This window comes from Marivirga sp. (genome assembly GCF_051117495.1).
GTDB lineage: Bacteria > Bacteroidota > Bacteroidia > Cytophagales > Cyclobacteriaceae > Marivirga.
Genome location: NZ_JBNPEF010000004.1, coordinates 57,672 through 115,342 on the forward strand (window position 1 = coordinate 57,672; position 57,671 = coordinate 115,342).

At 35.2% G+C, this 57,671-nt stretch carries 47 protein-coding genes (2 of these 47 cut by a window edge); 15 read left to right on the forward strand and 32 right to left on the reverse strand.

Annotated features, from left to right (window positions below):
* Together ACFE0M_RS01390 and ACFE0M_RS01395 are read right to left on the reverse strand one after the other, a co-directional pair.
* Positions 1 to 958: the 5' portion of a M56 family metallopeptidase gene (locus ACFE0M_RS01390; protein ID WP_434543951.1), read on the reverse strand. 1,217 nt of this gene lie to the left of the window's left edge; only the first 958 of its 2,175 coding nucleotides appear in the window; the start codon lies at positions 956 to 958; the stop codon falls past the left edge of the window.
* Entirely contained in the window at positions 958 to 1,347 is a 390-nt protein-coding gene (locus tag ACFE0M_RS01395; RefSeq protein ID WP_434543952.1) for a BlaI/MecI/CopY family transcriptional regulator, read from the reverse strand. Before ACFE0M_RS01395 ends, ACFE0M_RS01390 begins: the two co-directional genes overlap by 1 nt.
* A 391-nt stretch (positions 1,348 to 1,738) precedes the next feature.
* Between ACFE0M_RS01395 and ACFE0M_RS01400 the strand changes: the two genes are divergently transcribed.
* The gene (locus tag ACFE0M_RS01400) at positions 1,739 to 2,467 is read left to right on the forward strand and encodes a VIT1/CCC1 transporter family protein (protein ID WP_434543953.1); all 729 of its coding nucleotides are present in this window, start codon (positions 1,739 to 1,741) and stop codon (positions 2,465 to 2,467) included.
* 7 nt (positions 2,468 to 2,474) lie between these two features.
* The gene (locus tag ACFE0M_RS01405) at positions 2,475 to 2,768 is read left to right on the forward strand and encodes a cupin domain-containing protein (protein ID WP_434543954.1); all 294 of its coding nucleotides are present in this window, start codon (positions 2,475 to 2,477) and stop codon (positions 2,766 to 2,768) included.
* A gap of 14 nt (positions 2,769 to 2,782) precedes the next feature.
* Here the strand turns inward: ACFE0M_RS01405 and ACFE0M_RS01410 are convergent, their stop codons facing one another.
* Entirely contained in the window at positions 2,783 to 3,856 is a 1,074-nt protein-coding gene (locus ACFE0M_RS01410) for a mannose-1-phosphate guanylyltransferase (protein ID WP_434543955.1), read from the reverse strand.
* 385 nt (positions 3,857 to 4,241) lie between these two features.
* Here ACFE0M_RS01410 and recQ point away from each other — a divergent pair, with 385 nt between their 5' ends.
* The 4 genes from recQ (at position 4,242) to ACFE0M_RS01430 (ending at position 9,779) form a co-directional block, all read left to right on the forward strand.
* Complete coding sequence (gene recQ / locus ACFE0M_RS01415) at positions 4,242 to 6,419, forward strand: DNA helicase RecQ (RefSeq protein ID WP_434543956.1); 2,178 nt, start codon at positions 4,242 to 4,244, stop codon at positions 6,417 to 6,419.
* Positions 6,420 to 6,559: 140 nt separating this feature from the next.
* On the forward strand, positions 6,560 to 7,846 hold the full coding sequence (gene purD, locus ACFE0M_RS01420; RefSeq protein ID WP_434543957.1) for a phosphoribosylamine--glycine ligase: 1,287 nt from the start codon (positions 6,560 to 6,562) through the stop codon (positions 7,844 to 7,846).
* 215 nt (positions 7,847 to 8,061) lie between these two features.
* A complete protein-coding gene (locus tag ACFE0M_RS01425) occupies positions 8,062 to 9,306 on the forward strand; it encodes a PSP1 domain-containing protein (RefSeq protein WP_434543958.1) in 1,245 nt (414 codons plus the stop codon).
* Positions 9,306 to 9,779: a gliding motility lipoprotein GldH gene (locus tag ACFE0M_RS01430; RefSeq protein WP_434543959.1), complete on the forward strand. Its 474-nt coding sequence runs from the start codon at positions 9,306 to 9,308 to the stop codon at positions 9,777 to 9,779. Before ACFE0M_RS01425 ends, ACFE0M_RS01430 begins: the two co-directional genes overlap by 1 nt.
* An 18-nt stretch (positions 9,780 to 9,797) precedes the next feature.
* Here ACFE0M_RS01430 and ACFE0M_RS01435 read toward each other — a convergent pair whose 3' ends face one another.
* From ACFE0M_RS01435 to ACFE0M_RS01540, 22 genes are all read right to left on the reverse strand, one after another.
* Positions 9,798 to 10,550 (reverse strand): carboxypeptidase-like regulatory domain-containing protein, encoded by a 753-nt coding sequence (locus ACFE0M_RS01435; RefSeq protein WP_434543960.1) that lies wholly within the window; start codon positions 10,548 to 10,550, stop codon positions 9,798 to 9,800.
* Between the two features lie 53 nt (positions 10,551 to 10,603).
* Complete coding sequence (locus ACFE0M_RS01440; protein WP_434543961.1) at positions 10,604 to 11,332, reverse strand: hypothetical protein; 729 nt, start codon at positions 11,330 to 11,332, stop codon at positions 10,604 to 10,606.
* Between the two features lie 81 nt (positions 11,333 to 11,413).
* A complete protein-coding gene (gene rmuC, locus ACFE0M_RS01445; protein ID WP_434543962.1) occupies positions 11,414 to 12,742 on the reverse strand; it encodes a DNA recombination protein RmuC in 1,329 nt (442 codons plus the stop codon).
* A gap of 145 nt (positions 12,743 to 12,887) precedes the next feature.
* Positions 12,888 to 13,568: an energy transducer TonB gene (locus tag ACFE0M_RS01450; RefSeq protein ID WP_434543963.1), complete on the reverse strand. Its 681-nt coding sequence runs from the start codon at positions 13,566 to 13,568 to the stop codon at positions 12,888 to 12,890.
* 84 nt (positions 13,569 to 13,652) lie between these two features.
* Positions 13,653 to 14,024, reverse strand: coding sequence for a VanZ family protein (locus ACFE0M_RS01455; RefSeq protein ID WP_434543964.1), 372 nt, complete (start codon positions 14,022 to 14,024; stop codon positions 13,653 to 13,655).
* A gap of 2 nt (positions 14,025 to 14,026) precedes the next feature.
* Positions 14,027 to 14,407, reverse strand: a complete 381-nt coding sequence (gcvH, locus tag ACFE0M_RS01460) for a glycine cleavage system protein GcvH (protein ID WP_434543965.1) — start codon at positions 14,405 to 14,407, stop codon at positions 14,027 to 14,029.
* 74 nt (positions 14,408 to 14,481) lie between these two features.
* Positions 14,482 to 21,639, reverse strand: coding sequence for a cell surface protein SprA (gene sprA, locus ACFE0M_RS01465; RefSeq protein ID WP_434543966.1), 7,158 nt, complete (start codon positions 21,637 to 21,639; stop codon positions 14,482 to 14,484).
* 13 nt (positions 21,640 to 21,652) lie between these two features.
* Positions 21,653 to 22,246, reverse strand: coding sequence for a Holliday junction branch migration protein RuvA (ruvA, locus tag ACFE0M_RS01470; RefSeq protein ID WP_434543967.1), 594 nt, complete (start codon positions 22,244 to 22,246; stop codon positions 21,653 to 21,655).
* Positions 22,243 to 24,522 carry an NADP-dependent malic enzyme gene (locus ACFE0M_RS01475; RefSeq protein WP_434543968.1) on the reverse strand — a complete coding sequence of 760 codons (2,280 nt, stop codon included), beginning with the start codon at positions 24,520 to 24,522 and terminating at the stop codon, positions 22,243 to 22,245. The genes ruvA and ACFE0M_RS01475 overlap by 4 nt, the downstream gene beginning before the upstream one ends.
* Before the next feature lie 119 nt (positions 24,523 to 24,641).
* The gene (locus ACFE0M_RS01480) at positions 24,642 to 25,748 is read right to left on the reverse strand and encodes a DUF4837 family protein (protein ID WP_434543969.1); all 1,107 of its coding nucleotides are present in this window, start codon (positions 25,746 to 25,748) and stop codon (positions 24,642 to 24,644) included.
* Between the two features lie 10 nt (positions 25,749 to 25,758).
* Positions 25,759 to 27,231 (reverse strand): LysM peptidoglycan-binding domain-containing protein, encoded by a 1,473-nt coding sequence (locus ACFE0M_RS01485; protein WP_434543970.1) that lies wholly within the window; start codon positions 27,229 to 27,231, stop codon positions 25,759 to 25,761.
* Positions 27,232 to 27,251: 20 nt separating this feature from the next.
* Positions 27,252 to 28,676, reverse strand: a complete 1,425-nt coding sequence (gene gatA, locus ACFE0M_RS01490) for an Asp-tRNA(Asn)/Glu-tRNA(Gln) amidotransferase subunit GatA (protein WP_434543971.1) — start codon at positions 28,674 to 28,676, stop codon at positions 27,252 to 27,254.
* Between the two features lie 2 nt (positions 28,677 to 28,678).
* Positions 28,679 to 28,921 carry a Sec-independent protein translocase subunit TatA/TatB gene (locus ACFE0M_RS01495; protein WP_013455447.1) on the reverse strand — a complete coding sequence of 81 codons (243 nt, stop codon included), beginning with the start codon at positions 28,919 to 28,921 and terminating at the stop codon, positions 28,679 to 28,681.
* Positions 28,922 to 29,066: 145 nt separating this feature from the next.
* The gene (locus tag ACFE0M_RS01500; protein WP_434543972.1) at positions 29,067 to 29,417 is read right to left on the reverse strand and encodes a helix-turn-helix domain-containing protein; all 351 of its coding nucleotides are present in this window, start codon (positions 29,415 to 29,417) and stop codon (positions 29,067 to 29,069) included.
* 2 nt (positions 29,418 to 29,419) lie between these two features.
* Complete coding sequence (locus ACFE0M_RS01505) at positions 29,420 to 29,719, reverse strand: type II toxin-antitoxin system HigB family toxin (RefSeq protein ID WP_434543973.1); 300 nt, start codon at positions 29,717 to 29,719, stop codon at positions 29,420 to 29,422.
* Between the two features lie 65 nt (positions 29,720 to 29,784).
* On the reverse strand, positions 29,785 to 30,990 hold the full coding sequence (locus tag ACFE0M_RS01510; RefSeq protein ID WP_434543974.1) for a murein hydrolase activator EnvC family protein: 1,206 nt from the start codon (positions 30,988 to 30,990) through the stop codon (positions 29,785 to 29,787).
* Positions 30,980 to 31,720, reverse strand: a complete 741-nt coding sequence (locus tag ACFE0M_RS01515) for a DUF4292 domain-containing protein (RefSeq protein WP_434543975.1) — start codon at positions 31,718 to 31,720, stop codon at positions 30,980 to 30,982. The genes ACFE0M_RS01510 and ACFE0M_RS01515 overlap by 11 nt, the downstream gene beginning before the upstream one ends.
* Positions 31,704 to 33,482, reverse strand: coding sequence for a tetratricopeptide repeat protein (locus ACFE0M_RS01520; protein ID WP_434543976.1), 1,779 nt, complete (start codon positions 33,480 to 33,482; stop codon positions 31,704 to 31,706). The genes ACFE0M_RS01515 and ACFE0M_RS01520 overlap by 17 nt, the downstream gene beginning before the upstream one ends.
* Positions 33,475 to 34,485 carry a sugar phosphate nucleotidyltransferase gene (locus ACFE0M_RS01525; protein WP_434543977.1) on the reverse strand — a complete coding sequence of 337 codons (1,011 nt, stop codon included), beginning with the start codon at positions 34,483 to 34,485 and terminating at the stop codon, positions 33,475 to 33,477. The genes ACFE0M_RS01520 and ACFE0M_RS01525 overlap by 8 nt, the downstream gene beginning before the upstream one ends.
* 463 nt (positions 34,486 to 34,948) lie before the next feature.
* The gene (gene dut / locus ACFE0M_RS01530; protein ID WP_434544370.1) at positions 34,949 to 35,380 is read right to left on the reverse strand and encodes a dUTP diphosphatase; all 432 of its coding nucleotides are present in this window, start codon (positions 35,378 to 35,380) and stop codon (positions 34,949 to 34,951) included.
* 26 nt (positions 35,381 to 35,406) lie between these two features.
* Positions 35,407 to 36,885, reverse strand: coding sequence for a lipopolysaccharide biosynthesis protein (locus tag ACFE0M_RS01535; RefSeq protein WP_434543978.1), 1,479 nt, complete (start codon positions 36,883 to 36,885; stop codon positions 35,407 to 35,409).
* A gap of 191 nt (positions 36,886 to 37,076) precedes the next feature.
* The gene (locus ACFE0M_RS01540) at positions 37,077 to 37,862 is read right to left on the reverse strand and encodes an enoyl-CoA hydratase/isomerase family protein (RefSeq protein WP_434543980.1); all 786 of its coding nucleotides are present in this window, start codon (positions 37,860 to 37,862) and stop codon (positions 37,077 to 37,079) included.
* Between the two features lie 282 nt (positions 37,863 to 38,144).
* On the opposite strand from ACFE0M_RS01540, the gene ACFE0M_RS01545 reads away from it, so the two are divergent.
* Positions 38,145 to 39,176, forward strand: a complete 1,032-nt coding sequence (locus ACFE0M_RS01545) for a T9SS type A sorting domain-containing protein (protein ID WP_434543981.1) — start codon at positions 38,145 to 38,147, stop codon at positions 39,174 to 39,176.
* A 458-nt stretch (positions 39,177 to 39,634) separates the two neighbouring features.
* Here the strand turns inward: ACFE0M_RS01545 and ACFE0M_RS01550 are convergent, their stop codons facing one another.
* From ACFE0M_RS01550 to fabG, 3 genes are all read right to left on the reverse strand, one after another.
* Positions 39,635 to 41,680: an OmpA family protein gene (locus tag ACFE0M_RS01550; RefSeq protein WP_434543982.1), complete on the reverse strand. Its 2,046-nt coding sequence runs from the start codon at positions 41,678 to 41,680 to the stop codon at positions 39,635 to 39,637.
* A gap of 45 nt (positions 41,681 to 41,725) precedes the next feature.
* Entirely contained in the window at positions 41,726 to 42,220 is a 495-nt protein-coding gene (locus ACFE0M_RS01555; protein ID WP_434543983.1) for a hypothetical protein, read from the reverse strand.
* A 353-nt stretch (positions 42,221 to 42,573) separates the two neighbouring features.
* Positions 42,574 to 43,326, reverse strand: coding sequence for a 3-oxoacyl-[acyl-carrier-protein] reductase (gene fabG, locus ACFE0M_RS01560; protein WP_434543984.1), 753 nt, complete (start codon positions 43,324 to 43,326; stop codon positions 42,574 to 42,576).
* Between the two features lie 60 nt (positions 43,327 to 43,386).
* Here fabG and ACFE0M_RS01565 point away from each other — a divergent pair, with 60 nt between their 5' ends.
* From ACFE0M_RS01565 to ACFE0M_RS01580, 4 genes are all read left to right on the forward strand, one after another.
* On the forward strand, positions 43,387 to 44,550 hold the full coding sequence (locus tag ACFE0M_RS01565; RefSeq protein WP_434543985.1) for a glycosyltransferase family 39 protein: 1,164 nt from the start codon (positions 43,387 to 43,389) through the stop codon (positions 44,548 to 44,550).
* Between the two features lie 62 nt (positions 44,551 to 44,612).
* Complete coding sequence (gene lpdA / locus ACFE0M_RS01570) at positions 44,613 to 46,004, forward strand: dihydrolipoyl dehydrogenase (RefSeq protein ID WP_434543986.1); 1,392 nt, start codon at positions 44,613 to 44,615, stop codon at positions 46,002 to 46,004.
* A 179-nt stretch (positions 46,005 to 46,183) separates the two neighbouring features.
* Positions 46,184 to 46,792, forward strand: a complete 609-nt coding sequence (locus ACFE0M_RS01575) for an RNA polymerase sigma factor (protein ID WP_434543987.1) — start codon at positions 46,184 to 46,186, stop codon at positions 46,790 to 46,792.
* Complete coding sequence (locus ACFE0M_RS01580; RefSeq protein ID WP_434543988.1) at positions 46,789 to 47,616, forward strand: anti-sigma factor; 828 nt, start codon at positions 46,789 to 46,791, stop codon at positions 47,614 to 47,616. Before ACFE0M_RS01575 ends, ACFE0M_RS01580 begins: the two co-directional genes overlap by 4 nt.
* A 446-nt stretch (positions 47,617 to 48,062) precedes the next feature.
* Here the strand turns inward: ACFE0M_RS01580 and ACFE0M_RS01585 are convergent, their stop codons facing one another.
* The 4 genes from ACFE0M_RS01585 to ACFE0M_RS01600 all read right to left on the reverse strand — a co-directional run bounded on the left by ACFE0M_RS01585 (position 48,063) and on the right by ACFE0M_RS01600 (position 52,226).
* The gene (locus ACFE0M_RS01585; protein WP_434543989.1) at positions 48,063 to 48,971 is read right to left on the reverse strand and encodes a rhomboid family intramembrane serine protease; all 909 of its coding nucleotides are present in this window, start codon (positions 48,969 to 48,971) and stop codon (positions 48,063 to 48,065) included.
* A 5-nt stretch (positions 48,972 to 48,976) separates the two neighbouring features.
* The gene (locus tag ACFE0M_RS01590; RefSeq protein WP_434543990.1) at positions 48,977 to 49,768 is read right to left on the reverse strand and encodes a rhomboid family intramembrane serine protease; all 792 of its coding nucleotides are present in this window, start codon (positions 49,766 to 49,768) and stop codon (positions 48,977 to 48,979) included.
* A gap of 26 nt (positions 49,769 to 49,794) precedes the next feature.
* Entirely contained in the window at positions 49,795 to 51,642 is a 1,848-nt protein-coding gene (mutL, locus tag ACFE0M_RS01595; RefSeq protein ID WP_434543991.1) for a DNA mismatch repair endonuclease MutL, read from the reverse strand.
* Positions 51,643 to 51,896: 254 nt separating this feature from the next.
* Complete coding sequence (locus ACFE0M_RS01600) at positions 51,897 to 52,226, reverse strand: hypothetical protein (RefSeq protein WP_434543992.1); 330 nt, start codon at positions 52,224 to 52,226, stop codon at positions 51,897 to 51,899.
* 311 nt (positions 52,227 to 52,537) lie between these two features.
* Between ACFE0M_RS01600 and ACFE0M_RS01605 the strand changes: the two genes are divergently transcribed.
* From ACFE0M_RS01605 to ACFE0M_RS01620, 4 genes are all read left to right on the forward strand, one after another.
* On the forward strand, positions 52,538 to 55,489 hold the full coding sequence (locus ACFE0M_RS01605; RefSeq protein WP_434543993.1) for a glycoside hydrolase family 3 N-terminal domain-containing protein: 2,952 nt from the start codon (positions 52,538 to 52,540) through the stop codon (positions 55,487 to 55,489).
* 92 nt (positions 55,490 to 55,581) lie between these two features.
* Positions 55,582 to 56,724 carry an N-acetyl-alpha-D-glucosaminyl L-malate synthase BshA gene (bshA, locus tag ACFE0M_RS01610; RefSeq protein ID WP_434543994.1) on the forward strand — a complete coding sequence of 381 codons (1,143 nt, stop codon included), beginning with the start codon at positions 55,582 to 55,584 and terminating at the stop codon, positions 56,722 to 56,724.
* A 71-nt stretch (positions 56,725 to 56,795) separates the two neighbouring features.
* On the forward strand, positions 56,796 to 57,440 hold the full coding sequence (locus ACFE0M_RS01615) for a sterol desaturase family protein (RefSeq protein ID WP_434543995.1): 645 nt from the start codon (positions 56,796 to 56,798) through the stop codon (positions 57,438 to 57,440).
* On the forward strand, positions 57,440 to 57,671 hold the 5' end (the start) of the coding sequence (locus ACFE0M_RS01620; RefSeq protein WP_434543996.1) for an SDR family NAD(P)-dependent oxidoreductase. 575 nt of this gene lie beyond the right edge of the window; 232 of the gene's 807 nt are visible here — the first part of the coding sequence; its start codon is at positions 57,440 to 57,442; its stop codon lies off the right edge, out of view. The genes ACFE0M_RS01615 and ACFE0M_RS01620 overlap by 1 nt, the downstream gene beginning before the upstream one ends.

Consider the following 57,671-nt stretch of genomic DNA (forward strand, 5'->3'; position numbering starts at 1 on the left):
CCATATTTTGTTCAGGTTTTTGTTCAAAAATTCTCATAATTCTTATTTTAAGGTTAGATTGTTTGTTTGCAAAAGGAATAGCATAGTTCAATGATTGCCTGTAGTTTTCCATATTAAGCAAGGCATGTGCATATACTTTCTTATCCAGAATTTTTGTGACTTGGTCATCACATCTGTTTTCTCTTTCTTTTCGAATATTCTTTGACAACCACCACATGACAGGGTGATAAAAGAATACCACTTCAAAAGCCATGGTAAGGAGATTGATCAAATAGTCTTTATGTTTAATATGATATAATTCGTGCAATAAAACTGCTTCAATTTGCTCAGGTGGCAAGCTAGTGAAAAACCCGATAGGCAAAACAATAAGTGGTTTTATAAAGCCAAATGTGAAAGCTGAGCTTATTCTATGGCTTTCAAATACTTTTATATTATTGCTGATTTGCAATCTTTCAAGTTGCTGAATTATAAAATGATTCCATTTTTCAGGAATACTGCTTTGGGAAGAAATTATCAAAGTTCGCGTATAAAAATAACCTCCCATCATTTTGATAGTAAAGACCAAAGCACCTATGAGCCAAAAAATTCCGAGAGATTTCAATAAAAATTCCACATTGAAAAATTCGCTCTTTTGAGGAATGCCAACATTATCATTTGAAGGCATTTGTAAAACCAAAGCATCTGCATTGAAATTAGGAGCAGTATTGGTCACTTTCTTATGGTCTAGACTCCGATTTTCCTGAAAAAAATTATTATGAAAATAAAAAGTACCCACAATATTCAATAAGAAGAAGAACAATAAGGCAATAGTATTCTTGTGATAGCGATCAGTCGAAGATTGATTTAAAAATAAGGCATCAAAAACCTTAATAATCAGAAAAATCAAGAATCCACTCAAACAGCTAACTGCTACCCAAACACCCAATAACTGAATAATCGAACTTTGAAATAAGCCCATCATTTTATGCCTCCTTTCTCTTTTTGTTCAATCCATTGCTTTAATTCCCTCAATTCTTCTTGAGTAGTTTCTTGGTTTCCTAACAAATGCATCATCATTTCTTTAGCAGAGCCTTTAAATAAGGTTTCTGATAACCTATTAAATATGGAATTTTTAATCGACTGCTCATCAAGCTCAGAAAAATAAACAAAAAGCTTCCCTTCCTTTTTTCTACTTAACATTCCTTTATCATGCATGCGTTGCATTTGTTTCAAAGTAGTGGTATATCCCACTTGCTTTCTTGCTTCCAGTTTCTCATGAATTTCACTAACTGTTAAACCTGGTTGATCCCATAATTCTTGTAGAATTTCGAGTTCCGCTTCCGATGGTTTTTGCTTGATTTTATTCATTTGTTCAGAAATTTAAAGGCAATTAAACGACAATTGTCGTAATATGCAAATTTTCAAACGACAAATGTCGTAATTTTGAAAAAATATTTATTTAAAACATACTTACTTTCCTAAACATTATACGTAGAATGCAATAATGCAGCACTTTCTGCAATTCAACATAAAATGAAAACGATAAATCAAAAAATCACCTCTCCTCCTGATAAAGATGAAGTGAACTGGCCTGTAGTAATAGGCATTATTGCTGGAATGGTCCTTATAGTATTATTACTTAATTTTGCTTAAAGGAAAGAAGGCGGGATTCAAAAACCGCCTTTTTATTTAATTCTTCATTCTATTATCATGTCATATCATTCTTCTTTTAAACTGAAAAATCTATATTGTAAATGTTATGAAGAGAAAAGAAGAATTTATACATCAAGGAAGCAGTTTTTTGGGCAGGCATCAGAATTACCTATCCGAATTCGTATATGGAGGTATTGATGGTAGTATCACCACATTTGCTGTAGTGGCAGGCGCAGTTGGCGCAGGATTGGACAATGCAGTAATTATCATTCTAGGCTTTGCCAATTTATTTGCCGATGGATTTTCTATGTCAATAGGAGCTTATATGTCTGCAAAATCTGAAAAGCAAAATTTCAGTAAACAGAAAGCAATAGAATATTGGGAAGTAGAAAATTTGCCTGATACAGAACGTCAAGAAATTAGGGAGATTTATATTGAAAAAGGATTTGAGGAACCCTTGCTCAGTCAAGTGGTGGATGTAATCACCAAAGATAAAGATCGATGGGTGGATGTCATGATGAAAGATGAACTTGGTTTGATAGAAGATGATAAGTCTCCATTTCAAACAGGATTATTCACCTTCATTTCCTTTGTAATTATCGGATTAATCCCATTATTGGTTTTTGTGGCAGATTATCTTAATATTGAAATAGACCAAAAATTTCTATGGTCAAGTATTCTTACAGGGATTGGATTTATTATAATAGGCTTTCTCAAATCTAAGGTGACCAATAATTCAATAATAAAAGGAATCTCCGAAACTTTGCTTCTGGGCGGATTAGCTGCGGTCGTAGCCTATTTTGTAGGGGATTTCTTAGAGCAAATCATAAAATAAAATCAGTATGAAAAATATTAGTGATCTTCATGAAAATGATAAAGGCGTTTCGGCCAAGTCCATATTTAAGAGCAGTTTAGGGGGGAATGCAACTTCTATCCAATTATTGAGAAATCAATCATTAAAAGAGCATAGCTCAAAAATAGATGCACTTTTAATATGCATTGAGGGAAAAGTTCTTTACGAAGACGAAGAAGATAATAAGCATGAGCTCTTCCCCGGAGATTTTTTAGATATTAAAGCAGGTGTAAAACATTGGTTAGAATCACCGATGGATAGCCAATTGCTGTTATTAAAATAATCTAAAAAAGGAGATTAGATAAAGCTATCTCCTTTTTCTGCTTTCACAGCATTCACGATTTCCTTTATTTCTTTCTCGGCATTCTTTCTACATATTAAAATTACGCCATCTTGCTCAGCAACTAGGAAATCATGTAAATCTTGAATCACCACCAAATCACTCTTATCAGTAGTTACAATATTGCCTGTCGCATTAAAATTCATAACATTTTTAGGAGCGGCATTATCCTGATCATCTTTTTCGCGAATCTCATGCAGACTCTCCCAGTTTCCTAAATCTGACCAACCAATATCAGCCAGAAGCACAAAAACATTCTCAGCTTTTTCCATTATACCAAAGTCAATGGATATATTCACACATTGGGTATAAGCTTTATTGACAAAAAGATTTTCATTGGTTCCAAAATACTGGCCATCTCCATCTGCAAAAATTTCGGCTAAATCAGGTAAATAGGTTTCATAAGCTTTGATGATACTCTTGGCAGACCAAATAAATATACCAGCATTCCATACAAAATCACCACTTTCGATAAATTTTTGAGCGAGGCCTATTTCAGGCTTCTCGGTAAAGGTTTTTACTTTTTTGATTGTGGCGGAATCAGGTATATATTGAATATAACCATATCCTGTTTCAGGCCTGTTAGGATGCATCCCCAAAGTAATCAATTGATCATTTTTAGAAGCGCTGTCCAAAGCAACAGCAATGGACTGATGAAAAATATCCTCTTTCAATATTAAATGATCAGCAGGTGCAATCACCATGGAAGCATCTGGATTTTCACTGGCGATTTTGTAAGCCGCATAAGCAATACAAGGTGCTGTATTTCTTTTATAAGGTTCTAATAATAACTGCTGGCTTCCGATGTCTTCAATTTGTTCGTGGACTAAATTTTCATATTCCTTATTAGTTACAATGTAAATATTTTCCTTAGGAAATTTAGTCAAAAATCTTTCATAAGTCATTTGAAGTAAAGATTTACCAACTCCTAATAAATCATGAAATTGCTTTGGTTTTCTGGAAGTGCTCACCGGCCACAGACGTGTTCCCGTACCTCCTGCCATGATGATCACATAATGATTTTTATTCATAAGTTTTATGGTTCTGAGCAGCGTAAAAAATAGCCCAAATAAAAAAAATATTTGATATGTAGGTTTGTGGCTTTAACGCCCCTATTAACACAAATGTTATGCGCTTATTTTCTCACGCTCAAAAGTGCAAAAATATAGGTTTAAATTAAAATTCTTTTTTATCAATGCAATGAATTTAAAACTCAATAGTAAATTGGATTTAAATATGATTTCAAGGAAATAAATCATTTTCGATAATATTCTTACACCTACTCCATTATTTATTAAAGATTTTAGGACAATCTTGTTAATATTTTTTATTAAATTCAAAGTATCTCATGATTAGCCATTAAATTTGTCATGAGATTGAATCAATTAGTATTAATTAAGCAATCGTGCTAAAAAAATGATAGAAGAGCAAGAAGCTACTTTAAAAGATAAGTTAAAAGAGGTATTTGGTTATAATCAATTCAGAGGAAATCAAGAGTTGATTATGCAAAACCTTATCAACGGTAAAAATACCTTTGTGATCATGCCTACGGGAGCGGGCAAATCACTTTGTTACCAATTACCTGCAATTTCAAGAGAGGGGACGGCTTTGGTGGTATCTCCCTTAATCGCATTAATGAAAAATCAGGTGGACACACTCGTGGCATTAGGAGTTAATGCCGCCTTTTTGAATTCCACTCTAACTAAGACAGAAATTAAACGAGTGAAAAAGGAGGTCATGAGTGGAGCATTAAAACTTCTTTATGTGGCGCCTGAATCATTAACAAAGGAAGAAAATGTTGAATTTCTAAAACAAGCCAATATTTCATTTGCCGCCATAGATGAAGCGCATTGTATATCTGAATGGGGGCATGATTTTCGACCAGAATACAGAAAAATAAAAGCTATTTTACAGCAGATTTCGAATATCCCAATTATTGCCCTAACTGCAACGGCTACCCCAAAAGTACAGCTTGATATTCAAAAAAACTTGAATATGGAAGAGGCCAATGTTTTTAAATCCTCTTTTAATCGGGAAAATCTTTATTATGAAGTAAGGCCTAAGAATCAGGCAAAGAAACAACTTATCCGATTTCTGAACGAGCGAAAAGGAAAATGTGGTGTTATTTATTGCCTAAGCAGAAAAAAGGTGGAAGAAATTGCGGAATTTCTGAACGTCAATGGATTTAATGCCGCACCTTATCATGCTGGATTAGAAAGTGCCACCCGAATGAAAAATCAAGATGATTTCTTGAACGAAGATGTTGATATCATAGTGGCCACCATTGCTTTCGGAATGGGAATTGACAAACCTGATGTCCGATTTGTAATTCATTACGATACTCCTAAATCCGTAGAAGGATATTATCAGGAAACTGGCAGGGCAGGAAGAGACGGACTGGTGGGTGACTGCCTGATGTTCTACAGCTATAATGATATCCTGAAACTTGAAAAATTTAATAAAGATAAGCCAGTAACGGAAAAAGAAAACGCCAAACTCTTATTAGAAGAAATGTCTTCTTATGCAGAATCATCTGTCTGTAGAAGAAAACAACTGCTCCACTATTTCGGAGAGGAATTTGGCGACTATTGTGGCAAATGCGATAACTGTTTGCATCCTAAAGAAAAATTTGATGCTAAAGATGAAATGACTACTGTTTTGAAAACAGTAAAATTAACCAATCAAAGATTTGGTATCAATCATTTAGTAAATGTAATCAGAGGTTCTAAAGATCAATATGTAAGCAGTTACGATCACGATAAATTGGAAGTTCATGGTGTAGGGGCTGATAGAGATCCTGAATTCTGGAAATCTGTTGTCAGACAAACAATGCTTTATGGTTATTTATCAAAGGACATTGAAAATATTGGTGTTCTTAAAATCAATAAAGAAGGTGAGAAATTTTTAAAGAACCCAACTGATATTCAATTTACTGCCAATCATGTATATACCGATGATGGCGATGAGGATCAAATTGAAAAGGACTCAGTTTCTGCCAAAGCTTTTGACGAGACTTTATACACCCAGCTTAAAGCCCTAAGGAAAAAGGTTGCAAAATCTAAAAACCTTCCTCCTTATGTGATTTTTCAAGATCCATCTTTGGAGGAAATGGCTACAACTTACCCTACTACGAATGAGGAAATGGCAGCGGTAAATGGTGTTGGACTTGGAAAAGTCAGAAAATTCGGAAAGCCATTTATGGAGCTTATCAAGGAATATGTTGATGAAAATGACATCATTACAGCTGCGGATGTAATGGTTAAATCATCTGTCAACAAATCCAAAATGAAGATCTTCATCATACAACAAGTAGATAAGAAAATAGATCTGGAAGAAATAGCTGAAATGAAGGATATTTCTTTTGAAGAGCTCATTGATGAAATTGAACATATTTGCTATTCTGGAACCACTTTAAATTTAGATTATTACTTAAATCAAATCATTGAGGATGATAAGCAAGAAGAAATCATGGATTATTTCTTATCCGCTGAATCTGACAGCATTGATGAGGCATTGGATGAATTTGAAGATGAATTCAGTGAAGAGGATTTAAGACTCATGCGCATTAAGTTTTTATCTACTTATGCAAACTAAAAGCCCCCTATAGTTCTCCCAAAGGGGAAATTTTAGGTATGGGAGTTTATTTTTTTTTAAATAAAAAAAGAGAGGTGAATTTTAATCATAACTTGCGTCCTAAAGTTATTGGTTAAAATAAACAAAATAGAACTAATTAAATGAATATATTAATATTAGGCTCAGGAGGAAGAGAGTATGTATTTACCGAAAAAATAGCGGCAAGTAAAGACTGCCAAAAACTTTTTGTAGCTCCTGGAAATGCAGGTACAGCCACCATAGCTAAAAATGTAAATATAAACCCCACTGATTTTAAAGGTATAGCTGAATTCAGCTTAAAAAATAATATTGATATGATTGTGGTGGGTCCTGAAGCACCCTTAGTAGCTGGAATAAGAGATTATTTTGAAGTTGATTCCGACTTAAAGAATATTCAAATCATTGGGCCCGGTAAAGCCGGTGCTGAATTAGAGGGCAGTAAAGAATTTGCAAAAAGCTTTATGCAGAGACACAATATCCCTACTGCAGCATATGCTACTTTCGAAAAACACACATTATCTGAAGGAATTTCATATCTGCAAACTTTAAATCCACCTTATGTACTGAAAGCTGATGGCTTGGCAGGAGGGAAAGGTGTGGTGATTTGTGAAAATTTACAAACTGCGGAGCAAGCTTTAACGGAAATGCTCCAAGATGAAAAATTTGGTGAAGCCAGTAAAAAAGTGGTTATTGAAGAATTCTTGTCAGGAATTGAGCTTTCGGTTTTTGTTTTGACAGATGGTGAGCATTTTAAAATTTTGCCTGCTGCTAAAGATTATAAACGAATTGGAGAAGGTGATACTGGATTAAATACTGGCGGAATGGGTGCAGTCTCCCCTGTAAAATTTGCAGATGACAATTTTATGGAAAAAGTAGAATCCAAAATCATCAAGCCAACTATCGATGGACTTAAAAAAGATAAAATCGATTACCAAGGATTTATTTTTATTGGATTGATGAATGTTGGAGGAGAGCCTTATGTTATAGAATACAATGTGAGAATGGGAGATCCTGAAACGCAGGTAGTCTTACCAAGATTGAAAAGTGATTTGTTATCCATATTCAAAAGTATGAAGGATAAGAAGTTGGGTCAAGAAGCTTTTGAAATTAGTCATGATACCGCAGCAACGATCGTACTTGTGGCGGGAGGCTACCCTGAAGCTTATGAAAAAGGAAAAGTGATTAAGGGTTTAAAGGATGTAGAGAATGCTAAAGTCTTTCATGCAGGAACAGCTCAAAAAGATGAAGAGGTGGTCACGGCAGGTGGCAGGGTTTTGGCTATAACAGGAATGGGTGACAATTTAGAAATTGCATTAAAAAACGCCTATGCAGGCGCAAATAAAGTCTGTTGGGATGATATTTATTATAGAAAAGATATTGGCCAAGATTTAATGGCTTTAGATGCCTAATGGTCGATTCATAAATGGGAATACTCAATACAGTCTGATGCTGATTAGCCAGCTAAAATTCTCTCCAAAGGGGAGATATAAAAATTAAGGAGGTATTGAGATTCTTATAAAATTATAATCAAATGAATATTCCTCTATTTTTCTTTTGAGGATGAAGTATTCATTTAAATTAATTAAGAATGCTATCATAAAGGTAGCTTAAAATAAAATATATTATGGGATGCTCATCATGTGGTACTAAAAATAAGGATGGCGCCACAACAGGTTGCCAAAATAATGGGGGTTGTAGCACAGGCGGATGTAATAAAATGAATTCTTTCGACTGGCTATCCAATATGGATTTCCCCAATTATGATAATTTTGATATAGTAGAAATCAAATTTAAAGGAGGTAGAAAAGAGTTTTTTAGAAATATACACAATCTTGAATTAACCACTGGAGACGCTGTGGTAGTAGATGTCCCTAATGGCCATCATATAGGTTATGTTTCTTTGCAAGGTGAACTAGTTCGTTTGCAAATGCAAAAGCGAAAAGTTAAAAATGATAATGAAATCAAGGCCATCTATCGTATTGCAACTGATAAAGACCTAGAAAAATGGTATGAAGTTCAGAATAGGGAATTACCTACCATGTACAGAGCCAGAGAAGTAATTCAAGAATTTAAGTTAAAAATGAAATTGTCCGATGTTGAATTTCAAGCGGACAATTCCAAAGCTACATTCTTCTATTCTGCAGAGGAAAGGGTCGATTTCCGAGAACTGATCAAAAAACTAGCAGGAGAATTTAAGATAAGGGTAGAGATGCGTCAAATCTCCTTAAGACAAGAAGCTGGCAGATTAGGAGGTATCGGTAGTTGCGGAAGAGAATTATGCTGTAGTACTTGGCTAACAGACTTCAAAAGTGTCTCCACCAGCGCTGCTCGCTATCAAAATCTTTCTTTAAACCCGAGCAAACTTTCCGGACAATGCGGTAGATTAAAATGTTGCCTTAATTATGAATTGGATACCTATATGGAAGCACTTAGTGGCATCCCTGAAGTAGAAAAACCCATTCAAACCAAACGAGGGACACTTACTTTACAAAAAACGGACATCTTTCGTAAAATCATGTGGTTTAGTTATTCGGAAGATAATATTTGGCATCCTGTAAAAGTGGATAGAGTGGCAGAAATAATTGCACTCAATAAGCAAGGAGAAAAGCCTGATACCCTAATGGAAGATATTTTAGAGATTGAGGATTCCGTTCAAATTAACAGTGATTTAATTAAACTTGACCGAAAATTTTCTAAGCCTAAAAAGAAAAAGAAAAAAGGTGGGAGACCTAAGCCCAATAATCTAAAAGCTGATAAAGAAGGCAAAGCAGGTAACAAAGATAAACCACAAGGAAATCACAAAAAACATAAGGGGAAAAGAAGGTTTAACAAAAACAAAAACAATCCAAATAATAATAAGAAAGATTAATGAAGGCACTATACAGTATTTTAGGTTTAGCGATCCTATTTTTTTCTTGCACCGAAGACCGGTATTATGAGGACAACCAAGATTTTGAAGACAGAATTTGGAATATGGAGGAAACTGCTGGATTCGAATTCGAAATAGATTCAATTGAAGTCCCTTACCAAATCAAATTGAACGTTCGGAATACCATGGATTATTCTTATAGAAATCTATATATAAAATATGAACTTTCTGATTCAACCCATTTATTGGAAGATAAATTACTGAATATTGATTTATTTGAATCAAAAAGCGGAAAACCTTATGGTGAAAGGCAAAGCGATATTTACGCTCATCAATTAATACTTCAGGATTCTGTATATTTCTCTGAAAAAGGAAAATACAAAATTGAGTTGAAACAATATATGAGAGAAAAAAAAGTAGAGGGTATGGTATCGGTTGGAGTACGGATCGAGCAATTAAAAACCCTCAATTAGGTAGGTTTTAAATAAAACTTAACCTTTGCTTGATTTGTAAAGCTCAAATTTCTTAAGAATATGAGCCGCAATTTCATATTCACTTGATCTTTTAATAAAGGCTGGGTCAACATCTAAAAAATGAATGAAATTTGTCAAATCATCCCCTTCCAAACCCGTTAATTTCTTAACAATTTCGGGATTATATTTCTTATCATTTGCGATTTTGCTGCCCTGATTTGCTACAGTTTGATAGTACTTTACTTTATTCTTGTATTCTTTATTGATCTTTTTTACCAAAAAGGAAATAGGTTTAGAAATAGCATATTTAAATGAATTATTATAAGCAGGATCATAATTTTTCGGAATCTTTCCTTTTGGTTTATTTGGTTTCATGCCAAAAGGCACGAATGTATCATCTTCAACTTCCCCCATATCTACTAATTTTCTCCGGAATTCAGCTTCCGTTTCAGGTAAATTGCTCACCCGCACTTCATCAAGTTGAATTACAGCAGGATTCAATTTAATTTTCAGGTATTCAGGATTATTTACGACAAATTGTTTTGAATTAAAATTGATGTTTGAAGCCACTAGGGTATCCCCTTTACTAATCGATAATTTAAAAAAACCATTTTCGTCAGAAATGGCCATTTTATTTTGAGTAGTATTCACAATATGGACTCCTGTGATAGGCATACTATCAGCACTAGATAGAACTTCCCCTTGCAATTCCTGAGCTGAAATTTGAATTGAAAATACTAAAAGTAAGATTAATGTAGATAATATTTTCATAAAACTATAACATCAAATTGAACTTCTGTAGTTAAACGCTTTAGAATCAATATTTATTTGTTTTCATACGCTTCTTTATATTCCTCGAATTTATCCATTATGGTTTTGACAACTTCATAATCATTAGATTCAGTTAAAAAATCATAGTTAAAATCTAAAAAACTCATAAAATCCATAAGTTCGTTACCTTTTAAACCGGTAAGTTCAGTGACAAGTTGCTTATTATATTTTTTTTCATTTGCTGCAATTTGTTCCTTAGAAGCTTTCAGCTCGTAATAATCCCTTTTGGCTTTATGCTTTTTACTATACTTTTTGGTGAAATAAGAAATGGGGATAGTCATTGAGGGGTTAAAATTTTCATCAGCACCAAACACCACATCAGTTTCTTTTTCATAAAGTTTAGGTACTCTACCTTTGGGTTTTCCAGGATTCACCCCAAAAGGAATAAAGGAATCTATCTCCACAACCCCGAGATTGATAACGCTTCTTTTAAAATCTTTCTCGTTTTCCGGGAAATTAGTCACTTTCACTTCTTTCAATTGGATTACATTTGGTATCAAATTAATCATTTTAAATTCCAAATCCTGAACAATAAAACTGGAGGGTTTGAAACTGACATTGGAAATCTTAATTGTATCTCCTATTTCAGCATTTAGCTCAAAATAGCCTTCTGCCGATGTAAATGTTAGCTTTTGCTTTGTTATATTAATTATATGAGCACCTTTAATTAATTGGTAATCTTCTGAGGAGCTTACTATACCCTTAATTTGATTTTGACCCAACAGCAAATTTGGGGTAAAACAAATAATTGAAACTATAAGAATAATACGCATTTAAAAACAAACGTACTAGATCCATGGAAATTATTCTAAAGACCGATCTAAAAGTCTTTTATCCATGTTTTTGGTGGTTTTAGCTCCTAACTCCCTGAGTATTTCCGTCCTTCTAATTAAGTTGCCTTTGCCATCATAAAGTTTTTTCATGGCATCGGAATAACTGTTTTGTGTCGTTTTTAAATTATTGCCCACTTTAAGCAAATCCTCTGTAAAATTGGTGAATTTATCATAAAGCGCTCCTGCTTGTGTGGCAATTTCAATAGCGTTTTTATTTTGTAAATCTTGTTTCCAGATATAGGAAATAGTTCTTAAAGTGGCCATTAAAGTTGTAGTAGAAACCAATACAATATTTTTATCCAAAGCTTTTTCGTAAAGACTATGGTCTTCTTTCAGGGCAATGGTTAAAGCGGGTTCATTTGCAATAAACATTAATACATAATCAGGTTGATTAATGTCATAAAGATTTTGATAATTTTTATCCCCCAACGTCTTAATGTGAGAATACATACTGTCCAAATGATTTTTAAGGAAACGCGCTTGTTTTACATCATCATCCGCATCGAAATAATTACTATAGGCCGTTAAAGAAACTTTAGAATCCAATACTAAATATTTATCATCCGGCATTTTGATGATATAATCCAGTCTCTGATTATCCCCTTCTTCATTTTTATAATTCTTCTCCTTTTCATAATGCACACCTTTTTGCAAACCAACTTTTTCTAAAATAGCCTCCAATTGCATTTCCCCCCAATTTCCTTGAGATTTAGAGTCGCCTTTTAATGCACGCGTTAAGTTTTCTGCCTCCTTGGTAATTTGTAAATTCAATTCTTTAAGGGAGCTTATCTGTTCTTTTAAGGCTGTATTCCAAACAAGACTTTCTTTACTGCTTTTTTCTACTTTCTCCTCGAATTTATCAATCTTTTCACGTAATGGATTGAGTAATTCCCCAATATTAGTCTTGTTTTGATCCGTAAATTTCTTGCTCTTTTCTTCAAATATCTCCTGCGCTAAATTCTTAAACTCGTTTTTGAACTGTTCCTGAAGTTCTGCCAATTCTGATTTATGTTCATCCAATTTTATTTTAAGGTTTTTATAATCCGATTCGACTGTAGATAATTGTCTATTGAGCTGAACATTTTTCTCTCTTTCCTTGGAATGAGCTTCTTTCTCTTCTTTTAATTCAAGCACTAAATTATCCTTCTGGCTTTTAGCTACACTAAGATCTGTTAAGATTTGTTGTTTTTCATTCTTCAAAGTCTCTATTTCCTTGCCACCATTACTTTGGGATTTAAGAATAAAATATGCCAAGACAGCCCCAACTAACAACCCTATGATAACTCCAATAATTTCCATGATGCTTTGATTATAATACTTTACAGATAAACAAAATTAAGGATTCAAAGGCAGAGACAACCTAAATCTCATAAAAATTATATCAAAAAAATGGGCATAAAAAAAGCCGGATAAACCGGCTTTCTTTATTGATTATATAATGTTATTAATTTAATACGAATCTAATTGGTATTACCCTCTGAGAACGTACTGCTCTACCTCTTTGCTTACCAGGTGTCCATTTTGGTGCATTTTTCACTACTTCCACAGCTACTTCATCACAACCTCCACCAATACCTTTAACGGCTTGTACATCAGTTAATGAACCGTCTTTCTCAATTACGAACTGCACATATACAACACCTTCAATCCCCATTCTTTGGGCTTGACGCGGATATTTATCATTTAATTGATTAGCAACGTAATCATAGAAAGCCTGAATTCCACCTTGAGGTTCTGCTTGTTGTTCCACAATTTGGAATACCTTATCCACTTCCTCTTCTTCACCTTCTTCCTCGAATACCATATCTTCAATAGCATCATCTTGATCCATGTCCATGTCCAAGTCTAATTCTATTTCCTCTTCAATTTCCTCTTCATCAGGAATCTCAATGATTTCAGGAAGCTTTACTTTTGGTGGCGGGGGAGGTGGTTGCTCCGTTGGCGGAATCTCCATGATTTCCTCCATGTCATCATTCACCGTACCTAAGTCCATGGCCGGCCCTTCATCATAAAATTTGTATTCAAAAGCAAAAAACACCAAGGAAATGGAAACTACCAGTCCTATATTCAAAAAAAGCGTTGACTTTTTATTGATGTCTGCTTTCGGATTCTTTTTAAGTTCCATAATTCAACATCGTTTAGATAGTAAAACTATTATTTAATGATTTAAATTCAAATTATCTTATCAATCTTTTCAAATAAATTCGAATTAAATTTTATAAATCAGATAAAATACAAACCATCCTGCAAAAACTCCAAGACTATTTGCCAACATATCCGAAAATTCCAAACCTCTTTCAGGAATGAATGTTTGACCTATTTCAATTGCCAATCCGTATGCTATACTTATGGTGATTGCCAAAGGGACAGCTTTATAACGAAAATACAAAAAGGTATATTGCTTTGAAAACCCTAGTATAAGGAGGAAACATAAGACCGCAAAGACAAAAAAATGAGCAATTTTATCAAAACTTAAAAAATCCCAAACATTTGTAATTGGCATTGACTCCCCGGGTGTTAAACCCAATAATAAAATGAGCAAAAACCAGATGATTCCAAACAGGTTATACCTGAGAAACATAATTATTCCCCTATCAATTCTTTGTAATCCTCAGCAGATAACAATTTTTCAACTTCGGAAGGATCAGACAATTTTAATTTAATCATCCAGCCTTTTTCGTATGGGTCTTCATTGACAGATTCAGGAGCATCTTCCAATTCTTCATTAAATTCCAAAACTGTGCCGCTAATAGGCATAAATAAATCAGAAACGGTTTTTACTGCTTCCACAGTTCCAAAAACTTCCCCCTCCTCAATTTCCTCGTCAACAGTTTCTACTTCAACATATACAATGTCTCCTAATTCACGTTGTGCAAAATCAGTAATGCCAACATAAGCTTCATCACCTTCAACTCTCACCCATTCGTGATCTTTGGTGTATTTCAAATTCTCAGGAATATTCATTCTTAAATTATTTTAAAATGGCTAATGATTAATATTTTCCCAAAATTACATTCTTTTTTCGGATGCAAAAATATTTATTGCAATCCGAAGCGAACTTGTACACCGAAGGACGTATTTGTGGTTGGAAATGAGTTTTGAACCCTTGGTTCATTAAAGTTCCTCTGGAAATAAAAATTGAGGTTTAGTCTTTCATTCACCGTATAATTAATGGTGGGCCTCAGTTGAAAATTTATGGTTCCATCAACCAACACATTCCTACCATCATCTAATGTTCGTTGGACCACTTCCGTATCCCTAACTGTCACACTTAATTGCATCGTTAAATCATTATCGAGTGAAACTGTTCTTCCTTTTACTTTAAACGGTAAAGTAAAATTAGGATCAGTAAACCCAATATCTATCACAATATCATTGCTTTTTTGATCTGTAATTTGAGATGTTTCAGTACTCAATGCTACATTTCTTTCTTTTTTATATTCAAATTTAGCCGTTAACCTTCCCGAACTTCTCAAACTCACCCCTATTAAAGGTGAAAAACGCTCAGAAATTAATACTTGCCCAATTGTATATACCGGCAAATAAAATCCACTATCGGAAACTACGGTAGGTAATGGGTAGTCTTCTATGCTATTGCTAAGATTTAAATTGCTTTCGCCACTGTAAACCGCATTATTAATATAATTATTGATGGTTAAGGTGGATACATAGGCATGGCTTAAACTGACACTAGGAAAAACTTCCTTTATTGCTTTGATATTGGACAATCCTTTGTAATCAACTCGCCAATTAGGAAGAGGTAGCTTTGGAAATGGATTGTTAGATATTTCATCTGGAGAAGTGCCAGTGTAGGCCGCTAAAAAAGAAGGGATTAAAACATCTTGGTGATTTAATTGGTACTCACCCCCACTTGAATTAAGCGAAGATAGCCTTTGTCGCATTATCTCTCTATTTTGACGGACTTCCTCAAAAATTGATGAGCTATTTTCGTCTGTAGAAACAAATGCAGTATTGATCATATTGTAACTCATTACATAATTCCCACTTCTCGTTGGTGTGAGGTTTACAAATGCATCCGCTTCATCACTAAACCTAAAAAGCTCACTATAATTTTCATTCACCGTTCTATTCACATCCAATTGAATACTTAAATCTTTGGCAGGTTCGAGTGTAGCTTTTAAATCGAGCGTTTTGACGATAGATTGCGTATAAAAATTCGATTGAGAAGTTGATTTAGCCAGCCAATCATTCTCTGCTGCTCGAAACCTAATGCTTGGGTCTTGGCTTCCAAAAACAAATGGAAGACCTGGTGCTGTTAAAGACGAATCAAGTCCGAAAAGATAAGCTCTATTTCTAAATCCAGGAAGCATGGTCCCTCCTCTTTCAGTATAGCTACCTGTTATATTTTTCACAGACATCAGAAGTTTTAAAAATCCTTTCACAATTGGAGCTCCCGGTTGTGTCCAGGTAGTGTCTTCTTGATTTGCCCTTAGCCTTGGAGGATTATTGATACTGTTCAAAATCTTCACTTTATTGTAAAGTTTGTTCATATCCAATCTGGAATTCAAGCCCCATTCACTGCTATTTTGTATGAGATGACCTAAAGTATCTATTTGATTTAAAGACCCTGAAGTCCAATTAAAATCCACCTTATATCGAGCCTCAGCAGAAACCCAATCTGTAAATGGAATTTTACTTAATGGGATTTGGTATCCCGTCACTACACTTTGGTCAAAATTCTTCATCCTTCCAAAGTTTTGTAAATTGGTCATTATACTATCTCTTTTTGCTTCCGTATTGATTTCTCCCGGAGCCTCATCAATAATTGAAAATGCTCTAGCCGTGTAATTGATATTAATATTTTCCGTTAGATTCCAATCTAAATTATAATTTCTGTTCAATGTGAAAGATTTTTGGAACTGTGGTTCAATTCCCTCTATACTTAGCCTATCATTTCTTAATTGTGTTTTAATATAACTTCTATCCAAGTCGGCACGAAGCCCGAATGTTGAAGGCAAAGGATTGATATTGAGATCCTGAATCAATTTCAAATATGGAGAACCTAAAAAACCAACTTCTTTCAGCGGAGCTATACTGGCATTTGGAAAACCGTAATTATAACCAACTGCCCCCTTATAATTTCTGGTCTCGAGTTGGGCCGTTTGCAGATTACTCCTGTTGATATCGCTATAAGCATAAGTAAAATCAAAGTTGGATATGGCAAAAGGTAAAACCAGTTTGTCTGTTTCTTTCCTTTCCTTCCTTACATTAGTGAAATTTATACTTCTCCTAACTTCTTGATCGACTACCAGGTTCCTATAATCTTCCGCTTCTTCTGCCGTTTCAAAACTTTCAAGTGCTGCTGTGAGTGGTATATCAGGATCTCTAGGATCAAAAAACGGGGTGGCAGTAAAAGTTTGATAACCCAAATACATTGGAATTTTTACTCCAGACTCGTCTCCAAAAAACTTACCTAAACTTATGTTGGCTGAAACATCATAAGCTTCAGTAGTTTCCCTTGTTCTTTGGGCAATATTTTGTTCAATACCACCGAAACCTACTGTTGAATAATTGGTTCCCATAGTGATATTCGCAAAGTCGGCTAATTTTGCATTCAAAGTGGCATTTGCCGCCCAACCGTTGGTCTGATCAAAATCAGTCACCCGCATTTCATTAGCCCAAACACAAACATCTTTTGGTAAAGTACTTCCCCCATCTGGGTTGCGAATACCCACCATCATGGTTTGTACCGAACTCATATCTGGCCGACCTCTTACAGTAAGTGTATATTTTCCGAATTGATCGGTATAGGGTAACAAAATATTTTGATTTCCTAATTCTCTATTTCTTTTTGATTTCAGCTCATATAATTTATTGATATCAAGATTAATTTCATTTTCCAATGGCCAAATATCCCTTGGGTCTGTTGTTTGATATGGCGTTATTTTTAATGGGATTTCAATTTCATAATAATTATCGTCAAAATCAGTACCCAATCTCACGAAGGCGGTTACATCATCATCTTCTACATTTGCACCTTGCGCATGCAAAAACATTTTCAGGGTATTGTAATTGATTAAATCAAAATTTACGTTTTTAAAAGCAGCAACAGCTTTTCCTTCTTCAAGATCATCAACACATAATTGTATGGACTTTTCATTTTGCCTTACTTGATTTGCCACTGCTGCAATATCTTGGTCACGGGTTATGCCAGGCGGTAATACGTAAGGAACTTTTCCTGGCCCATTTTCTGAGTTAGCTTCTATACTCACTGCAGAAATCACCAAATTGGATGGCTTTTGTTCTGGGGTTTCGATAATGCCTGTTCTGGCCAAAGACCCATTGTACTTCCTCCATTGAGAACCCACCAATCTGAAATCAGCCATTCTGAGTACAACCGGTTGTTCAAAATCTGTAAGTACAGTCCGAATATAACGGATGGTCTTAAACCCTTGAATATCTCCTTGAGTTCTTGTAGGATTTCTTACCGGAACCCTAAACAAGTACCACTTTACATTTTCATTTTCGCTTGAAGCGGTCACTTCATCCACAATCAATGGATTATTAGCAACATTCAAATTAGCTTTTGTTAAGGGTACTTCGTATTCATAGTATTCTTCCAGAGTAGAAACCGTTCTGTCATTATTCAAATCTTCTGAATCTGGATATCTGCTACCGGAAGGATTAAAATCTTCTCCCCCGTTCCCAGCAGGAGTATTTCCTTCCATATTGCTGAAATATTTATAACGTTCCACTATCGGTGCTTCCCTTGAATCAAATTCATCCCCTAAAAAATATTGGAAATTATCTGCCGATACATCATCTAAAATCCTAGCTTTTGCCTCTTCGGAAATGGCCGGGTTAGCATTAATTTCATTTACAAAGTCAGCATAGAATTCACTCTCTAAGTCGTTTCTAACCCCATCCAGACCAATATCTTGATTAGCCCTTGCAGAGGGTTCGGTTGAAAAAACATCAGTTATAGGTGCGTTTGAAGGGACTCTACCTTCTTCCGTAAGATCCACCTCTGCAGCATTATCATAATTAGCTGGCAGTCCGTTTTCATAAGCCAATTTATTATCGGGCAAAATGTCTTCAGATACACTGCCTAAATTAAAATAAAGCTTACCCCCTGTAGTATTATTTGTAGCATCTTCAGACCCATCATCAACTATACCTCTTTCAGTTTCAATAAATGGATCCATCAACCAAAATTCAATGTACTCGATATTATTTTTATCGAAATCCACTTCAGAAGTTATAGCCCTTGTAATACCGCCCCAGTTCTGTTTAGGATTTTTCAAAAGGCCGTCAGTTGTTAGGTCGCTATTAAAATTATACATTCCTCTTTCTTCTGGGAAATAAGCAATATCAAAAGTTTGTTGGGCATTTAAGCCAATATTTTGGTCTCTATTTTTATATATTTCTTGGGCTGAAACATATCTGGCATAATGGTTTTCCTTAGCTTCATCTGAAACTTCGGGTAGATTTTGACCCGATCTGTTATAGAAAGATAGGTCAATATTATACCATGCAAGTTTAGCCCTTTTTTTATTTGCTCCGTACTTTCCTTGTCCAAAAAACCGGTTATCCTGTGTTGCTGGTGTGGCGGCTAAATTCCAGCTAACAAAATCACTTCCAAGATTATTAACTGTTACAGATTGTTCAAAATCATCCAAATAGGCCGTGCCCTCACCATCGACCTGACTGCTGGTGCCTGGAATTAATTGGGCAAACTCACCTCTGAAAGTTAAGGAAGAGGGCGCTTTGGTATCAATAAAAGGAATAAAATCGACCATTTTGGTTAAAAAAGGAACTTCATCGCTGTAATTCAAATCCAGTCCCCATTTCGTATTACTAGATGGCTCAGAGCCGATTGTATAGCGAGAAACTCCTAAAGGTCTTTGAGTGTGTCTTAAAACCGTAGCACCAACATTGAATTTATCACTTACAACATAATCAAATCGGGTTCCTATTAGGGTTTTGGATTGAAAATTGAACATATCCTCCGTTTCGAAATCAATATCCAAATCTCTACCTGAGCTTAGGATTCCCTCATTCAAAATAATCACTCGCCCTAAGTTATAATCAACTCTATAATCAATTCCTTCTTGGAGGGGAGTTCCACCAGCACTTACCCTAACTGAATTTTCGGCAATATTAAGACCCGGCAAAGCAATTTCAGTAGATGATCCGCTTTCATACTGACCCTTTATAAAAAATTTGTCCTTAGAAGTGAGCTGTTGTGCATCATTTTTTGTGGAGCGGTATAAGGTATTGAATACATATTTACTTTTAAATGTTTGTTCATCATCCCTAAACTGCTGATCCAAACTGTTGCCGAATGGCTCTAGTACTGGAAAAATTATTTTACCCTCTTGCTGATTGATTGTTAAGCCATTTATATAATCAAAATTTCCATCTGGTTGTGGGTCATTATTTTGATTTAAGCTATCAAGATTAAAAACTCTAAGCAAAGGAATGTCTCTTAAAGAACTTTCATGCAAACTGGGATTATCCTGTCCAGTTCTATCATCTCTATAAATAATCCTTAACTGAAACCCATCTTGGCTGATTTGATTTCCTTGAAGATTGTAAATATTTTTCATCATCAAATCCCAAGAAGGGACATCCACATTAATTTTTGAAGGTCTTAATAATTTCAACAACACTACATCATCATCAGGCCTACTTCCGTAATTTTCAGCCATTTCACCTACCTGATAACGTTGGCCATTATAAGTATATTCATAGGCAACCGCCAACATTTCATCGTTTTGTAATTGTCTTCTCAGAGAGATATAACCTAAAGCTTTATCGAAACTATATTCAGTTGCATCAAGTTTTCGAGCAACATTTATGATTTCATAATCAACCGTACGGGAGAGTTCAGGGCTGGAAGTCTCAAGAGAATTTAGGAAATTATCGTAATTCTTACTGTAGTTATTGATTTCAGCCCACAGACCATTGGCATCATTGTCAGTTGGGCTACTATTGGGGGTGCCTGATTGTAAGTATTGTGTTTGGTTTACATTATTAGGATTGGCTTCACCCAAATCCATAAAAGCAGCTATAGATCTTAAATTTTGTGTGTTTTGGTTTCTATTCAAAATATATACTTCCACCCTTCTGATGTCCAGACTGGAATTGATCCTTGGCAATCCACTTAACCATCTTTCGTAATTATTTCTAAAGAAATGACCTAAAAAGAAATGTCTGTTTTCATCATAATCAGAGGATCTTACTTCAAATTCTTGCCTTTGCGAGCCACCCTCTACCTTTACACTTTCGGCTTTACCTCTCTGTGTGGAGGCTACACTGGTAATAAATAAATGCCCGAATTGCATTTGTGTTTTTACTCCAAATAGATTTTGAGCGCCAGACATTAAGGAGTTATTGACTGGCATACTCACATTTCCAATTTCAATTTTCTTTAATATTTCTTCTTCATAGCCAGTATATTCAACTTTCAAATCATTTTGGAAATCAAAGGAATTATTATTGGCAAAATTGGCTGTAACGGCAAGCTTTTCACCTACTTTACCTACCGCATTCATATTAATTTGCTGATCAAATTCGAAGCTGGAATATCTTTGTTGTTGCACTGGCAGATTTGGGTTTTCATTTCGGGTAAATCTTCCACCAAAATCCAAAGTGATAAATCCATTGGGAATTAGCTCCACAAAACTGCCCCCAAACAATCTGTCGAAAACGGGACTTACATATAGCGGTGGAATCAAAGACCTACCGCTTACAGCGCTTTCACCATCCAATCCCAATGACCTTTCTTTCCAATATTCCTTTAAAATCCGATCGTCCTGGTAATTTGAAAATTCCTCATAAGTCATGGAAGAAGTGGGTCTAAAATCAATATCCCCAATGGTTTCATAAATTGAATAGTTGAAACCTGTGTCAATTTCCACATCCAAATTTAAGGCGGCAGGATCTTCCAGTAAGAGGGGGCTATTGCCTAAATCATTGGAAAAAGGATCTCCATATCGGTCTTGCGCCTGATAGGTTGGTCTTCTGCTTGGTTGATAGTTTTTTACACTGTCGGCTCTAGTACTATCTGTTTTGACGGTATCTTGTTTAACAGAATCTTGATCTTGTCGAACCTCTTGAAACATTTCAAAAGCGAATCCGTTATTTTTTGAGAATAGTTTATTGTGTCCTCCAATTAAGAGGAAAAAAACTATTGAAACCCGTAAAAGAAGTTGAAAGCTTCTACTTTGCAAAATACAATTTAGTTTAGGCTGATTTTAAGGCTTGCTTAATTAATTGCTCTAAAGTAATATTTTCCTCATTAGCTTGCAATATCTTATCAATAACCTTTTCAGCAGAATTTTTAGCGAACCCTAAATTCGTCAAAGCAGATAACGCTTCATTCCTTAAGCTATTGTTCGAAACCACTGAAGAATGGCTGGATTCTGAAATTAATCCTTCTTTTTTATATTTATCTTTCAATTCTAAAATCACTCTCTGAGCAGTTTTGCCACCTATTCCTTTAATGGATTGAATTTGCTTTACGTTCTCCGCCACTATTGCAGACTTAATTTCATTGGGATTCATGGCAGAAAGCATTCCAATTGCAGTTGATGGTCCAATTCCAGAAATTCCGATTAAATCTAAAAACATTGTTCTTTCTGCGGGTAAATAAAACCCATATAAAGTTTGAGCATCTTCTTTAACATGGAAATGTGTTAATACTTTCGCTTCTTTTTGATTTTTTAAGGCATCGTAAGCTGATAGCGGAATATTAACATGATAACCTACTCCACCCACCTCAATGATTAGGTGGGTAGGTTCTAATTCTACTATAAGTCCTTTTAAAAATGAAATCATAAGTTAGATCGGTTCTGGTGGTCTTGTGCATCTACAACTGAAATAGCCACCATATTAACTATTTCTCGGATGGAACTACCCAACTGAAGAATATGAACTGGCTTATTCATGCCCAATAAAATAGGGCCTATGGCTTCTGCATTTCCTAATTCCATCAATAATTTATAAGCAATGTTTCCTGAGGCCAAGCTCGGGAAAATAAATGTATTGGCACCTTTATCAGCAAGTTCGCTAAATGGATAAGTTTCCTTCAGCAATTCTTCATTTACTGCAATATTGGCCTGAATATCACCATCAATAATTAAATCAGGCCATTTTTCTTTAGCAATTTTCCTCGCCTTCGCTGTTTTTTCAGGAATTTCACCTTTGCTACTTCCAAAATTAGAATAAGAAAGCACGGCCATTCTAGGCTCAAAACCAAATACCTTCGCTCCTCTAGCTGTCAATCCAATAATTTCCACTAATTCATCAACTGTTGGATTAGTATTCACTGTGGTGTCAGAGAAAAAGAAGGTGCCCTTTTTAGTTAATAAAATGTACATACCTGCTACTCTTTTACCATCCTCGGAGCCAATAATTTCTAAAGCTGGACGGATTGTTTTAGGGTAATCTTTTGTCAGCCCGGAAATCATGGCATCCGCTTCGCCCAATTCCACCATCATGCTACCAAAATAATTTCGGTCACGCATTAATTTTACAGCTTCATATTGCGTAACTCCTTTTCGTTTTCTTTTGTCATATAGCACTTTCCCATACTCTTGACGCTTTTCATCATCAAGGAAATTATCAATGATATTGACTCCTCCTAAATCCAATTGATGAGTTTCAATAAGCGCTTCAATTTTTTTGCGGTTACCCAATAAAATCGTTTGAGCAATTCCTTCATCAATCACCATTTGTACTGCTTTGAGGATATTGGCATTATCAGCCTCCGCAAAAACTACTCTTTTAGGGTCTTTCTTAGCTTTAGTTAAGATACGGTTCATCAATTTTTGATCGACCCCTATTCTTTTTTGAAGCTCAACATCATATTGGGCCCAGTCTCTAATATTCGTCTTTGCCACTCCTGATTTCATGGCAGCATTGGCCACTGCAGGCGAAATGGTTGTAATTAACCTAGGATCCAGCGGTTTTGGGATTAAATATTCCCTTCCAAATACAATTTTTTGATCATCGTAGGCCTTGTTAATTAATTCCGGAACAGGTTGTTTGGCCAATTCAGCAATTGCATAAGCGGCCGCTAATTTCATTTCCTCATTTATGGCGGTGGCCCTCACATCTAGAGCTCCTCTAAAAATATATGGGAAACCGATTACATTATTTACTTGATTAGGATGGTCGGATCTTCCCGTGGCCATGATGATATCTTTTCTGGCCGCCATTGCATCAGCATAAGGAATTTCAGGATCTGGATTAGCCAAAGCAAATACGATAGGGTTATCGGCCATTGCTTTTATATGTTTTTTATTGATGACATTTCCTGCAGAAAGCCCAAGAAAAACATCAGCACCTTTCATGGCATCCATTAGGTCATGGATATCTTTATTTTCCGAGGCAAAGGCTTTACCTTGATCACTTAGGTCATCCCTATCCTTAGTCAACAAACCTTTTCGGTCAAACATATAAATGTTTTCAACTTTTGCCCCTAAAGAATGGTAGAGTTTGGTACATGAGATGGCCGCAGCACCAGCACCCATGACAACAATTTTAACATCCTCAATTTTTTTTCCGACCAATTCCAATGCATTAATAAGTGCGGCACTGGATATTATGGCCGTACCATGTTGGTCATCGTGCATGACCGGAATATTCATCTGCTCTTTTAAAGCAGTTTCGACTTCAAAACACTCAGGTGCTTTAATGTCTTCTAGATTGATGCCTCCAAAGGTAGGTTCAAGGGATTTTATTATTTGAATTAGTTTTTTAGGATCCTTTTCTTGAATTTCAATATCAAAAACATCTATACCAGCAAATTTCTTAAATAAAACCCCTTTACCTTCCATAACAGGTTTTGAGGCATCGGGACCAATATCCCCCAGGCCTAAAACCGCTGTTCCATTTGAAACTACGCCCACTAAATTACCTTTAGCGGTATATTTATAAGCATTTTCTTTATCCTTTTCTATTTCTTTGCAAGGTTCAGCCACTCCAGGTGAATAGGCTAATGCCAAATCCGATTGAGAGCTTAACATTTTTGTGGGCACCACTTCAATCTTTCCAGGCGTGCCTTGCATATGATAATTTAATGCGTCTTGTCTGCGAACTTTTTTAGGCATAATAATATATGTGAAAATGAATGACTTATGTAAAACAGGAGAATAACCAAATTCTCCTTAATGAAAAAAATGTATATTAAAGTAAATTTAGGAAAGACTATGACAAATTACAGCTTAAATCAGTCTTTAATACTCTCAGGAACTTTAGCAGTACCTAAAATTGCCTTTAACCTGCGCATAGGTTCACGCTTTGATTCTCCGGGAGCATCTAAGTAACCTTCTAAATAATACAAATCACCTGATTCTTCATTAGCAAACAGATAGCTAACAAATGCCCCTCCTCTTGAATTATCGGAATATTTCCATAGTCCTTTAATTCTTAAAGCATAATTATTATTGAGATTAATAGTGTCGATTACAAAGTCCATCTCGTCCTGACTGGTTAAATGTAAGTCAGGAAGATCTTTGTCTGTAATATATTTTTGCCCTAAAGAATTTCTTAATGATTTAATATTAGATGGATCAAAAACCGATTCATCCGTATAAGGCATCTTTACCAACCAAATATTAAATTCCTCTTTAGTATCTAATTCCCTCAACCAAATAAAATCACCACTTTTTTGAGCAATATCAAAGCCAACTGGAATTATTAATTCAAGATTTAATGAATCTTCTATATAATTCATAATTCCTTTTTGTGCCGTTTTTTTGAAGCTTGACACTAATCTTTCCGCTTCTTTATCGTTAAAAAATTCCTTGATGCCCGATTTATTAGCTTTTATATTTTTGATGAGTTCTTTTTCATTCCTCCCAAAAAGGTAAAGCACCTCTTGTCCTCTTGCATAAACATCCTCCTGATTAAAAGAAAATAGATCAGGGTTTTGCTCTATTTGATTTAAGGAATTCTCGGTGAAATATCTTTTCATGTATTTTCCTTCAGGCTTTTGGTTATCCAAAGTAGCTACAAACATTAAATTCTGAGAGGCTTTAAAAACACTGTTGAATTTGCTTGGGTCAACTGGTTTTAAATCATATAATTTTTCGTCTTGAGGTAAAACCTTGACATTAGATGTAAAAATTTCTCTTAGTAAATCACCAAGTTGACTTTCCCATAAACTAGGTGGAATTACTAAAATCACCTCACCAGATTCACCCCTGGCTTTTTGCAAAGTAGATTTTGAACTATCATCTTCCTGCCCTCCTTTGCCTTCATCATCGCATGAAATAGTGAAAAGTGAAATTAAAAATAATACAGCTAAGTAATATAATTTATTGATTTTAAACATGACTTTAGAATTATGAATTTTCTCTAATTTTAAGGATCTGCCCCGGTTTTATACCATTTCCCTCCAAATTATTTATTTTTTTCAACTTCTCTACCGAAAGTCCATCAAATTTTCTGGATATGTCCCACAAAGTATCCCCATTTTGGACTCTATACTCTCCTGATTTTAAAGCTACCGATCGATTGGCGACATTATTTTGACTTATAGAAGCAAGTTGTTTGTTTACATTATCATAAAAATCATCTGCAATCCAAATATTTAATGGTTGCCCTACTCTAATCATTGTTCCCCTTAGGTTATTCCACTGCTGTAAATCCGCAATCCTGACATTGTAGGTTTGAGCAATTTTACCTAAAACGTCTCCCGGCTTTACCTTATAATTCAATTTTTGTCTTCCGTAGGTGCTGCCAACTTCATTTCTTGCCAAACGCTCAAAATGTTCTTTACCTTGACCAGCAAAACGCATAATCTCATTTAAATTTTCAACGACAAAATCCTTTTGGTTTGATGGAATACGCAATGGATACATTTTATGATGATCAGAAATTACTCCTCGCTTTAGCTCAGGGTTTAAATCATTTAATGTTTCTAAACAAATACCTGAATGCTCTGCAAATAACGACAAATTCAAAAATCCTGAAACAGAAACAGTTTCATAATCTGGCATATATTCGTATTGCTCTATGAAGATATTATGCTCCTCCAGGTAATTCATGCTATACATAATGGCAATAAATTGAGGCACGTAAGATCTGGTCTCTCTGTACAAATATGGATAGATCTCCCAAAAATTCTTTTTATAACCGCTTCTTCTAATCGCTTTCCTTACGTTTCCAGGACCTGTGTTGTAGGCGGCCAATGCCAATTGCCAATCATTATAAAAGTATTTGTAAAGAAATGTAAGATATCTGCAAGCAGCATCAGTTGCCTTTTCCATATCCATTTTTTCATCTAAATACCAATTCTCAGAAAGTCCGTAATCTAATCTTCCGGTAAGGGGCATAAATTGCCACAGACCAACGGCTCCAGCAGGAGATTTAGCCTTGGGGTTTAAGCCTGATTCCACTATAGCTAAATATTTCAACTCATCAGGTAAATCGTATTTTTCCAAATAGCGCTCAATCATTGGGAAATACTTAGTCTGTAGCTTAGCCACTTTTTTAGTGTACGCTCGATCGGTTACGGTAAAATAATTGATAAATGAATTGACCACCGGATTATAGGTTAATGGTATTTCATTTTCAATTTGGGTTAGTCTTTCTTTTACAATCTCCGGTTCATATTCGGGAACATATTCATATTGGTGAGATAATTGAATGAGATTATTTTCAGTTTCCTCGGAAACAACATTAGAATCGGCCGATAAGGAAATTGAAATCGTATCCGGAAATAATTCTTCTAGATTATAAATGATTTCTTGGCTGAATATTGGAGTCAGCGATAAGCACCAAAAAAAAACGAAAAGCCCTATTCTTTTAACCATTACACTAATTTATAATAAGATTATGATTTCATCAAATACTGAGCAAATGCATATAATTCAGTTTCTTTGAATACATCAGTCATAATTTGTAAGCCTATAGGTAGATTTTGAGCATCTACTCCATTTGGAATCGATATTGCTGGTACACCACTCACATTAGCTTGAACGGTAAAAACATCCTCCAAGTACATTTCAGCAGGATTATCTCTATTGGCCCCTAAAGGAAATGCCGTGCTTGGAGTAGTGGGCAAGACAATGAAATCATATTTTGCCAACATTTCCCTAGTTTCGTCTCTTATAATTCTTCTTACTTTTTGGGCTTTGGTGTAATAAGCATCAAAATAACTGGCGGATAGCACAAAAGTACCCAACATAATCCTACGCTTTACCTCTTCTCCAAATCCTTGAGTTCTGGAAAGCTTATACATAATTTCCATATTGTGGGCTTCCGGAGCTCTAAAACCATATCTAACTCCATCAAATCGGGATAAATTAGAACTTGCCTCGGCAGTAGTTAATATGTAATAAGTGGGCAATAAGTATTCTAAGTGTGGAAAAGTAACTTCTTCTACTTGGTGACCTTCGTTTTTCAACCAATCTAATTTGGCTATAGTAGCTTCCTTTATTTCAGATTGAAGCGCCTCATTTTCCAAGGTTTCCTTCAGGTAGGCAATCTTGAGTTTCTTATTAATCTGAAGATGATCGGCATAATTGGGCACTTCTTCTCTGGAAACAGTACTGTCATAATCATCATGCCCAGCTATTACTTCCAAAATGCGAGCATTATCCTCAATATTATTGGAAAAAATACCAATGCAGTCAAAAGAAGAAGCAAAAGCAATTAAACCGTAGCGAGAAACTCTTGAATATGTGGGTTTTATGCCCACTACCCCACAAAAAGCAGCAGGTTGCCTAACAGAACCGCCCGTATCAGATCCTAATGATGCCATGCAAAGCCCAGCTTGTACTGAAACTGCTGATGCTCCGGAAGAACCACCGGGCACTCTGGAATTATCAGCTGCGTTTAAGGTTGGGCCAAAAGCCGAATTTTCATTGGAAGAACCCATTGCAAATTCATCACAATTTTGAGCTCCAATGATAATCGCGTCTTCATCAATTAATCTTTGAACTGCCGTTCCTGTAAATTGCGATTCAAAACCTTCCAAGATCTTGGATGAAGATCTTACTATATAGCCTTTTTGAACCAATACATCTTTAATGCCTATCACTAGTCCGAATAATTTCCCTAAAGGCTGTCCTGAATCCAACTTTTCTTGAAGTTCATCTGCTTTGGCCAAAGCTTCAGTTGCATATACATCTAAAAACACATTAAGGTGCTTTTGCTCCTCAATTTGCTTTAAATAATGTTCAACAACTGATTTTAGGGAATACTTTTCTTGCTTCAGGTCAAGCCGAAGTTGTTTTAGACTGTGATAGGACTCCAATTTTATTGGTCTTTAGTATTGCTACTTTCAGTACTATCTGTTTTAGAGGTCGTGTTTTTAGTGCCTCCGTCTTCAATATTATCTTTAATCTCTGTGGTAGCATCTTTAAATTCCCTGATGCCTTTTCCTAAGCCTCTAGCAAGGTCTGGAATTCTTTTAGCACCAAAAAATATTAAAATCACCAACATGATCAAAAGGATTTCCCATCCTCCTAATCCTCCTAAAAATGCAAATACTGTGTTCATTGCTCAATTATTATAAATGTGAATGTAAAGTTAATTAATATTTAACTGCCTAAGCAATCACTCATCAAAAAATTGATGGCTTATTATTGAGAAAGCTAAAGAATGGGAGAATAGTTCAGGAAATGAAGAATTTTAACTTTTTTATTTAAGCTAACAATATTTCTGGTGGTATTTTCAATCCTTTATAAAGTGATTTTATCATATTTAGGGTTAAGCCTCTTTTTCTATTTAAAATCTCACTTACTCTACTTTGGCTTCCTAAATATTGTACCATGTCAGATTTTGACATGCCCATTTGTTCCATTCTAAATTTTATTGCATCGATAGGGTCGGGAGGAGCAATTGGATAATGCTTTATTTCATAGGCTTCCACTAAAGTAATTAATAAATCCAATTCATCCCCTTCTAGAGTATCTTTCTTAGCACCCCAGAGCTCTTCTATTCTACTTAAAGCAGATTGATAATCATTTTCGGTTTTAATCGGCCTAATTTCCATTTTCATATAGTTTTAGCATCAATTCTGTCGTATTGCTTATGAGTTCCTATAAATCGTATGAATATTGCCTGAAAATCATAATCTATGGCTACAACTAGTCGGTAGTCATTTCCTTTTATATTGAAAACAACACGACCATCTCCAATAATACTTGCATTCTTATACTGTTCTTTTAGTTCATTAGAGTTTTTCCATTCAGCTATTTTAGCATCGTGATACCAGGACCTTAATGCGACTTCAGAATCAGCGTATTCAGGTCTTTCAAAAAATTCTCTTAATGTCCTAAATGCTATAACACGCATATACAAACATAAAAAAGAATTTTATAATTCCCAATTTGGGATATCTTTGAGAGAATTTTTTTCCATCACTTCTTAAACAACCATTGCTCTGGGTTTAGTTTCTGGTTGTTTTTCCATACTTGAAATTGGATTTCCGATGTGCCGTCACTATTTGTATAAACCGTACCTAAAGACTGTTTAGCGTCCACCTTTTCACCTTTAGTTACTTTTACGTCCTTCAGTTTAGCATAAACCGTGAAATATTCACCATGTTGCACCATCACTACATTGTTCATGCCTGGAATAAAGGCTACATTTCTTACTTCTCCATCAAAAACTGCTCTTATTTCTTCATTTTCGTTGGTTTGAATATCTATACCATCATTATTAATCTGAATATTTTTATAAACAGGATGCGGATGCGTACCAAATTTTTGGGAAATAAAACCAGAGTTGACTGGCCAAAAGAGCTTATTTCTATTGCCTGCAAAAGAATCGGACAATTCTTTGGCTTCTGGTGTTAAGGCAAATTTAGTAGAAGATGCTCCTTTAGAACTTTTTTCAATTTCTTTCTTGATTAAATCTGCTATGATTTTCTCAAGATTTTCAACTGCTTTCTTCCGATCTTCTATCTCATTCTTGACCTGCTTTTCTCTTTTATTCAACTCCGCTACCAAATCGCTCTGTTGTTGTTTTAATTTGTTAAGTTCTCTGTTTCTGAATATCTGTTCTTGCAATAAAGTGCTTTTTTCTAATCTTACTTCTTCCACACTTTCCTTCTGGCTAATTAATAAGTCTTTGATCATTTCAATCTGTGCGGCTTGCTGCCTCCGCATTTTACCATAATATTCCATGTATTTGAGGCGCATGAACATTTCATAAAAAGATGATGAGGCAAAAACATAAGCTAGCTTACTTAAGGATTGATTGCTTTTCTGAGTAGCATACAACATACTAGCATATTCCGCTTTCATTTTCTCTAAGTCGGATTCCATAGAGTTAATGATACTACCGATTTCATTCAGTTTTTGATTTAATAGATTAAGCTCATTGGATATTGAATTTGTGAGGGACTGCTGTGCTTCAATTTTATAATTCAAAGCATTTAGCTGTCCAATAGTAGCTCTTTTTTTAGATGTGGTCTGACTTAATATTTTTTCAGCCTGACTGATTTTTTCCAGGTTCTCCTTCTTTTCCTTTTCAAGCTCCTCCCTTGATTTTTGAGCAAAGGCTGTATTGCCACAAAAAAAGAGAAAAACAAATAGGACTATATGGAAAAAATTAATTTTCATATTTACCTGGCACGCTAAAAGGGAAGGAAATTGGGCTATTACTTACTTCCACTTTTGAATGGTTAATTTCAACTTGTGTCGATTCTTCCGTTCCTTTGGCGATAATTTCAACATTAGTATTAAATGGAAATGCTTGATCTGCCACTATATTAAATTCGGAAAATATAATTTCCATTTTACTTCCGTCAGGAATCTCTCGAACTTTCACGTTTTCCACCTTTCTGTTCTTGGAAGATGCGCGGGTTTCCAATTCAAACCTACCTCTTTTTTGATCAATTTTCAATTCCCCTCCACGCTTGGAAAAATTATCATCTCCTTTAAAATCAAAAACTTGGTTACCTAAAATAATGGACTGAATCATTTCAAAGTCAATATCAAAATTAAGTGCATTACTTAAACTTTGATAATTATAGCGATATACATCCTTATTGACCCTATCCATAAAAACAATGGTGTCTTGGCTAATGAATCCCCTTGCCGCCTCTATTCCAAAAACTGGAGAAACTGAAATCCAAATAATACTGTCCTTCTTCATTCGGATACTAGCACTTGAGCTTAAGTTTCTATCCGGTGAGCTAAATCTGATTTTTGATTTCGCTTGTAAATAATCAAAATCAAATCTCTCAAGGGCATATTCTTCTTCCACTGAGGATGTAGGCAAAAGCTTTTTTCCACAAGAGGAGAAAATTAAAACTGCAGAGCAGATCAGTACACTAAATAGACGCATCATAATATTTTTTGTCAGCAATTTTTTTATCAATTAAATCAGAAGCCCCACCTAAAGATTTGGCTTTCTTCCATTGTTCCAATGCCTTTTCTTTTTGGCCTACCTTAAATAAAGCATCGGCATAATGTTCAATTATAGTGGCAGAATTTTGATTTTCAGCCGCTTTTTCCAAAAATTTTAAGGCTTCTTGATATTCTTCTTTCTGGAAAAGCACCCAACCATGAGTATCCAAAAAAGTGGCATTATCAGGATTGGCTTTTACCATCCTGGTAGAAAGCTCTTTGGCCCTCTCTAAATTTTTCTTTTTTAAGGACAGATAATAAGTATAATTATTAATAGCAAAATAATTATTTGGATTTGCTTTGATGGCTTCCTCATATGTTGCAAATGCCTTTTCGTATTGTTTATCAGCATGATAGGCATCTGCTAATTGAGCTGCAAAACTGCTTTTCATCCTATCATTACCATATACTATGGATTTTCCTTGCTCCCACATCATGATGGCATTCTTGAAATCTTTCAATGAAAAATGAGCGGAGCCACTATACAAATACAAAACAGGCTGATTGGGAAAATAAGAAATGGCTTCATCAGCATATTCAATTACATTTTGATAATTTTTGTTCTCCATTTCCAATGAAAGCAGGTTTTGCCAAAGCTGGAGGTTATTGCCATTGATTTTCACAGCCTTTTCATAAAAAAATTGGGCACTGTCCTTCTCATTTAAGGCAAAGTATAAATCACCATTAGCAGCATAGGCATTGGCATCATTGGAGTGAACATTTAAGATATTGTTTCCCAATTTTTTAAGCTCTGATATATTTTCACCCTTTGAAAACTTTTGAATAAGGGCAACAAAATTATTGAGCTTATCTTCCAAAGTAATTTCTTCCGAACTAAATGCCTTATCGAAGTACTTTAATGCTAAATCTATTTCATTAGTTTGTCTGTATAATTTAGCCAATTCCATTTCAGCTACTGCCTGATTAGGATGTTCAAGCAAATATTCTTGCAAATACTCAATCGCCTCTGACTTTTTATCATTGGAAACCAATATTTGCGAAACCGAAACTGCATAATCACCAACTTTTGGATAGGCCTCCACTAATCTTTTCCCCTCAGCTATCGCTTCTTTTAATTTATTCTGTTTTAAATAAATTTTTTGCTTTTGCGTACTTACTTCCTCCAAAACCCCTAAACGCTGCTCAATCCTGTTATAAGTTTTTAAAGCCATATTGGGATTTCCATTATACAGATACAGGGCCGCTAGTTCCAATAAATAATCATCAGGCGCCTCTTCATTAAGCTCATATATTTCCTCATAAGTATCTATGGCACTGGACAAATCACCTAAATCAGTATGAATTTCGGCTTTTAATACCTGATAATAATAATTATTGCTTTCTTTATCAGTTGCTTTAGAGATGTAAAAAAGTGCCTGGTCCGTATCTTCACTCTCCTTAAGGATTTTGGAAATCTGGTAATTTAAGGCTGGATTATCAGGCATAATTTGGTGCGCTTTCATAAAGCTATCCAGTGCTTTTGAAGGATTATCTATAGCCAAATAATGCATCCCTTCGACTATCAGGAATTCAACATTAAAGCGATCTACTTTTAAAGGATCGGCATCAGGCAATACTTCTTCTTGTTGAGGGGGTTCAGGAATTTGTGCTTCAGCAACAAAACCCATACCCATCAACAAAAAGATTAATGATAAAACGCTAATACTATACCCTACTTTTAAACCCACAATTTTATTATTCAACCACTTTATTATAATCCCCTATACTTAAATCTTTAGCCGCACCTTCATATTGTACAAAATTCCCTAGCATACTGTTTTTAATTTGTGCTTCAGATATGTATGAATTAGTCTGGATGATGCTATTGGCTATTCTACTTTCGCTAACCTCGGTATTATCTCCGATGGAAACGTGTGGCCCTATCACAGAGTTTTTAATAATTACATTCTCTCCTAAATAAACTGGAGGAATGATTACTGAATTCTCCACATTTGCAGAAGGGCTAATTAATTCTTCATTTTTAATAAACTCCAAATATCGCTGATTGGTATAAACAGTAGCATCTTTATTACCACAATCCAACCATTCCGTAACAGTACCCGGACGTAATTTCACGCCTTTGTCTTTCATATTCTCTAATGCCACCGTGATTTGGAATTCACCTCCCGCATCTTTAATATCATTATCCAGCAGATATTGCAACTCCTTACGTAAATCCTCTCCTTTTTGGAAATAATATATTCCAATAATGGCTAAATTGGAAACCGGAGTTTTAGGTTTCTCGATGAAATCGGTAATGATATTATCATCATTTACTTTCACTACGCCAAATGCAGAAGGGTCATCCACTTTTTGCGTCCAAATGATGCCTTCCTCAGAAGTATCCAATTTGAAATCTGCTTTAAATAACGTATCAGCAAAGGCCACTACTGTATTGCCCTCCAATAAATCTTTGGCGCACATAATGGCATGCGCAGTTCCTAAAGCTTCTTCCTGATAGTGAATAGATCCTTTTGCCCCTACTGATTCGGCTATTTTTAATAAACTATTTTCAATTTCTTTCCCAAAGGATGATTTTATGATAAATCCGATTTTATCCACTTCGCTTCCGCAAACTTTTGCAATATCCTCCACCAATCGCTGTACTATAGGTTTTCCAGCAATGGGCACTAAGGGTTTCGGTACTGTTAATGTATGTGGGCGCATGCGTTTTCCCATGCCCGCCATTGGAATAATAATGTTCATGATTTATATATTTTAAATGCTCAACCCAAGCCCCAGCCCCCTAGCTGGTTGGCTGGGAATATTCACAGATAGGCATTAGTTTTAAATTTGAATCTATGTTAATTTTAAAATTAGTAAAATTATTGTTTCAACTAATTATTACTTCAAAAACTTCCTTCTGTCCTTTTTGCTCTCTTAAAGCCCCCGAACTACCAAAGCAATACTATTAAACAATAAACTTTGAAGCAACATAGCTTGCTATAACCCTAAAAATAACCTTAGTTATTTTTCTTTGTGTTCTCTTGTCTCTTTTGTGGTGAAAATTTGCTAACGTCAATTAATACTAACAAACATTCTTTTTTAACCACAAAAGGAACAAAACCTGCCTGCCGCAGGCAGGGAAAACAAAGGGTTTTTGCTTTAGCGAAAACTATTTAAGCATGTTTCCTTACTTTGATAGTATTGGTAAATTAAAGATTTTTGTCTATTTCCCCGTACTCCCAAATCCACCAGCACTTCTTTCAGAATCTTCCAAACTTTCCACCAACTCCCAATTAATCTGCTCATGCTTGGCAATGACCATTTGAGCAACTCTTTCACCTGACTCAATTAAAAAGGATTCATCGGATAAATTCACTAGCAATATTTTAATTTCCCCTCTGTAATCTGCATCAATTGTGCCAGGACTATTCAAAACCGTAATGCCATGCTTGAATGCCAAACCACTTCTAGGACGAATCTGTGCCTCATAACCCTCCGGTAGTTCCATGAACAAACCTGTGGGCACTAATATCCGCTCCATAGGTTTTAAAGTGATAGACTCATTCAAATGAGCTCTTAAATCCAAACCAGCTGCACTTTGCGTTTGATAAGCCGGTAATTCATGAGTTGATTTATTAATAACTTTTACTTGCATCATTTATTTTTCTTAACTCAAAAGTATCATTTTAATTTTTTGGAAAAAATCCTTTTGCGTTCATAAAAAAACATTGCAGCCGCATAAAGCAAGCTAATTATGATTCCCAAAGTATAATTCCAAATTATTGATGTTGGTTTAAAGTAAAAAAACAAAGTAATTAATGCTCCTGCCAACAATACATTTATAAATATTTTCTTTACGGGATACGGGATATAAAAATATTTTTGCCCAGCAAAATAGCAATAAACCATCATACTAAAATAAGCTAAAACTGAGGTTAAAGCCGCACCGGTATAGCCTAAAACCGGAATCAACAAAATATTCCCAAGTAAAGCCACTCCGCCACCTACTAAACTGATATAAACCCCATAATAGGTTTTATCGGTTATTTTAAACCATATACTGAGGTTGATATAAACTCCGAAGAATAATTTCCCTAACAATAAAACAGGCACCAAAAATAATGCTTCTCTGTAAGCTTCATCACTTAAAAAAATTCTTCCGATTAAATCCGCATTGAGGCTTACCCCTACCCATAATAATAAACATAGAGTCACAAAATAATAGAGCACTTTGGCAAATAGCTCAGGTGCTTCTTTATCTTCTGCTTGACTGAAAAAAAATGGTTCACCAGCATAACGGAAAGCTTGAATAGCCAAAGCCATAAAAATACTTAATTTGAAGGTGGCCACATATATGCCTAAAGCTGCTTTAGAAGTTTTACCGACATAGAAATTCTCGGGCAATAAATATTCAAAAATAACTTTATCCAATTGATCAACTGCTATTCCTGCTACGCCCATCAGCAAGATAGGAAATGCATAAACCAGCATTTTCTTGGTCTTAGCCCAATTGAATTGTAATCGGGTTAAGAAAATTTCTTTATATAAAATCACAACCATTGATATGTTAGCTAATAAATTTGCAAGAAATACATAGCCTATATCATAAGGTTTTTGAGACTCCCATTCAATGATTCCTAATTTCGCTAGAAAAGGAAAGAACATCAAAAACAATAAATTAAATAATATATTGAGGGCGATGCTACTTAACCTAGTGAAAGCAAACTTTTTGGCTTTATGAGCTAATCGAAGTTTTGCCAATGGAATAGCGACTATCGCATCCACAAAAAAGATGACTGCCAGATAACGGACAATGTATGTTTCAACAGATAATTCAAGAAATTGAATGATTTGCTCCGCGAATAAGAAGATGGCTCCACTAAAGAGAACGGAAGTAAATAATATAGCCGTAAATGCTTGTGAATAATAGCTTTCCGAATTTTCTTTAGTCGTAAAACGGAAATAAGCAGTTTCCATTCCGTAGGTATAAATAATATTTAGGAAAGCTGCATAAGCATATAATTTGCCTATACTTCCAAATTGCTCTGTGACAAAAACTGCCGTATGCAAGGGCACCAACAAATAATTCAAAACCCTGCCTAGAATACTAGGCAATCCATATAACCCGGCTTCAGATGCTAATTTTTTCAGTGGATTCATGGGTAGAGGTTGGAAGTTGGGTGTTGGAAGAAGGAAGTTGAGAGTTTAAAGTTGGAAGATAGAAGATGGAAGTAGGAAGTTGAGAGACAGAGATTAAAAATAGGGAGATGACTACCAAAACGATAATTAAACTCCCTATTTACCATATCTTTATAATTATTAATTAAAAAATTATTAATTATTAATTAAATCTACTCTCCTTTAAATTCCGCTGCTCTTTTCTCTAAAAAGGCTTTTGTACCTTCTTTGAAATCTTCGGATTTGCAACAAGCGGCAAAGCTATTGGCTTCTGTTTGATAACCATTTTCTTCGCCTGTATAATATGCATTTACGCTATCTATCACCATGCCAATGGCTAAAGGTGCTTTACTGTTGATTTTACTCAAAATAGCGTTGGCCAAAGTCATCAATTCCTCCTGATTTTCTGCTATATGGTTCACTAAACCTAAACTTTTAGCCTCTTCTGCACCTATGAAATCAGCTGTCATCATTAACTCTAATGCTTTTCCTTTACCGATTAATTGCGTTAATCTCTGCGTACCTCCATAACCTGGTATGATCCCAAGATTTACCTCTGGCTGACCAAATTTAGCATTAGGAGTTGCAATACGCATATGACAAGCCATTGCAAGCTCACAACCTCCGCCCAGAGCGAAGCCATTGACAGCCGCCAAGACAGGTTTGTGACATTTTTCTATCATTTCAAAAACTTCCTGACCGTTTTCAGAGAATTTTCTGCCATTCATTTCATTCAATTCTGATATTTCAGAAATATCAGCACCCGCCACAAAAGCTTTTTCACCAGCTCCAGTTAAAATGACAGATTTTACTTCATTATTATCATAAATATCTTGGAAAGCTTCACGCAATTCTTCTATAGTGGCGATATTTAAGGCATTTAGTTTTTCGGCTCTGTTGATGGTGATGGTTAGTACACCCTTATCATTAGCCAGTTGTAGGTTTTCAAAATCAGCCATAAATGAATTATAGTTTTATTAGTCTGCAAATATAGCGCATGCAGACCCAATCACAAAGGGCTATTTACTTTAATGATAATTTGAAGATTGGTATAATTAGATTTTAAAAGGTTTAATCGAGAGAAATCGATGGTTCAACGGAAAACATAAATGCTTAACATCCAAAAAATATGAAGTGGTCGTAAATTAGGTGTATCATGTAAGAAAAATACGCTTTTCCCTAATTGATTTTCATATACTTATAGGTGAATCCCGTATATTTGCATATATAATTTTATGATTATGAAAAAGATTTTACTCATTATTTTAATTTTCATTGTTTTATTTAACTATTTGGAAGCAGCAACATACGAAACCTGCAATTCTGGAGAAGTAGGAAATAATGCTGGGCAGACTGATGCCAGATTTTCTTTAAATGGTGGAGCATGTGATATAAATCCAAGAGATATTACTTTTGTAGCTGGGGATGAGATCATAATAACTGACGGAAATGATTTAACTATTGCATCCAATTGGCAAATTGGAGTTGATATTACTTTTAGAGTAAGATCAAATTTATATTTCAACAATGGTAAACTTGACTTAACAGAGAATTCACAGCTAATATTAGAAGAAGGTGCTAATTTAGCTTGCATTGATGATGCTGGTAATGAAACTGAATGCCCAAATAATGACCAAATAAACATAGGAGAAACAAAATTTAAAGGATCTGATATTGACGATGCTGACGATACACCTAGGCCAACAACAGTAAATAAAGATGGAGCCCTTCCTATCGAACTAAAATCTTTCATAGCCTCAAAATCAAATCAAAACATTAATTTAGATTGGGTAACCGCCAAAGAAGAAAACTTTTCTCACTTTGAAATTGAGCGTTCTGTTGACCAGAATAACTGGGAGCCAATTGGCTTTGTTCAAGGGTTAGGAGAAAGTAATTCCGATGTAAATTATAACTTTACAGACAGGAATGCTCCTTTTGGAGTCATCTATTATAGATTAAAAGCAGTGGATATTGATGCAACTTTTGAATACTCTCCTGTTGTAAAAGTAGAAGTTGGTTTTGAGGGGAAACTAGCGGTTTCGCCCAATCCAGTGAAAGATGCTTCTAAATTGAAAATACAAGTACCGAGCGAATTTAGAGAGGATTTGGCTTATGTAGGTTTATTTGACTTATCTGGTGTTAAAGTGCAGGAATTTAGAAATTTTAATACTGATGGTTCTTTACATATTAATCAGAAATTAAAATCTGGTATGTATATTTTGAAAGTGAATCATAATGGTTTGCAGGAGAATATTAGGGTCATAGTCCAATAAGAGAAGCGTATAGTATTTTTTAGATGATCCAAGCGAGACGCTTGAACCAGAATAAGCCTAGCCTAAGCCCTCTACCCCCCAAAGGAGGAATGGGCGCACAGATTAAATTTTGTATTTTAATTTGAAATTGATCTATCTTCGAATGATAATTAAGACAAAGAAAATTCATCATCATGCAACAATAGGGGAAGCCTCGCAGCAATGTGGGGCTTTTTTGTTTCAAGTATTAAGGTGTGGAAGTCTAGAGGTATTTATGTATTATAGATTCTGACTAACTCGTCCTAAATGAGTTCAAAGACCAAAAAATAAAGCACATCAATTCATGATAAAAGCTAAAATTTTATAACCCAAGAAAATATACCTATAATTTAAATAAAATCAGTTTAAATCACTAAAATAGATTTTTCAGAACGCAATACTTATAAACTTACAAATCTTATCACTTCAACACATGAGAATTAATTAAAATCAAACTCATCCGTAGAGGCTTCTGGAACTTCTTTCTCATCTTTAATCTCGACTTCTACTGTTCCTTTTTTGAACTGCGCTTCTTCTTGTTCTCTTATTCTTCTGGCTATTTCTTTATCGTATTCGGTTACTTTGAATTCAGTTCTACGGTTGGTTTCATGTTCTTCTTCCGTTTGGGCATCTTCAATGATTAACTGACTTTCACCATAACCCCTAGCCTTAATTCTGGAAGGATCAATACCCTGAGAAATAATATAAGCCACAGCAGATTCCGCCCTTCTTCTTGATAAGTCTTGGTTATATGCCGCCTCTCCTCTGGCATCCGTATGAGAACTTAACTCTATTTTAATAGGAGGATTATCTTTTAAAATCGTCACTAATTGATCCAATTCAATAGCCGCGTCTGCACGAATATTTGCGGAATCGAAATCATAATAGATATTTTCTAGCTCAAATGCTTTATCAAGAATAATCTCTTCCAATAAAATTTCTGTTTCGAACACTTTATTGGTGATTAATGAATTCAATTGGCTTTTATCCAATGTTTTCCCAACCGTAGAAAAGGTTTTTCTGGTAGTAAAATAATTATCCCTTTCTGCAATTATGAAATACTCCTCTTCTTCAGATACCCTAAAGTTGAATTTACCGTCTTGTCCAGTTAGTATTTCTCCAAGTAAAATACTGTCCTGTGAAAAAATCCTGACGCTTACTCCAGGCAGAATTACTTCTTCATCATTTGAATTATGGGTGGTGGTTACACCTTCAAGGAAATAGTTGACAATTTTAAGGTTAGGGTCTTCATTTTTGAAAGTATAAATATCATCTCTGCCCTCTCCCCCAGGTCGGTCACTTGAAAAGAATCCCCTGTCAGGTGAATACATAAAAACCGCAAAATCATCTTTATTTGAATTCATTGGTTTCCCCAAATGAGAAATTGTAATATCTCCTCCTTTTCTTTCCGCAACGAAAATATCTAATTTCCCTAAACCCGGATGCCCATTAGAAGAAAAATACAATTTACCATCTTGAGAGGTAGAGGGAAACATTTCATCTTCTGGCGTATTGATTTTATCTCCCAAGTTCCTAACATTACCCCATTGCCCTCTGCTGTTTACGGTAGCAGAATACAAATCAACGCCTCCAAATCCACCTTCTCGGGTGGAGGAAAAGTACAATGTCCTACCGTCTTCACTAAAAGCGGGTGTAGAATTCCAAGCTTCTGGATCGTTTATCCTCATTAATTCTGGCTCTGACCACTTACCATTTCTATAACGAGTAATATATAGATTAACGTCATTCAAACCTTTTCTTTTCCCAGTGTTGCCTCTAGCAAAAACCATGGTTCTTCCACGAGAATCTATAGCTACAGAACCCTCATTTGCATCAGTCCAATTTATAATTGGAGGTAATTTCTCGATTGTAGTAGTGTCTACATTAGCTCCCTTTGATTTTACTTTGTAAATGTCTGAAAAATTATCACCTGTGGCTTTATAAATTCTGCCACCTTCATCACGGGTAGAGGTAAAGTATAGCTCATCATCATGAAAAAAAGGAGCATATTCGGCAGCAGGAGTATTAATTTCATCCAGATTTTTTACCGTATAAAAGGTTTGATCTTCAAGGATTTCATCAATATTGTAAAGATTTTTCAACTGAAATTCTGCTAATCTCTTAATTTCGGGATTATTGGCATTGGGCAAATAATTCTCCAGTACCTCTTTGGCTTCTTTATAGGACGAATTTGATTTTAATGCCAGTGCATAATTATAAAATACTTCATCTTCTCTATAGCCTGAATCAATGGCGGCTTCATAGAATGGGGCTGAAATTTCCAATCTGTTGGACAACCTGTAGGATTCGGCTGTTTTAAATAATGCTTGTGCTGCATTATCATTTTTCTTTACTGCCTGTTTATATAAATTAATAGCAGAATTAAATTCTCCTTTCTCAAATTTCTTCTCTGCTTTTTTATAAACAGAACATGCATTCAAAAATAAGAAAGTTATAAAAATTAATATTTGAGCAGTATTCTTCAAAAATTGATCCCTCGGTTTTTAAATTAAACGAAAAAGTTGCAAAAATTATACTTTTGCTTTCAAAAATCTAGCCATCCAGCTATCCCCCACTGGAATCAACCAACTTGATTCGAAATCTCCTTTATTGCTTACCATATTGTTAAAGGTTAATAAGTCAGGAGTAATCTCTTCTGCCTCTATCTTTGATTTAATAGAAGGCAGGTTTTCTAAAAATACCTGATTATCCTTTAGAAAAGCTATTTTACTTTTATCAAGCAAATTTAGCTTTAATTCGTTTTCCAAAGCCTTAATAAAATGAACTGATTTATCTATAGAGCAACCTGTAGCCGGTGCTTGAGTTTCATCTACTGCCAACACTATAAACTGATTATACTTAACCTCAATAGATGCATTTAGTGCTTTATTATGAGCAGTCCAGGATTTAACAAATTCTATCCCATTATCAAGTATAAACTTCTTTTCATCATCACTAAAAGCTCTATCTGCTTGATAAACCCACAGTCTTGAACTTTTATCTAAATCATCAAAATTAGTGTACATATATAAATTATTTTAAATTATTTAAAGCTTATGCCTTTACGAAATTATGGTGACTTTAAACCAAATATAAATTTCACAAATTAACGATTGTTAAAGTTAATAAGTTCGAGGGAATTAATTGGATAAGAGAAACAGAGTTTATAAAACATATTTGATTTAACCTTATTATGCCTGGTTTGGATTTAGTTTACAAGAATTTTGCACTTACCAAACCTTAACAGATTATATCACCATTAAATCCTTAATCTCGATCGGTGTGCCACCGACCGAGGATAAGGACCATGGTTAGTGGCAGACCAACCATTTCAGCTTTTAACATTACATGGATTATAACTCTTTGACTATAAAGTTCATCAAGTTAGCATTCCGCCATCTACCTGAATGACTTGACCGGTAATATAAGCAGACATATCCGATCCCAAGAAAACACATAAATCTGCAACATCTTCAGGTCTTCCGCCCCTTTTCAACGGAATGGCATCTCTCCATCCTTGAACTGTTTTTTCATCCAAGGCATCCGTCATTTCCGTTTCGATAAAGCCGGGAGCAATGGCATTTGAACGGATATTTCTTGACCCTAATTCTAAAGCAACAGATTTAGTGAAACCAATAATTCCTGCTTTGGAAGCAGCATAATTGGCTTGCCCAGGATTTCCTTTGATCCCAACAACAGAGGTCATATTGATAATGGAACCGCTTTTTTGCTTCATAAAAGTTCTATTGGCGGCTTTTACGGTATTGAAGCAAGATTTTAAATTAATATTGATGACATCATCCCACATTTCTTCTGTCATGCGCATCAAAAGATTATCTTTAGTAATCCCAGCATTATTAACCAATATATCTAGGCTTCCAAAATCTGAAACAACACTGGCAATCAGTTCTTCCGCTGCCTTAAAATCAGAAGCATCCGAACGATAGCCTTTTACTTTTACACCATAAGCATCTGCTAATTCTTTTTCTAAAGCCTGCCCTTTTTCAACACTCGATAAAAAAGTAAAAGCTACATTAGCACCTTGCTCAGCATATTTTTCAGCAATTGATTTACCTATTCCTTTTGAAGCACCTGTAATCAGTGCAGTTTTTCCTTCTAATAGTTTTGTCATAATCGGTTTGTAGTTGATTGTAAAAAGCCTAAAATTACAAGGAATAAGCTAATTAAGAAAATGAAAGATGAAATAGAGGGAAAAAGTATGATTGAAAGATATGAGTGGCTACTATTTGGTGGACTCCTATTGCTTGCATTAGGCATTCATATTTACAGTACTTTTGGTGGTTTAATCTGGACATCAGACTCCTTTCATTATTGGGCCGCCTCTCGAAGTTTTCAGATAGAAAGAATATTTATTGCATGGGATGGTGGAACATATACCTTTTGGCCTCCTCTTTTTCCTATTATTTTGAGTCTCTTTAATGAAACAGCCAATTATATTTTCCACATAATTTGCTTTATATCTTCTTTATTATTCATCTATTTATTTTTTAAACAGCTATATGAAAAAAATATAGCCTTATTAAGTTTAGGGATTTTCACCTTTAGTGTATATCCATATTTAATGAGTAGTTTCTTATGGTCAGAAACGATTTTCACTTTCTTACTATTTTCAGGATTATACTATTATCAAAATTGGCTTCAATACAAGCAGAAAAATTACAGTTTAATTCTATCTTCAATTCTACTTGCTTTAATGTGTTTACAAAGAAATGCTGGCGTATTTATAATAGTTGGCCTTTCAGTGTATTGTCTTATTATTTCTATAAAGGAAAAGAACTGGAAATTTTTGACTAAAATGGCTTTGGTTCATATACTGATAGTTGCCCCAAGTATTTTTTGGAATATAAACCAAAAAATCCAATTCCCTGAAGAATTTAATTTCTCTGATAGACCATTTGCAGTAGATTTTTTTATAAATCTTAAAACACTTTCGATTGAATTCTTAAGTTTTTTTATTCCATTAAAAGGAGAAGTATTTCCCTTAATAGCAGTAATATTATTCCTGCTTCTAACAACAATTTTTTTAATTCAAAAAACTAAAACACTTCCGTTAGCCATTTTTATGGGTTATATAATTTTATTTTTAACCATGCCAAAATTTGAACTAGGTGAAACAGGAAGATTTTTAGCCCCGATTTTTCCGATCATAATTTTACAATTGACACTACTATCCAAAGAAGCTTTGTCTAAATTTAATTCCCGAAAAATCAAAGTAATGATTTCAATAGTATTGGTTTCAATATTATTGTATAATATAGCCAGAACTGCCAAAAATGTAAGTCAATGGAATTATAGAAGTATTCATCATCCTAAGTCAGCTAAAATTTTTTTCTAGCCCCTTTTCCATTAAATTTGTCTGCAAATAAAAAAGAATCCAAAAATTAATTTATAAATATTATGGCATCAAAATATGATATTATAGTAGTGGGCTCGGGTCCCGGTGGTTATGTAGCGGCAATACGTGCTTCCCAATTAGGCAAAAAAGTGGCTATAGTGGAGAAAGAAAGTTTAGGCGGTATTTGCTTGAACTGGGGATGTATTCCAACAAAAGCATTATTGAAAAGTGCCAATGTTTTTGAATATATCAGCCATGCTGAAGATTACGGAATAACTGTAAAAGATGCGAAAGCTGATTTTTCTGGCATGATCAAAAGAAGCCGTGGCGTTGCTGATGGCATGAGTAAAGGCGTGCAGTTCTTGATGAAAAAGAACAAGATTGATGTAATAATGGGCTACGGAAAACTGAAATCAGGCAAAAAGGTTGAAGTAGAAGCTGACGGAAAGAAATCCGAATATTCAGCTGACAGCATCATTATAGCAACTGGTGGAAGAGCCAAAGAATTACCAAATCTTCCGATTGATGGCAAAAAAATTATTGAATATAGAAAAGCCATGAGCTTAGAAAAACAACCAAAGAAAATGGTGGTTGTAGGATCTGGTGCGATTGGTGTTGAATTTGCTTATTTCTATAATTCAATTGGCACAGAAGTGACCATAGTAGAATTTATGGATAGAATTGTGCCAGTTGAAGACGAGGAAGTGTCAAAAGCATTAGCTAAGACCTACAAAAAAGCTGGTATCAATATCATGACCAGCTCTGAAGTAACTTCAGTGGACACCAAAGGAAGCGGCTGCAAAGTGACTGTCAAGACTAAAAAAGGTGAAGAAAAACTAGACTGTGATGTGGTACTTTCAGCAGTAGGGGTTAGCACTAACTTAGAAGGAATTGGTCTGGAAGATATTGGCGTTTCTACTGATAAAGGAAAAGTATTAGTTGATGATTATTATAAAACCAATGTGGATGGTGTTTATGCTATTGGTGATATCGTTCACGGTCCTGCATTGGCTCACGTAGCTTCCGCAGAAGGAATTATTTGTGTAGAGAAAATTGCTGGTGAAAACCCTGAGCCATTGGATTACAAAAACATCCCAGGTTGTACGTATTGCAGCCCTGAAATTGCATCAGTAGGATATACTGAAAAGCAAGCGAAAGAAGCAGGATATGACCTAAAAGTAGGTAAATTCCCTTTCTCAGCTTCAGGAAAAGCAAGTGCCGCAGGCGCCAAAGATGGTTTTGTGAAATTGGTTTTTGATGCAAAATACGGTGAATTATTAGGAGCCCACATGATCGGAGCCAATGTTACCGAAATGATTGCGGAAATTGTAGCGGTTAGAAAATTAGAAACTACAGGACATGAATTGATTAAAACAGTTCATCCTCACCCAACCATGAGTGAAGCTGTGATGGAAGCTGCAGCAGCTGCTTATGATGAAGTGATTCATATATAATAGCACGAGCTAGGAAGCTTGCTCTTGCCTTATGGTTTCCGGTCGGTGTGCCACCGACCGAGGCAGAATCCATGGTTGGTGGCACATCAACCATTTGAATCTATTTTTAAAACCTGACAGTTTTAATACTTCAGCATTATCAAAACAAAAAGCTGTCAAGCAGATTTAATTAATTGAATTTGCATGACAGCTTTTTTTATTGGCGGAATATCATTTATTTTAGCGAATACAATTTTAAAACTATAGCACCTAAAGTTAAAATATCAGAAGAAGTTCTCATTAAGGAACTGAAAGCACAAAAATCAAGTGCTTTTGAATATCTGTATGATAATTATAGTGGAGCTATTTATGGTGTTATTATCAGAATTGTAAAATCCGAGGAAGTTGCACAAGAATTATTGCATGATGTATTCATGAAAGCATGGAAAAACATTAATGCTTATAGTGCTGAAAAAGGACGACTATACACTTGGCTAGTGAATATCAGTCGAAATGCTTCCATTGACAAACTTCGATCCAAAGAAATAAAGAATAAAGGTAAAACCGATTCAGTCTCAGATAACGTACATAACATTGACAATGCAAATTCAACAGAGCAGTCAATTGATAGCATAGGATTAGAAAAAGTATTAGATAAGCTTTCTGACGAACTTCGATTTGTAATTGATCAAATGTATTTTAAAGGCTATACGCAAACTGAAATTTCTGAGGAATTTGATATCCCACTAGGGACAGTCAAAACTAGGGCTAGGACAGCTATGCGTACATTAAGAGAATTATTATTGTGAGTAAGATTGAAGCATACATATCGTCCGGAGTAATCGAAGCTTTCGTTTTGGGGCAGCTCAATGAAGCTGAAACAAAAGAATTGCTTCAGTATGCAGAAGAGCATGAGGAAGTAAGAAAAGCCCTAGATGAGGCTGAGGAAACCTTATTTGCATTAGGTCAAAAGGGAAGTATTGCACCACCTGCAAAATCTAAAAATGCACTTTTTGCTGATTTGGGATTAGAAATGGAATCAGAAAAAGCTGATTCTGAAGAAAAACTTGTTCAAGAAAAAATCAAAAAGGAAACTAAATCCTTTTCTATTTATCCCTACCTATCCGTTGCTGCAAGTATTGTAGCCGTTATTGGAATAGCCTTTAGTGTTTATTATTATAACCAATGGCAGGCTACTGAAGCTAGATTATCCAATATCATTGCGCAAAACCAAACAATGGCTCAGCAATATAATGTGGTGAAAAACCAGATGGATCAATATGCCGAAAATATTGAAATCCTCAGACAACCAGGAATAGAAACAGTACCCATGAAAGGATTGGATATTGCCCCTGAAGCTCAAGCATTTGTGCATTGGAACAAAAAAACAAATGAGGTTTACTTAAATGCCAAGAAAATGCCTGCCAATGAAATGGATAATCAATATCAATTGTGGGCCATAGTGGACGGTAATCCAGTTGATATGGGCGTATTTGATGTGGCTGGAGATATGACGCGCTTGCTCAAAATGAAAACCACAGGAAAAGCTTCTGCATTTGCTGTTACGTTAGAGCCAAGAGGCGGCAGCGAAAATCCTACCATGGAGAAGATGTATGTGATTGGTCAGATTTAATTACGAATATGGGAATTAGGAATTACGAATTAGTAGTCTCATCAGAAAGTATCATTCATTCTAAATTCTCATGATTTATCAGTCTTTTTTCCAATTATTAAATTAGAAAAGGTTAATCAGTAACTACAATAGCATTCCAAAATTGAAATGTCGTAATTCGTAATTACTTTTTACTGGCATAAAAAAACTTTACAATATTCCCCGTTTGGGTGTTTTCACCTAAACTTTTGCATTGCCTCTGAAATCTCACAGAAAATTGAAGGTGAAAACACCTTCAAGAGGGAGTAGTTGGATGAGACGTGGTGAGGGATTAAACTTTGTATAATAGTGGCTGAGTAAATACAAATCTTTTTTATTTATCAATTGAGCAAAGGTAAATTGAAAAAAAGGCAACTTTACAAGAATTGGAATGCCCTAATTATTAATTATTAATTCGTAATTACCAATTACTTCTTGCTGGCATTAAAAAGCTTTTGCTTTTCATCTTTGCTAAGGCTTTCATAACCCTTTTCGGAAATTTTATCCAAGATCCTATCTATTTCTTCTTGCTCTATGGTGGATGAACTGGAAGAGGAAGATTTAGCACTGCTTTTACTGGCTCCAGCTGTCTGTTTCTTTTTGTAGGTGACTTTAATCTTAGGCTTTGATTTGAATAAACTTTGGATAAAACCTAGAGTTCTTTGAATCCATAAACCGAAGTCAGTACCTGCCTGTAATCCTCTAACATATAAAAAACCAATTCCTGCACCGCCAAGGTGGGCTATATTTCCACCGGCATTCGGTCCCGCAGAACCTAACAAGGAAACTATTATATAGACCGCTACCAAATACTTGATTTTGACTGGCCCTATGAAAATTAAATGGAACCTATGATCGGGAAGCAAGGTGGCAGATGCCGTGGCTACCGCAAAAACCGCAGCTGAAGCTCCTACCATACCGTTTGTACCTCTTTCGGCTAAGAAAGGAATTAAATTATAGGCTAATATAAATAAGACTGCTCCTGCTAATGCTCCTAAAACATATAAATTAACCAATTTGGCACTACCTAAATATTGGGAAATCAGCATACCAAACCAGTACAACACCAACATATTCATTAAAATATGAAAGAATCCAGCATGAGAAAAAGCATAGGTAATAATTGTCCAAGGCCTATAAATAAATCTTCCCAAATCTGGAGGAATAGTGAATTGAGCATCCACAATTGCATAAAGCCCTTCAACCCCAGAAAATGCTCCAATCACTTTTAACAAACCCAATCCCACAAAAACAACCGCATTGATAATGATCAATTGGTTTAAGGCATTATTAGGCCTCTTAAAATTTTGCTTTAACTCATCGAAAAATCCTGCCATCTTCTTTAATAAAATCTTGTATTATTCTTCTGCCAAATTTTTAACAGAATAAATGCAATCAGCATTCCTCCTAGGTGGGCATAATGCGCCACATTATCTCCCGGAACATTCTGTATGCCTGCATATAACTCATATAATCCGTAGAAGGTTACAAGGTATTTGGCTTTGATAGGAATAGGTGGAAATAGTAAAAACAATTCCGTGTTGGGAAACAGAAATCCAAATGCAAATAGGATACCGAAAACTGCACCTGAAGCTCCAATTAATGGAACATTACCTTGAAATCTAACTACCTCTTGTACCCTTTGAATACTGGCATCAATGTATTCTTGCTTACCCTGATTCTCCCCATAAGCATCAATGAAATCATACCATTGCTTATAAGCATAATTGGCATTTTCTTGAATGAATGAGACAAAACCTTCATAGTTCGGATTTTCAATATATTGTTCTGCCGCACTTTCTAGTTGTTGCATTTCAATGAAATTCACTACACCATACAGAATTCCGGCACCAACACCTGTCACCATATAAAAAATGAAAAACCTTTTAGAGCCCCAAAATCGCTCCAACATCGGACCAAAAATGAATAAGGCAAACATATTCCCTAGTAAATGTCCAAATCCAGAATGCAAAAACATATAGGTAATGAACTGAAATGGCTTAAATGATTCCGCAAAAATATAGCGCAAACCAAATATTTGAGCCAATTCTAAATTCATAAATGAAGGAATCAGTAATAAGGCAATATTTATGAGCAAAAGGTTTTTTACAACCGGAGTAAGTCTAGCGAACATATATTTTTTTTAAGTATTTATTCTATTTAATTAAAGAAGCTTGCAATTTTATCAAGGTCAAAAATAATAAAAGTTGAATTACCGGAAGGTGCATAATTGGGGTTTTGACAAGCAAATAACTTATCAATCAATGCATTCATCTCCTCTGAATTCAATTTATGCCCTGCTCTTATGGCAGACCTCTTGGCCAAAGAACGGGCAATATTTTCATTTTTTGATACACTCAGCACGTTTTTATTATGCTTGAACTGGTCAATCAAGCCTTCAAATACTGATTTTACTGAGGTATCTGTCAATTCTGTTGGTGCCCCATTGATCACTACAGTGTCTTTCCCAAAAGATGAAATTACGAATCCCAAAGCTTTTAGTTCTTCCTCCATATCCATCACCAAGGCATAATCTGGTGCCGATAATTGCACTTGCTCGGGAAAAAGAAATTGCTGAGAGCTCCCATCACTATTTTGTAAATGTCGGTTGAATTTCTCAAATAATATCCGCTCATGGGCCGCTTGCTGATCCACCAACATCAAACCTGATTTCACCTGAGTGGCTATATATTTTTGATGGATTTGGAATATACTTGATTTGGCTTCTGCCCATTCATTCTTGTTTGGCTTGGTCTCACTTTCATCATTGATGGCGCTTCCAAAAGTCATTGATTGCTGACTTTCATCCATAAAATCATCCTTCTCTTCTTCCTTGGTGATTTTTTCACTTAATTCCTGAAAATTGGATAAAATTTTATCCCACTCTCCATCATTATCTTTGGGTTGTTTGAACTTTTGATAATTGGCAGCCTTAGTCGAGAATTCGTCAACCCTATTTCTTCTGGGGGCATTAAAGCTAAAATTCACATCACTGTCAAAATCCAAAGCAGGTGCGACATTATGCGCCCCCAATGCTTGTCGAATAGTGGCGGCCAAAATTCCATAAACCATTCTTTCATCATCAAACTTGATTTCGGTTTTGGTTGGATGAACATTGACATCTATCCTTTTGGGATCGATTTCTAAACACAAAACATAGAATGGATGTGCTTCCTTAGCTAATAAGCCTTCAAAGCCATTTACCACGGCATGATGTAAATAACCACTTTTAATGTAGCGGTTATTCACAAAGAAAAATTGCTCTCCTCTTGTTTTCTTTGCAAATTCAGGCTTTCCGATGTAACCATAAATTTTTAATTGGTCAGTGGTTTCCTCACAAGCGACCAATTGCTCTTGATAATTCTTTCCAAACAAGCCTACAATCCGTTGGCTCAATTTACCAGCATTTAATTGGTAAACATCCATATCATTTTGGTGCAGACTAAATGCAACTTGTGGATTTGCCAGTGCAACGCGATGAAATTCATCAATTATATGACGCATTTCCACTGGATTCGATTTCAGGAAATTTCTTCTGGCAGGAACATTATAAAATAGGTTCTTGATCGAGATGGTCGTGCCACCGGTATGAGCCGTATGGGATTGATTTTTGACTTCTGAAGCTTCTACTTGAAGCAAAACACTTAATTCAGCCTCTGGAGTTTTAGTTTTGAGTTCCACTTGGGAAACTGCGGCAATTGATGCCATGGCTTCGCCTCTAAAACCCATTGTTTTTAATGCAAACAAATCATCAGATTTCCTGATTTTGGAGGTTGCATGTCTTTCAAAACACATTCTGGCATCTGTTTCCGACATGCCAATTCCATCATCAATTACTTGAATAAGTTGTTTCCCAGCATCTTTCACCACCAGTTTAATTTTAGTGCTTCCAGCATCAATGGAATTTTCCAATAATTCCTTCACTACAGAAGCAGGTCTTTGCACTACCTCTCCAGCGGCAATTTGGTTAGCGATTGCATCAGGCAACAACTGTATTATATCGGACATTTATTATAATCTATAGATTCAAGATTTAAACTTACCCTACTTTTCAGGTTTAAATTTTCTACCAAGCCATCAGGTTTATTTATTTATCCATCTCAAATTCCGGTCGGTGTGCCACCGACCGGAGTGGAAACCATGGTTGGTGTCACACCGACCATCATTTACCCTTAACTGTCAGGTTTCATCTCCATCATTTAATTGAATAGTAGGACAAATGAATATTAATTATTTGAACTTGAATTAATTGCATGAACAAGTCATTTCCTTTTCCTTAAAAAAATATATAAAGGAACCAGTAGCAATAAAGCGAAATAGACATTGGCACCGTACATCAAGTATCCTCCAATTGATAAACCAACCATGATGATCATTAAAAATTGGAATAAATCTGCAGATCGATTGGAGACCCTTTTAGCTTTATATGCTTCTCGGATGCTTTCAGCTTTAACGCCATTTCTTTCATTTTTTAGTTCTTGCCTTATTCTATGAGTTCTTTTTTCCAGGTCTTCTTTAATAGGATCATAATATCGGGGTTGTATTTCAAACCTTTGATACTTTGGAAGTCTAAATATGGACGGAAATTTCATGTGTATATTGTTTTATTTTTAAATGTCACAACTTGTCCCGTATTTATCGGGATGGAATTCGCATTAAATATCCATCTGGTGGTTCATATAATTTCACCCTCGAATATTTAAGCTCACTTCATAATCAGTTATTTAAAATTGATGAATAAAAGAACGAAGCTATCGTTATGTAAGTTTAAATTGCAAACTGTTAATATGATTTCAATTAATTTCAACAAATTAGCAAATAATTAACAATCTGGTGGAATTCATCTTTCCAAGAAACAAACTTAATGTTAATTTAGCTTTTATCATAAATTCAAAACTGCCACATGTTTAAAAAAGTTTTTATCCTATCATTTATTACTCAATTAATTATATCAAGCTCCCTTTTAGCTCAAGAAAAACCATTTCCAAATTGGGTGGATAATACTTATGAAAAAATGAGTTTGGATGAAAAAATCGGTCAACTTTTTATGGTGGCAGCATATTCCAATAAGGATGAGCAACATATCAAAAATCTCGAGATTCTAATTGAAAATCATCACATAGGAGGTTTAATATTTTTTCAAGGTGGTCCTGGAAGGGAAGTAAACATTACCAATAGGCTACAAGCAAAATCAAAAATACCATTATGGATTGGAATGGATGCTGAATGGGGTTTGGGCATGCGGTTGGACAGCACCATGAATTTCCCTAAACAAATGACCTTGGGAGCTATTCAGAATAATGATCTAATTTATGATATGGGTGCTGAAATTGCTCGTCAGGCTAAATTAATTGGGGTTCATGTAAATTTCGCACCAGTTGTGGATGTCAATAATAATATAAAAAATCCTGTCATAGGTTATCGTTCTTTTGGGGAAGATAAAGAAAATGTAGCACAGAAAGGAGTCGCCTACATGAAGGGTATGCAAGATAATGGGCTTTTAGCTAATGCAAAACATTTCCCTGGACATGGAGATACGGATACGGACTCGCACCTCACTTTGCCGGTAATCAAGCACGATACGGCCAGACTTAATGAAATAGAGCTTTATCCTTTCAAAAAATTAATTGAAAACCAAGTCAATAGTATGATGGTAGCCCATTTGCACATTCCTGCTTATGATAATACTCCCAACAAAGCCACTACCCTATCCAAGAATGTAGTGACCGATCTTTTGAAAGAGAAACTGGGCTTTGAAGGACTCATTTTTACCGATGCCTTAAATATGAAAGGCGTGAGTGATTTTTATGCCCCTGGAGAAACTGATTTATTAGCCTTCAAAGCTGGAAATGACGTTTTGCTCTTCCCAATGAATGTCCCAAATGCAGTCAAAATGATTAAAAATGCATTAAAGCAAAAAGATTTGTCTGAAGAAAGATTGGAGGAAAGCGTCAAGAAAATCCTTCATGCTAAGTATAAATTGGGTTTACATAATGGATTCAAAAAATTGTCGAATGAAAATATATATGACAAACTGCATACATCCGATGCGAAAAATCATAACGAAAAACTTTATGCAGAGGCGGCCACATTAGTGAAAAATGAGAAAAATTTTCTTCCTATTCATATTTTAGACACTACCAATTTCGCTTCACTGTCTTTGAGAGGTGATAAAAACAGTGTCTTCCAGCAATTCTTAAATAAATATGCGGATTTCACGCACTACAATTTAGCAAAAGACAACCTTGATCTGGGTGATTACAGTCAGTTGATGGATCAGTTAAGCCAATATGAAACAGTGGTAGTCGGTTTGCATGGAATGAATAATACTGCCTCAAAAAGATTTGGATTAAAATCCGAGGATATACTTTTCCTTCAAAATCTATCAGAGCAAACCCATGTAGTTTTAACTGTTTTCGGAAATGCTTACAGTTTAAAATATTTGCATTCATTTCCACATGTCTTGATGATGTACGAAGATAATAATATCACTCAAAAGCTGGCTCCTCAGATGCTTTTTGGGGCAAAACCCATTAAAGGAAAACTACCTGTTTCTGTTGCTCCTAATATGACCGCTGGAACCGGAATCAATACTAAACCACTTAATAGGTTTGGCTACAGCAATCCTTTCGATGTAGGAATGGATCCGAAAATATTGGCTGAAATTGATGCCATAGCTCAAGAAGCTATTGAAACAGAAGCCACACCAGGATGTCAAATATTAGTGGCAAAGGATGGACAGATTGTATATGAAAAAAACTTTGGTTATCAAACCTATCATAAATATTCGAAAGTAGATGATGAAACTATCTATGATTTAGCCTCCATTACCAAAGTAGCAGCCACGCTTCAAAGTATTATGTTTTTGTATGATAGGGGCATTATTGATTTGGATAAAAAAATAGTCAATTATTTGCCCGAACTCAAAAAAAGCAATAAACAGAATATGACCTTGCGTAACATTTTAACCCATCAGGCAGGCTTAATTCCTTATGTTCCTTTCTGGAGGCAAACGCATGATATGTTTGGACTTAAAACACCTTTATACCAAAATCACGAAGCCTCACTTTATCCCAATCAATTAGCCTCTGGGCTCTATGGTCACCAAGTCTTGGGCGATTCCATCTGGCAATGGGTGATTGATTCTGAGTTACTTGAAAAACCAAGATGGCAAAAGAATTATGATTATAGATATTCAGACATGGGCTATTATATCATGCAGAAAATAAGCGAACGCATGATGAATATGAGTTATGAAGAATTTTTGAGCGAGAATTTTTATAAGCCAATGGGCATGAGCACCATGGGTTTTCTCCCACTTTGCCGATTTCCGGAAACACAAATCGCTCCTACTGAAAATGATTTAGTTTTCAGGAATGATTTGATAAAAGGCTGGGTTCATGACCAAGGTGCAGCTATGGTGGGCGGAGTGGCAGGACATGCAGGACTTTTCAGCAACGCAAAAGATTTGGCCATTTTAATGCAAATGAATCTATGGGATGGTACCTATGGTGGTGTTAGATATTTCAGTAAAGGAACTGTACCATATTTTACCAGAAAGCAATTCGATGAAAACAGAAGAGGTTTAGGCTGGGATAAACCGGTAGAGGAAGAAGGGCCTTCCCCAACTTCTCATTATGCCTCTCCCCTAACCTTTGGGCATACTGGATTTACGGGCACCGCAGCTTGGGCGGACCCTGAATTTGGATTAGTTTACATATTTTTGTCCAATAGGGTTTATCCTGATGCCAATAACAGGAAATTAATCACTTCCAATATTAGAACCAGAATTATGGATATAATCTATCAATCTATTTTTGAATATGAATCTCAACAAAAGGATTATGTAAATTAAATCAGTTGGTCAAAAAGTATTTTAAACATATTCACATAGGCTTACGTTTTTAGATTTCAGTTTACAATTACATAAAATTTAATATCAATTAAATGAATATAGGAATAGTTTGTTATCCTACTTTTGGTGGAAGTGGAGTTGTAGCAACAGAACTAGGGAAAGCACTTGCTAAAAATGGACATAATGTTCATTTTATCACCTATTCACAGCCTACCCGTTTAGATTTTTTTAATGAAAATTTATTCTACCATGAGGTGGATATCCGAACATATCCGCTGTTCCAATATCCTCCGTATGAATTGGCACTAGCCAGTAAAATGGTGGATGTAGCCCAGCACGAGAAATTGGATTTATTGCATGTACATTATGCTATTCCTCATGCTTCTGCCGCTTATATGGCAAAGCAAATATTAAAGGAAAAAAACATTAATATTCCTGTGGTGACCACACTACATGGAACTGATATTACTTTGGTAGGAAAAGATCCTTCCTATGAACCAGTCGTAACTTTCAGCATCAATAAATCTGATGGGGTCACGGCCGTATCGGAAGATTTGAAAAAAGACACTTTAGATCATTTTGATATATACCAACATATAGAAGTTATTCCCAATTTCATTGATTTAGGAAGATTTAAAAGGCAGAAAAAAGACCATTTCAAAACTGCCATTTGCCCAAATGGTGAAAAATTGATGGTACATACCTCCAATTTTCGCAAAGTGAAAAGAGTGGAAGATGTAATTTATGTTTTTAATAATGTCAGAAAAATAATTCCTGCCAAGTTGCTACTTGTGGGCGATGGTCCTGAAAGAATAAAAATGGAAAAATTATGCAGGGAATTAGGTACCTGTGAGGACATACGCTTTTTGGGGAAATTAGAGGCTGTAGAGGAAGTATTATCCGTAAGCGATTTGTTTCTGATGCCGTCCGAGAAAGAAAGCTTCGGTTTGGCTGCACTAGAGGCTATGTCATGTGAAGTGCCTGTGATTTCCTCCAATGCTGGCGGTATTCCAGAATTAAATATAGATGGCGTTACCGGGTTCACTTGTAATGTTGGAGATGTAAAAGATATGACAGAAAAATCCCTCCATATATTGGCTGATGAAAATTTAGATAAATTCAAAAAGAACGCCCTAGATCGAGCAAAAAAGTTCGATATCACTAATATATTGCCGCTATATGAAAACTTTTATTACAAAATATTAAAGAAAGAGGTGGCTGAAAGGTCATCATAAGCTTTTCTACAGAACAATCTACATACTTAGTCGTTGAAATCACATAGTTAATCGAAGAGCAACTTTTTAAAATGTCACTTTTATTAGTTATGGAATTAACACACAACAAAAAAATCAAGAGTACAGGAACAAAAAATTTATTTGAAAATCCTCTACTTGAAAAATTGACAAGAAGTCATTTTTCTCTGCCATTATGTATTTTAGCTGTAATTTCGATCTATCTTGCTTACTTAGCTATGGGCAAATTCGATATCAAAATTAGTATTTTCAGTATTTTATTTATATCCGGATTCTTTAGCTGGACCTTGGGCGAATATTTTATTCATCGATTTGTTTTTCACATGGATGATGATAAAAAATGGAAAAGATGGATTACCTACACTTTTCATGGAATTCATCATGAATACCCAAAAGATAAAGACAGAATAGTGATGCCACCAGCAGGTGCAATTTTAATAAGCAGCATTATATTTGCTGCGTTTTGGTTAATCATGCAAAATTATGCATTTGCATTCGTACCAGGATTTCTAATAGGATACCTTGTTTATGCATTTATTCATTATGCCATTCACGCCTATCAACCCCCAAAAAATTTCCTGAAATGGCTGTGGATATACCATAGTATTCATCATTACAAGCATCCTGACAAATATTTTGGAGTATCTTCTCCGATTTGGGATTATGTATTTAATACCGTCCCAAAAAAGAATAAATAATGGCATCAGTAAGTATTTTAGGTTGTGGTTGGTTAGGATTTCCTCTTGCAGGAAAATTGATTGCAGAAGGTTTTAAAGTAAAAGGAAGTTCAACCACCCTTTCAAAATTAGAAGACATACAGAAAGCCGGAATAGAACCATATCATATTCAACTTCCTAATAATGATTTCAAAACTGATTTTCTTGATTCGGAATATTTAATTATCAACATCCCTCCTAGAACATCTAAAG

Bases quoted from the DNA above. Each gene is read 5' to 3' on its own strand.
- ACFE0M_RS01555 (WP_434543983.1), bottom strand. From the start codon at position 42,220: ATGTACACTAATTTTGATGATTTAGATAAAAGTTCAAGACTGTGGGTT.
- ACFE0M_RS01590 (WP_434543990.1), bottom strand. From the start codon at position 49,768: ATGTTCGCTAGACTTACTCCGGTTGTAAAAAACCTTTTGCTCATAAAT.
- ACFE0M_RS01480 (WP_434543969.1), bottom strand. From the start codon at position 25,748: ATGTTTAAAATCAATAAATTATATTACTTAGCTGTATTATTTTTAATT.
- ACFE0M_RS01400 (WP_434543953.1), top strand. From the start codon at position 1,739: ATGAAGAGAAAAGAAGAATTTATACATCAAGGAAGCAGTTTTTTGGGC.
- ACFE0M_RS01410 (WP_434543955.1), bottom strand. From the start codon at position 3,856: ATGAATAAAAATCATTATGTGATCATCATGGCAGGAGGTACGGGAACA.
- ACFE0M_RS01495 (WP_013455447.1), bottom strand. From the start codon at position 28,921: ATGAACACAGTATTTGCATTTTTAGGAGGATTAGGAGGATGGGAAATC.
- ACFE0M_RS01540 (WP_434543980.1), bottom strand. From the start codon at position 37,862: ATGGCTGATTTTGAAAACCTACAACTGGCTAATGATAAGGGTGTACTA.
- ACFE0M_RS01600 (WP_434543992.1), bottom strand. From the start codon at position 52,226: ATGAAATTTCCGTCCATATTTAGACTTCCAAAGTATCAAAGGTTTGAA.
- ACFE0M_RS01585 (WP_434543989.1), bottom strand. From the start codon at position 48,971: ATGGCAGGATTTTTCGATGAGTTAAAGCAAAATTTTAAGAGGCCTAAT.
- ACFE0M_RS01535 (WP_434543978.1), bottom strand. From the start codon at position 36,885: ATGAATCCACTGAAAAAATTAGCATCTGAAGCCGGGTTATATGGATTG.
- ACFE0M_RS01475 (WP_434543968.1), bottom strand. From the start codon at position 24,522: ATGCCTAAAAAAGTTCGCAGACAAGACGCATTAAATTATCATATGCAA.
- ACFE0M_RS01500 (WP_434543972.1), bottom strand. From the start codon at position 29,417: ATGGAAATTAGGCCGATTAAAACCGAAAATGATTATCAATCTGCTTTA.
- ACFE0M_RS01515 (WP_434543975.1), bottom strand. From the start codon at position 31,720: ATGATGCGTCTATTTAGTGTACTGATCTGCTCTGCAGTTTTAATTTTC.
- ACFE0M_RS01565 (WP_434543985.1), top strand. From the start codon at position 43,387: ATGAAAGATGAAATAGAGGGAAAAAGTATGATTGAAAGATATGAGTGG.
- recQ (WP_434543956.1), top strand. From the start codon at position 4,242: ATGATAGAAGAGCAAGAAGCTACTTTAAAAGATAAGTTAAAAGAGGTA.
- ACFE0M_RS01510 (WP_434543974.1), bottom strand. From the start codon at position 30,990: ATGAAAATTAATTTTTTCCATATAGTCCTATTTGTTTTTCTCTTTTTT.
- ACFE0M_RS01455 (WP_434543964.1), bottom strand. From the start codon at position 14,024: ATGTTTCTCAGGTATAACCTGTTTGGAATCATCTGGTTTTTGCTCATT.
- ACFE0M_RS01545 (WP_434543981.1), top strand. From the start codon at position 38,145: ATGAAAAAGATTTTACTCATTATTTTAATTTTCATTGTTTTATTTAAC.
- ACFE0M_RS01450 (WP_434543963.1), bottom strand. From the start codon at position 13,568: ATGGAACTTAAAAAGAATCCGAAAGCAGACATCAATAAAAAGTCAACG.
- ACFE0M_RS01395 (WP_434543952.1), bottom strand. From the start codon at position 1,347: ATGAATAAAATCAAGCAAAAACCATCGGAAGCGGAACTCGAAATTCTA.
- ACFE0M_RS01430 (WP_434543959.1), top strand. From the start codon at position 9,306: ATGAAGGCACTATACAGTATTTTAGGTTTAGCGATCCTATTTTTTTCT.
- fabG (WP_434543984.1), bottom strand. From the start codon at position 43,326: ATGACAAAACTATTAGAAGGAAAAACTGCACTGATTACAGGTGCTTCA.
- mutL (WP_434543991.1), bottom strand. From the start codon at position 51,642: ATGTCCGATATAATACAGTTGTTGCCTGATGCAATCGCTAACCAAATT.
- ACFE0M_RS01525 (WP_434543977.1), bottom strand. From the start codon at position 34,485: ATGAACATTATTATTCCAATGGCGGGCATGGGAAAACGCATGCGCCCA.
- ruvA (WP_434543967.1), bottom strand. From the start codon at position 22,246: ATGATTTCATTTTTAAAAGGACTTATAGTAGAATTAGAACCTACCCAC.
- dut (WP_434544370.1), bottom strand. From the start codon at position 35,380: ATGCAAGTAAAAGTTATTAATAAATCAACTCATGAATTACCGGCTTAT.
- rmuC (WP_434543962.1), bottom strand. From the start codon at position 12,742: ATGGAAATTATTGGAGTTATCATAGGGTTGTTAGTTGGGGCTGTCTTG.
- ACFE0M_RS01485 (WP_434543970.1), bottom strand. From the start codon at position 27,231: ATGGTTAAAAGAATAGGGCTTTTCGTTTTTTTTTGGTGCTTATCGCTG.
- ACFE0M_RS01605 (WP_434543993.1), top strand. From the start codon at position 52,538: ATGTTTAAAAAAGTTTTTATCCTATCATTTATTACTCAATTAATTATA.
- ACFE0M_RS01505 (WP_434543973.1), bottom strand. From the start codon at position 29,719: ATGCGTGTTATAGCATTTAGGACATTAAGAGAATTTTTTGAAAGACCT.
- gcvH (WP_434543965.1), bottom strand. From the start codon at position 14,407: ATGAATATTCCTGAGAATTTGAAATACACCAAAGATCACGAATGGGTG.
- bshA (WP_434543994.1), top strand. From the start codon at position 55,582: ATGAATATAGGAATAGTTTGTTATCCTACTTTTGGTGGAAGTGGAGTT.
- ACFE0M_RS01615 (WP_434543995.1), top strand. From the start codon at position 56,796: ATGTCACTTTTATTAGTTATGGAATTAACACACAACAAAAAAATCAAG.
- ACFE0M_RS01435 (WP_434543960.1), bottom strand. From the start codon at position 10,550: ATGAAAATATTATCTACATTAATCTTACTTTTAGTATTTTCAATTCAA.
- ACFE0M_RS01405 (WP_434543954.1), top strand. From the start codon at position 2,475: ATGAAAAATATTAGTGATCTTCATGAAAATGATAAAGGCGTTTCGGCC.
- lpdA (WP_434543986.1), top strand. From the start codon at position 44,613: ATGGCATCAAAATATGATATTATAGTAGTGGGCTCGGGTCCCGGTGGT.
- purD (WP_434543957.1), top strand. From the start codon at position 6,560: ATGAATATATTAATATTAGGCTCAGGAGGAAGAGAGTATGTATTTACC.
- ACFE0M_RS01425 (WP_434543958.1), top strand. From the start codon at position 8,062: ATGGGATGCTCATCATGTGGTACTAAAAATAAGGATGGCGCCACAACA.